A 45,976-nucleotide genomic window follows, 5' to 3' on the forward strand; every position below is an offset into this window, starting at 1 on the left:
AGCAGGCTCGCTCCCACAATGGGGGCTTCAACGGCTGTGGCCAATCCCCAATGACGCCGCCATCCGAACCAGATCGGCAAAGGACCTGGCGTGCATTTTCTTCATGGCATGGGCGCGGTGAATCTTGATGGTGATCTCGCTCAGGTTCATCTGTCCCGCAATCTGCTTGTTCATCAGGCCTTTGGCGGCAAGCGCCATCACCTCTTTTTCACGCGGAGTCAGAGATTCGTAGTGGGCGTGCAAATCCGAGGATTGCCGCTCGACTTCACGGCGCCTGATATCTGATTGAAGGGCGGCGGTCACCGCGTCCAGAAGATCCTGCTCACGAAACGGCTTGGCCAGAAAATCCACGGCGCCCGCTTTCATGGCCTTGACGGACATCTCAATGTCGCCATGGCCAGTGATGAAAATGATCGGAATGCTGGTGTTCGATTCCACCAACTGCCGCTGGAAGTCCAGGCCGCTGCTACCTTGAAGCCGTACATCCAGGACCAGGCAATTGGCGCCCTCTGTCTTCGGCCGGCGGAGAAATTCCGCCGTGGATGCGAACGTCTCGACCCGAATGCCGGCAGAGTGCAACAGGTTGCTCAATGCATCGCGAATGGAGGCATCGTCATCCACCACGAACACAATGGAACCATTGCTTTGCGACTCATTGAATGGAGCGTTTATGCACGACACTCTTCGGAATTGATCGGGGAAAAAGTGTAGCACAGCGCTTTTGCCTGCCTTGATACAGGCGCCATGCACAACAGTTACGGCAGGAAGATCTTGCAGGCCTTTATGCAATAAAGCTCGCTCTTGCAACTAACATCATCGAGAAAAAATCACGGGGAGAATGAAGCAGCGCATCGACCTGGGCACTATGACTTTTCCCACGAATGCACCAACTGCAAAAGTGCTCGCAGTTGTTGGAAAAAATCCTGTAACGGCTTTCACCGATTCTCGAACATGCCCGGCTGACGACTTCATCACTGGAAAACTCGCACGGTTCCTGGACCATCCAGACAGGCCGGCCGTTGGCAAAACCTTCAAGATCCGTCACCTCGATGGGGCTCGCCTTCAGAGAGTTGCTATAGCCGGCATAGTCGGCCGTGATAACAAACGCTGTTCAACCCTGCACGACCGGAAGCGTGAATTGCACCGTGGCACCGCAAGGCTGGTTGGCGCTTGCCCACAGACGCCCGCCATGGGCCTCGATAATCGAACGACAGATCGACAACCCCAGCCCCAGGCCGGTGGGCTTGGTGGTGTAGAACGAGGTGAACACCAGGTCGGTGTTTTGCGAAGCGAATCCGGGCCCCGAATCACTGACGCTGACACGCAGCCCCCCCTCCTCGCCCAACACCACGCTGATGTGCAATCGGCGCTCGCCTTCTTCAACGCTGCCCATGGCCTCGAGCGCGTTCATGATCAGGTTGAGCAGCACCTGTTGCAGCTCGACACGGTCGCCTTCGATGTGCGGCAAACCGTCCATGAGCTGCGTCTGCAGCGAGGTACCGCTCTTGACGATCTGGCCACGGGTGAATTCGATCATTTCGCCAATCGCCGCGTTGACGTCCACCGGTCCCTTCTGTGGTGGCGTCTTGCGGATGTGCCCACGGATCCGCCCCAGCACGTCCGCCGCGCGGTTGGCATCCAGGATTAGCCGGCCGAGCACATGACGGACCTCGTCGAGCTCCGGCGGCTGGGTGTTCAGCCAACGCTGCGCGGCATTGGCGTTGAGTATCGCCGCGGCAATCGGCTGATTGACCTCGTGGGCGATCGACGCCACAAGCTGGCCCATGGTCGCGACACGGTTGGCGTGGGACAACTCGGCCTGCACCTCGCGATAGCGCCGTTCGCTCTCGCGTGTTTTTTCTTCCGCCCGCTTGCGCTCGGTCAGGTCCAGCACGAACGCGACCCCTTCCTTGCTGTTGGCTTCGAACATGGCCAGGCCGAGGATGACCGGCAAGCGGCTGCCATCCTTTTTGAAATACTCCTTCTCGAATGGTTGGGCATGGCCGGTTTGCACGGCCTGCAGCATGGAGCGCTCGCTGAGTTCGCGAAACTCCGGCACAGTCAGATCCCGCCAGCGCAGGCGACCCTGCACAACATCCTCGCGTGCGTATCCCAGCATGCACAGGAACGCATCATTGGCCTCGACGATATCGCCTTCGGCATTCCAGACGACGATGCCAATGATGTTGGCGTCTACCAGGCGCCGGATCTTCGACTCGCGCTCCGCAACCTCGCGGTACAGGCGGGCGTTTTCCAGCGAGATGGCTGCCTGGGACGCCACCAGTTTGAGCACGGCAATGCGGTTCTGGCTGAACGCTCCGGCGGCCAGATTGTTTTCCAGATAGAGCGCGCCGACGAGCTTGGCCTGGTTCATCAACGGCAGACAGAGAATCGAGCGAGCGCGATGCTGGCGAATGTAGGGGTCGGCGGCAAACGTGGCCTCGACCATGGCATCGTCCAGGAAAAGGTTCTCGCGGGTACGCAGGACATGATAGAGAACGGACTCCGACAACAGCTGTGTGCTGACGGGCTCATCGCGCAATAGCGTCGCGCTGCCGCCGGTGGTCACTTGCGCCGCGATCCGATGCTCGCCGCCGTCCGACAGAATCAACAGGCCGCGTTCGGCGCCGGCCTGTTCGATCGCCGTGCACATGACCATGTCGATCAGCTTATACAGGACGATCTCACCCGACACGGCCTGGGAAACCTTCAGGACCGTGGCAAGGTCAAGGTGCTCGACCGCGGTGGCCATGGTAGTCGTCGGACCTGGCGCAGGCTCCCCGGTCCGCAGCCACGGATGCTTCGCTTCAAGCTGGCGCACCTTGCCATCGGCGCCCCAACGCAGCCAGGCGTAGTGAGCATCCTGCAAATAGACACGGGCTATTTTCCCAAGTCCACGGGCGCCATAGAAACGAGACGCCCGTTCATTGGCAAGCGCCTCGATGTGAACAAAACCACTCTCCTGCGCCAGGGTGATGGCTTGCTCATACAGCAGCTCGGCCTCCACCACGCGCCCTTCGATGCGGGAGATTTCGGCACCGACCAACGCGGCCCGGCTCGCAAAGTTTTCCGGGCACTGTTGTGCCCAGCTCTGGAGCTGACGGTGATCGACGGCCATGGCGATCAGGAGCGATGCATGCTCGTCGGCAGGGGCGTTGTCGCACCAGGCCGCCCGGGCCAGTGCATCATAGAAGTAAAATTCGGCTTCCTCGAAGAACGACTGGCAAACCCAGAGCAGCTGCTGCGCCTTGGCGGCGGCATCCAGGGCCTCTGCTGGATCGTCGGCCAGGTAGCGGGCCTGGAGTTTGCGAACCCAGTACAAACACTCGGCGAGTACCAGGTCGGGGCTGCTGGACAAATGGGCTTCGATGCCAGATTCGTTCGATGCGCCTTCCTCCAGGCGACCGAAGGTTGGGGTCAAGCCCCGGAGCATCCGTATCAGCGCCAGTTGCGTAACGATGAAATCGGTCACCAGCCCGAAACGCACCTTCCTGGCATAAGCCAGCCCTTGTTCGGCTTCGCCTTGCACCTCGGACAAGGGCTCACCGGCGAAGAGCAAATCGGCGGTGAGGTTGTTGCCCGCATAGGCACCATAAGGCAAATCGCCGATCCGGTTCGCCGCCGCGAACGAACGGCGCAGCAAGTCCCGGCATTGCGCCACAGGTCTCATCCAGCGCACGGCAAAACACGAGAAGCACAGGTAGGTGCTGGCCTCGAATCGCGTCAGGCCACGTCGCTCGACAAGGTCGCAACCCAGTTGGCCGAAGCGGAACCCGATCTGATAGTCACCGAAGCGTCGGCCGGCAACCATGAAGACATTCGCGTACAGCACGCAGGAGGCATCGCAATTGCCCCACTCGAGGCTCAGGCTGACCGCCTTGCAGATCAACAGGCACGACAGGTTGGCGTCGGTCTGCACGGCGGGCGCAAACAGCTTGCTCAGCGCGTTGACCGTCACCAGCGACGTGGCGTCCTCCATCAGCGGAAGATCAATGAGATCTTCGATGGCCCGGTCCCCCAGCAACGAACCGATCCGTTCGTACTCGCGACGCACTTCATCGTCGCTCGGATGCGCCGACCACTCGATACCGACATGCCGCAGGTAGTCCAGACAAACCGCCACCGCACGGTCACTGCGATCGAGCAGCAGGTAAACGTCCATTTGCAGGCACGTCACGCTGGCCCGTTCGATCACGGTGGTGGTGCGATCCGACAACACGCACAGGCGCTTGTCCGCGGCAGTTAGCTGCCCGGTCAGCAGTTCGCATTCGGCCCGGTTCAACTCCAGCTCGAACATCAACCCATGCCGGTGCCCCCAACAGTCGTCGCGGAGCAACTGCGCCCCCGTGGTCAGGTAAGTGAGCGCCGATGTGTAAGCGGTCGAGGCCTTGGCGCGCTGTCCGGCCATCAGGTTGAACTCGGCCAGTCGCTCACGCTCACCCTGCTCCGTGAGCAACGTGGCGCCGCGGTTGAGCTGCCCGACGATTTCAAAGATCGCCTCTTCCAACCTTTCTTCAGGCGTCTGCGCGGCCAGCAACCGCCCGATTCGCAGATGCGCCTGCGCGCGCGATGCCTTGGGGATCAGTGAATAGGCAGCCTCGTGGATACGGTCATGAACGAAACCATAACCACCCTCCAGGCGTTCGACCAATTCCTGGCGAATCGCTTCCCACAACACCGTGCGGACTTGCGCCCTGGGCATGCTCATGACGGCGGTTAACGCGCTGACACTGCAAACGTTGCCCAGGCAAGCAAGCTGCTGCAACGCCTGCTGTGTCTCGTGCGGCAGACGCGTCAGTTTGTCGACCATCAGGTCGACGACATTGTCGGTATAGCCCTTGGCATGGATGCGCTGCGGATCCCAGCACCACTGCCGCGCCTCCTGATCGAACGTCAGCAATTGCTCTTCGGCGAGCGCTTGCAGGAACTGGATCACAAAAAAGGGATTGCCGGCGGTCTTGTCCAGCACCAGCTGCGCCAGGGGTTCGACTCGCGCAATGTCGTCATGAAGCGACTCGGCGATCAACTGTTCGATGTGCCCCCTGGCGAGCGGCGCCAGCATGATCTCATCCACCCTGCCCCCCGCACTGCGAATGGCCTGCAGCTTGCCCGTCAACGGGTGCGCAACATCGACCTCATTGCTGCGATAGGCCCCCACCAGCATCAGGTACTGTATGTCCGGGCTGGTCAGCAGATCCTCCAGCAAGTCGAGGGTGGCCGCATCGAGCCACTGCAGATCATCGAGAAACAGGGCAAGCGGATGTTCGGCCCGCGCGAACACACCGATAAAGCGCCGGAACACCAGGAGGAAACGGTGTTGCGCCTGTTGCGGGTCGAGTGGCGGTACCGGTGGTGGCTCGCCGATGATGAGCTTCAGTTCGGGAATGAGGTCGGTCATCAGCCGTGCATTGGGTGTCAGCGCCTCCTGCAACGCCTCGCGCCAATGCGCCAGATCCTCGTCATTCTTGCCCAGCAGCATGCGCACCAGGCTTTGAAAGGCCTGCACCAGCGTTGAATAGGGAACATCGCGCCGGTATTGATCGAACTTGCCGGAGGCGAAGATGCCTCGTGGCGGCACCAGCACTTTGTGCAGTTCATTGACCACCGACGATTTGCCGATACCGGAGTAACCGGTGACCAGCACCAACTCGGTCACGCCGCTTGCCACGATTCGACCGAACGCGGTCACCAGCGTATCGACCTCCCGCTCGCGCCCATACAGTTTTTCGGGAATCAGCAAGCGATCGCTGGCGCCGTGCTCGCTCAGTGCAAAGGTATCGATACGGCACTGGTGCTGCCAGCCGGCCAGGCATCGACGCAGATCATGCTCGACACCCGCGGCCGTCTGGTAGCGCTCCTCGGCGGTTTTCGCCAGCAGTTTCATGACGATGTCGGACAGCGCTTCGGGAACGGTTTCAACCCGCTGGCTCGGGGATAGCGGCTTTTTGGCGATATGGCAATGCACCCATTCAATCGGGTCCCAAGCCGAGAACGGCAGCGCGCCAGTCAACATTTGGTACAGCGTGACGCCGAAGGAATAGAGGTCACTTCGCGAGTCGACCGAGCGATTCATCCTGCCGGTCTGTTCCGGCGCCATGTAAGCGAGCGTGCCCGCGATGGTCTCCGGCGCGTGTCGTTCCCGTGGCAGGCGCGAGGCCAGGCCGAATCCGGTAAAACGGGCCTGGCGGTCAGCGCAGTTGACCAGGATATGGCTGGGCTTGATGTCTTTATGGATCAGTCCGCTCTGGTGCAGCTTGCCCAGCGCCACCGCGATGCTGATGGCGTGATGCAGGAAAACGGTGGTCTCCATGGGCGCGCCAAGCTGTTGCAGGAGTGGCTCGCCACCGGGGTCCTCAAGCAGCAATTTTATCCGCCCATTTTCGCGCACCAACTCAAGCGGTCGTACCGCCCAACCGGCATGCAGTTCGTCCTTGAGGGAAAATTCGTGAGCAAAACGCGCCAGGCAGGCCGCCAGCGGATGTTCGGCGGCGGGCCGGGCCACCAGGACATTGCTGTCCCCCTCTGCCCCCGAGCGTGATTCCCGACAAAAGTTACGCTCACCATCATCCCAGAATGTCTGCATGCGGTTATCCATCGAAGTGGGGGCGGGATCCCCATGACCGGTGTTTTCGGTGGGCCCCGGAACAGCTCGTGCTGTGTTGCGGTTTCGCGCCTGATGGCCGGTGCCCCAGGAACATAATCACGAAATGTATTACCCGATAATCCGCAGGATGTCATGCAATAGCAGTGGCGACATCACGCTTTGGTTTTGGCCACTCATACGTAGATATAACTTTCCGCCCCTTCAGGACTGCGTATCTTGTAGGCAGGCCAAGTGCTGTCACGAGAAATCAAATGAAGCAAAACACCCCGATATGCACGGCGACCATTGCCATTGTCGATGATGACGACTGCGTTCGACACGCCCTGGAAAGCCTGTTGCGATCCGGCGGTTACAAGACCCGGATCTATGGCAGTGCCCTGGAATTTCTCGGCGCGAACGTCTCGGCGGAAACGGATTGCCTGGTTTCCGACATCCAGATGCCGGGCATGAGCGGTATGGAAATGGTCGAGCAACTGGTCGCGATGGGCTTCCACATCCCCACCATTTTCATCACTGCTTATATGGGAGCCGCACCCGCCCTTGGCGCTCACGCGCCAGAACTGGTGGCCTGCCTGCCCAAGCCCTGCGATGCCGACCGGTTGCTCAGTTGCATCGAATCCGCCCTGCTCCGGCGGCACTGAGAGAAAATCAGACCAGCGCACTCCTGCGCTTGAGCTCGCTGTTGAGAATGAAGTCATTCTCCGAATAGTCCACCGGACAATCGATCACGTGCACCCCCGGCTCGCTGATGCAGCGCTGCAGCAGCGGCAGGAAGCTTTCGGCGCTTTCTACCCGATGCCCTTTGGCACCATAGCTTTGCGCATACATGACGAAGTCCGGGTTGCCGTAGTCCAGGCCGAAATCGGTGAAGCCCATGTTCGACTGTTTCCAGCGGATCATGCCGTAGCCGTCATCGCGCAGGATGATGACCGTCAGGTTCATCTTCAGGCGCACGGCGGTTTCCAGCTCCTGGCTGTTCATCATGAAGCCACCGTCTCCGCACACCGCGACCACCGGCCGGTCCGGGTAGACCAGGTGCGAGGCCATCGCCGACGGCAGGCCTGCGCCCATGGTCGCCAGGGCGTTATCCAGCAGCACAGTGTTGGGCTTATGGGCCTTGTAGTTGCGGGCGAACCAGATTTTGTAGATGCCGTTGTCCAGCGCCACGATGCCCTCGGACGGCAAGGCACGACGCACGTCGGCAACGAAACGCTGTGGGTAGATCGGGAAGCGGTTGTCGTCCGCCCCCTCGATCACCTGGGCTTCGTTGGCTTCGCGGATCGTCATCAGGCGAGTGAAGTCCCAGTGTGACGTGTCATTCAAGGCTTCACCGATCTGCCAAACAGCATTGGCGATGTCCCCCACCACCTCGATCTGCGGGAAGTACACAGGGTCGACTTCGGCGGAACGGAAGTTGATGTGGATCACTTCGGTGCCGCCACGAACCATGAAAAACGGCGGTTTCTCGATGACGTCGTGGCCGATGTTGACGATCAGGTCGGCGGCTTCGACGGCGCGGTGGACGAAGTCGCCGGCGGAGAGCGCCGCGTTGCCGAGGAAGCGCGGATGACGCTCGTCGACCACGCCCTTGCCCATTTGCGTGGTGACAAAGGGGATGCCGGTCTTATCGATCAGTTGCTTGAGGACCTTGCAGGTCATCTTGCGATTGGCGCCGGCGCCGATGACCAGGATCGGACTGCGGGCGGCCTTGAGCTTTTCTACGGCGCCTTCGATGGACTTGTGCTCGGCCAGGGGACGACGGACCAGGCTTGGCGGGATGGGCATGCTGTCGGTTTGTTCGGCGGCGATGTCTTCCGGCAGTTCCAGGTGCACGGCGCCGGGCTTTTCTTCCAGCGACAGACGAAAGGCTTCACGCACGCGGGACGGGATGTTGTCGGCGGAGGCGAGCTGATGGGTGTACTTGGTCAACGGTTGCATCATGCCGACCACGTCGAGGATCTGGAAGCGACCCTGCTTGGACTTCTTGATCGGTTTCTGGCCAGTGATCATCAGCATCGGCATGCCGCCGAGGTAGGCGTAGGCACCGGCGGTCACCAGGTTGGTCGCGCCCGGGCCGAGGGTCGACAGGCTGACACCGGTTTTGCCGGTGAGCCTCCCGTAAGTCGCTGCCATGAAGCCAGCGGACTGTTCGTGACGGGTCAGCACCAATTGGATCGGGGATTTTCGCAACGACTCCAGCAGGTCCAGGTTTTCTTCACCCGGAATGCCGAATACATACTCGACGCCTTCGTTTTCCAGGCATTGCACGACGACATCTGCGGCCTTGGCCATTTCGCTACCTCAATATCTGTGGGCGCTCACGCGCGTTGGCGATGATCGATCATGGGGCATGCCCCACTGTTTCACACGGACGGCGCTACCGTGACGTCGGCCTGACCACTCTGGGCCAATGCGGCATGAACGAACCCTTCTGCCTTTTTGCGCTCGATGAAGTCCCGGACATAGGCTGCACCGGCGACGCAATGGCGTGGGACTGCCATGGCCTGTCGAATGGCGGTAAACGCACCCACTATAACCCGATACGCCGGGTTGCCAGCCGCCACCTGCTCCAGTGGTTGACGCACCCCCGCCGCCGCATCCAGCCCCTGCTCGACAAAAAGATCCACGGCACCCGCCGAGGTTTCAGCGCGCTCAAGCTGCGCATGCTGCAACGTGCGAGACAGGAATAGATCGTAGGCCGCACCTTTGCCGACCGCCAATTTCAGGCCAGGCTGATCCAGATCCTCGACCGCCTGGTAAGGCGAGTCAGCCGTCACCAGGTAAGTGCCTTCGATGATCACGTAGGGTTCGCTGAAGGTGATCTGTTGCTCGCGCACCGGCTCGATGGCCAGGAAGGCCAGGTTCCAGGCGCCCTCCTCCAGGGCCGCGAAGACCTTGCCGGCGGCCTCGAACGTGATCATCTCCAAATCCACGCCAAGCTCTTCAGCCAGGGCTTTTGCCAGGGCGACGGACACACCCTGCGGCGATCCGTCCTGACCTTTTTGTGCCAGGACAGGATTGCCAAAGTTGATGGCGGCACGCAGCACACCGTGTGGCGCCAGATCCTCGATTACCGCAGGGTTGATCGCATTCATTTTTTTACTCCCATTTTTTTTGTGAAATGCCTGCCTTAAGGGCTAATACGGCTCACTGAACGTAACTGTAGGAGCGAGCCTGCTCGCGATGGACTCAAGAGCGTCGCGATGAGCCAGTAAACACGCGTCATCGTTAACGACCATCGCGAGCAAGCTTGCTCCTACAAAAAACCATGCTGGCTCAAGGTCTCAGTGCGTCTCGCCGCCCAGGGCAACGGCTTCTGGCGCGCCCTCCTTATTGGCCACCCGCATGAACAACGTCATCAAAAAGCCCACCAGCAACAATGCGCTGAGGAACAACAGGCCATTGGCGGCGCTGTGGCTGTTGCCCTTGACCATGCCGATCAGCGAGGGACCGACGAAGCCGCCGAGGTTGCCGATCGAATTGATGACCGCAATCGATACCGCCGCCGTGGCGCGATTGAGGAACAGCGTCGGCAAGGCCCAGAACGGCGACTTGAAACTGTACAGCCCGGACAGCGCGAGGCAAATCATCGCCATGGCCACAAACGGGTTGGCCAGTACCGCTGCGCCCACCAGGCCCAGCGCTGCAATCAGCAAGGGCACGGCCGAGTGCAGTTTGCGTTCATTGCGCAGGTCGGAGCTGCGCGACCAGAGGATCATCGCCGCCGTGGCCACGATGTACGGCAGCATGGCGATCAGGCCGATCTGGGTATGAGTCAGGGACTCGGAAAAACTCTTGATGATCTGCGGCATCCAGTAGCCGACGCCGAGACTGCCGCACTGGTACACAAAGTAAATGAACGACAGGTACAGCACCTTCGGGTTGGTCATCGTCTTGTAGACGCTCAGGCTCTTGACGTTCTTGCGGCTCTGGCGGTCGCGCTCCAATTCGGCGATCAGCCATTCTTTTTCTTCAGGTTTGAGCCACTTGGCCTGCTCGGGTTTGTCGGTGAGGAAGAAGTAGCAGGCAACACCGAGGAATACCGCGGGAATGCCCTCGAGAAACAGCATCCAGCGCCAGCCGCTCCAATTGAGCCAGCCGATGTTGTCCATGATCCAGGTGCTCATCGGCGCGCCGATGATGTAGCTGACCGGAATGGCGGCGGTGAACAGCGCCACGGTGGTCGCCAGCTCTCGGGAACGGAACCAGAACGTCAGGTAAACGATGATCCCCGGGAAGAAACCGGCTTCGGCCACCCCAAGGAAAAACCGCAGGATGTAGAGCTGGTTGGCGGTTTGCGCGAAGGCCGTCAGCGCCGCAATGGCGCCCCAGGTCACGAGGATGCGGGCGATCCACACCCGGGCGCCAAACTTGTTGAGCATCACGTTGCTCGGCACTTCGAACAGGAAGTAGCCGATAAAGAAGATCCCCGAGATGAAGCCGAAGGCCTCGCTGGACAGCGCCAGCTCCTTGTTCATTTGCAGGGCGGCGTAGCCAATATTGGCGCGGTCCAGATAAGAAACGATGTACAGCAGGAATACGAAGGGAATGATGCGTAGCGTGACCTTGCGGACAATCGCGGTTTCGTCGAGCGTCTTATTGTTGTTCATGGTGACCTCACTGCAAGCAGGCGTGCGCCTGCTTGTTTCTATTCAACGTTTCGATTCAACGGAGCATGGGTTCAGGCCGAAAAGACCATGCACACGGGGCTGCCGGTGGAGACCGAGAACCCGGTCTTGCGCAGCCCACCCTTCTGCGGATCCACCGCCATCGAAATGATGGTGTCGCTGTCCTCGTTGAGTGCGAACAGGTAGCGCTCGTTGGGGGTCAGTGTGAAGAATCGCGGGGTCTTGCCGTCGGTGGGCATGAACTCCACCGGGCTCAGCATCCCCGTGCCCTGGTCGATGGCAAACACCGCCACGCTGTCGTAGCCACGGTTGGAGGCGTAGAGGAAGCGGCCGCTGCGGTCGACTTCGATCTCCGATGCCCGGCTGTTGCCGGTGAAGGTCGCCGGCAGCGAGGGCAGGATCTGCATCGGCGTCAGCCCGCCGTTGCGGGCATCGAAACGGTAGGCGGTGACGCTTGAGTCCAGCTCATTGATCACATAGGCAAACGCGGCACGGGGGTGGAACGCCAGATGACGCGGCCCCGCCCCTTCGCGGCTGACGACAAAAGGTTGATCTGCCGGGAGCAACTTGCCGTTGTCGAAGCGGAAACTGAACACCCGGTCCAGGCCCTTGTCCGGCACCAGTACATAGTTACCGCTGTGGTCGAACGGGTTGAAATGCGGCTTGGAAAACGGCTGCTCGACCCGGTGCGGCCCCATTGGCCCTTCCAGTTTGAGCAATTGGTTCAGCGTGCCGAGCGCACCGTCCTCGCCTACGTTCATCACCGCCAGGGAGCCGGTGATGTGGTTGGACACCACCAGGAAGCGTTCGCTGGGGTCGAGCGCCAGGTGCACCGGGTTCTTGCCTTCGCAGCTTTGCTGATTGAGGAAGGTCAGTTTGCCGGTGGCCTTATCGACGCTGAAGGCGCTGACATCGCTCTTGTCGCCATGGACGGTGTACAACCGGTCGCCCGCCTTGTTCAGGGCGAGGAACGACGGATTCACCAGATCCTTCACCACCTGAACCAGCGCCAGCGTGCCCGCTTCCTGATCCACTTTATAAACGCTGATGCCCTCACCGCGAGCGTTTCGCTCCTTGGTCGTGCGCGATCCGACATAGGCGTACATAGGGGTGGTTCTCCGTGCATCAGTTGGTTTTTCAGGGGTATCACTGGCGTGGGCAAAACCGCCGGGCAACAACGCTCCCAGCAGGGACGCCCCGGCAATCGTGCTCATCTGCTTGAGCACCGTGCGGCGGGTTGCGCCGGTGAACGGGGGCTCGTCGGGTTGAATGGCAGGCACGGGCAGGCCTGCGTCGTTATCGTCGCTTCGCATGGTAGCTGTTCCTTATTATTGTTGAAGGCAAATGCCAGGGTTCGGGATTGGAGCCCGAATCAGAGCCGCGTTCGCTGCACCACTTTGCGGATCACGAAGGGCAGGACGCCGCCATTGATCAGGTAGCGGATTTCCTGAAGGGAATCGATGCGCACGCCCAGGTCTACCTGTTGCTGCTCACCGTTGGCACGCTGAATGACCATCGTCACCCGGTTCTCACCAACGCCAAGGTCATCCAGTCCGAGAAAATCGAAACGCTCATCGCCCTGCAGCGCCAGGTCGTCCACCGACTGACCGGTTGGGAACTGCAATGGGATGACCCCCATGCCGATCAGGTTGCTGCGGTGGATCCGCTCAATGCTTTGCGCCACAACGGCTTTGACTCCGAGCAATGCCTGGGCCTTGGCAGCCCAGTCGCGACTGGAACCGGCGCCGTAGTTGATGCCGGCAAAGATCACCATGGGTGTCTGCAGCGCAGCATGACTCTTGGCTGCTTCGTACAGCGGCAAGCACTGCGTGCGGTCGGCATTCCAGGCCCAAGCGCCCTGCCCCGGCTGGTTATCGCCCAGCAGGCGGTTTTTCACTGATTTGTTGGTGAAGGCTCCGCGCAGCATCACTTCATGGTTGCTGCGGCGGGTGGAGTACTGGTTGAGATCCCTGGGATCCTCGCCACGCGCCAACAGCCATTGCCCCGCCAGGCTGTCGGCCGGGATGGAATACGCCGGCGAGATGTGGTCGGTGGTCACGTTGTCGCCCAACACCATCAGAGGGCGTGCACCGCTGATGGCCAGGGTGGTTTTCGCCAGGGCCGGGATATCGGCCAGGTACTGCGGGCGTCGCAGGTAAGTCGAGTCCGGGCTCCAGGGGAAGCGAACGCTGCCTTCAGCCGACAGCGCCTGCCAGTGGTGCGTGCCCTCCCACACCTTCGCCAGGCGCTGCTGGAAGAACTCGGGCTTGACCACCCGGGCCACCTGCGCAGCGATGTCCGCATCCGAAGGCATCAGGTCATGCAGGTACACCGGATCGCCGGCGCGGTCATGGGCCAGGGCCTGGGACTCCAGGTCTATGTCGATGGTCCCGGCGATGGCATAGGCAACGCACAGGGCCGGCGACGCCAGGTACCCGGCAGGCACCTTGGGATTGACCCGCCCTTCGAAGTTACGGTTGCCGGACAGCACCACCACACCCTTGAGGCCTTCATCGGCGAAGCGTTCGACATGCTTTTCCAACTGCCCGGAGTTGCCGATGCAGGTCATGCAACCGAAGCCGGCCAGATCAAAACCCAACGCCGAAAAGTCTTCCAGCAGGTTGGCCTCGGCCAGATAGTCAGCCACCACACGGGAACCCGGCGACAAGGATGTCTTGACCCACGGCTTGCGCTGGAGCCCCAACTGACGCGCCTTGCGCGCCAGCAACCCGGCCTGGATCATCTGCGCAGGGTTGGCGGTGTTGGTGCAACTGGTGATCGCCGACATGACCACCGCGCCATGGGTAATCGATTCGCCGAACGCCGGTTCGTAAAAGCGCTGGTCGGCGAGACCGGCGATCAGGCCAGCACCACCCATGACTTGTTCACGGAACGAAGTCGCGGCGCTGGACAGCTTCTGCCGTTGATGCGGCTGGTGGGGGCCGGCGACGCTGGCTTCGATGCAGCTCAAGTCCAGCTCGATCAGTTCGTCGAACTGCGGCTCGGCCAGCTCATCGCGACGCCACAGCGGCTGGGCACTCATGTAGCTGACGACCTTGTTGCACAGGGGTTCGGAACGACCACTGAGCTTGAGGTAGGACAGGGTTTCATCGTCGAACGGGAAAAACACCACGGTGGCGCCATATTCCGGGGCCATGTTGGACACGGTGCCACGGGCCGCCCAGCTCAAGGCCGACAGGCCGGGACCGGTGAACTCGACGAACTTGCCGACCACAGAGCGCTGGCGCAGGATCTCGGCGACGTGCAACGACAGGTCGGTGGCGGTGACGCCGGGGCGCAACGCGTTGGTCACGCGGATCCCGACCACCTTGGGAAAACTGATCGGCACCGGCTCGCCGACCATGGCGGCCTGCCCCTCCAGACCGCCCACGCCCCAGCCCAGCACGCCGATGGCGTTGATCATCGGGGTGTGGCTGTCGGTGGCGACCATGTCGTCCGGGTGCAGCAGACGTTGCCCGTCTTCAGTGCGACTCTCCCACACCACCTGCGCCAGCGCTTCCATGTTCATCTGATGGATGATGCCGGTGCCTGGCGGGATCACGCCGAAATTATCCAGGCTCTTCTGCGCCCACTTGATGAAGCGATAGCGTTCGCTGTTGCGGCGAAAATCGATGTCCAGGTTCTGCTCGACCGCATCGGCCTCGGCGTAACGCTCGACGATCACCGAGTGGTCGATGGTCAGCACCGCCGGAATCAGCGGGTTCATGGCGCTCGGATCGCCGCCCAGTTCGGCCACCACATCACGCATGCCGGCAAAGTCGGCCAGGGCCGGCAGGCAGGTAGTGTCATGGAACATCAGGCGGTTGGGCTGGAATGGCACTTCACAGTCGTCACCCTGTCCCACGGCGCGCGCCAGTACCGAGGGCAGCGATTGCGGCGAGCAGCGCGCCACGTTCTCCAGCAGGATGCGGATCGAATACGGCAGCTTCGATACCTGCGCCGGGGTCAGCAGCTTGTTCAAATCGATGTAGGCGAACGACGCGTTATCGATCACCAGATGATTGATGAGGTCGCGGGCAGTCTCGGTCATGCTCATATCGCTCAGGCTTTTTTATAAGAATCGCGGTGATCGTGACCGCTGTTGAGCCGATATTAGGAGCAAGCCGTACTGCTGAAAATTGATCAATTACCACAGCAGCGTTCTCCAATGGAGAACGCTCGAGGATGTTATGCAAGACTCAACTGGTCGATCAGGGTTTTCACCGTGGGCGACGCGCTTTCGTATTTCTTGAAGACCAGCAGCAGTGCCCGCCGTGCCCAGGGCTCGTCCAGGGTCACGGCCTTGAGTTTGTGACTGCGCAAATACTGGTTGATGACGCTGCGCGGCAGCACGGCCAACCCGAGGCCGGTCGAGACCATGCGGCACATGCAGTCGAAACTGCTGATGCGGATCCTGAGCTTGAGCGCCATCCCCAGTTTTTCCGCCTCGCTGGTCAACAGCGCATGCATCGAACTCTCCAGGTGCGGCCCGACAAACTCATGCTCGAGCACTTCCTTGAAACGCACCGACTCGCGCGTGGCCAGCGGATGCCCGCCGGGTACCACCAGGGTCAATTCGTCATGGCGATAAGGCCGCGTTTCCAGCCCCTGTGCCGGTGTCTGCGCGGCGATGATGCCCAGGTCGGCGCGCCCGTCGGCCACCGCGCGAATCACGGCCGACCCTACCCGTTCCTCGATATCGAACTTGATTTGCGGGTAGAGCGCCACGAAGCGCGACACGTCGTCGGGCAGGAATTGAGACAGCGCGGAGGTGATGGCATGGAGGCGGATATGGCCTTTGATCCCGGTGGCGTAATCGCCGAGTTCCTGGTCCAGTTGCTCGATCGTCTGCTTCACCTGACGGGCGTAAAACAGCAACGATTGCCCCGCCGGCGTCAGGTCCACGCCTCGCGCATTACGGATCAGCAGTGGCGAACCCACCTGCATTTCAAGCTCGGTGATCCGCTTGCTGACGGCGGACACCGCAAGATGCTTGAGGCGGGCGGCACGGGTCAGGTTGCGCTCATCGGCCACCGCGATAAACAGGTCCAGGCTGGTGATGTCGTAGCGCACTGACTGTGTCCTCGTTGACTGGCGCCCACCCTCCCTGTAGGAGCGAGCTTGCTCGCGATGGACGTCAACGATAACGCGAACTGTCTGGATGACTGCGTTGTCTTGAAGTCCATCGCGAGCAGAGCTCGCTCCTACAGGGAATGTGGTTAACGGGACAGGTTCGCCACCTTGGCCCGCGCCGCGTGCAGTTTTTTGTAGCTGTCGATCAAGCGCAGGTGCCGGTCGAGGCCCTCCAGCTTCATGCTGGTCGGCGTCAGGCCGTAGAAGCGCACGCTGCCGTTGACCGAGCCAATCGCGGCATCCATCCGTTCGTTGCCGAACATCCGGCGGAAGTTGGCTTCGTAGTCAGCCAGTTCCAGATCCTCGTCCAGTTCCATCTCCAACACCGCGTTCACCGCCTGGTAAAACAAGCCGCGCTCGACCGTGTTGTCGTTGTACTGCAGGAACATTTCAACCGCTTCCTTCGCCTCTTCGTATTGCTGCAAGGCGAGCCAGATCAGCAGCTTCAACTCCAGGATGGTCAGCTGCCCCCAGGCAGTGTTGTCGTCGAATTCGATGCCGATCAGGGTGGTGATGTCGGTGTAGTCGTCCAGCTCGCTTTCCACCAGGCGCTCGACCAGCGCATTCAGCTCGGCTTCGTCCAGGCGATGCAGGTTGAGGATATCTTCGCGGAAGAACAGGGCCTTGTTGGTGTTGTCCCAGATCAGGTCCTCCACCGGATAGATTTCCGAGTAGTCCGGTACCAGGATGCGGCAGGCGGTTGCGCCGATATGCTCATACACCGCCATGTAGACTTCCTTGCCCATGCCTTCGAGGATGCCGAACAGGGTCGCGGCTTCCTCGGCGTTGGAGTTTTCGCCCTGGCCCGAGAAGTCCCATTCCACGAATTCGTAATCGGATTTGGAGCTGAAGAAGCGCCACGACACCACACCGCTGGAGTCGATGAAGTGCTCGACGAAGTTGTTCGGTTCGGTGACCGCATGACCTTCAAAGGTCGGCGGCGGCAAATCGTTCAGGCCTTCGAAGCTGCGGCCCTGGAGCAGTTCGGTGAGGCTGCGTTCCAGCGCCACTTCAAAGCTTGGGTGAGCGCCAAACGAGGCAAACACACCACCGGTACGCGGGTTCATCAGGGTGACGCACATCACCGGGAACTCACCACCCAGCGACGCATCCTTCACCAGCACCGGGAAGCCCTGCGCTTCCAATGCTTCGATACCGGCCAGAATCCCCGGGTATTTCGCCAGCACCTCCTGCGGCACGTCTGGCAGGGCGAATTCGCCTTCGATGATTTCCCGTTTGACCGCACGTTCGAAGATCTCGGACAGACATTGCACCTGGGCTTCAGCCAGGGTGTTGCCGGCGCTCATGCCGTTACTCAGGTACAGGTTTTCGATCAGGTTGGACGGGAAATAGACCACTTCGCCGTCCGACTGGCGCACGTACGGCAGCGAACAGATGCCGCGCGCTTCATTGCCGGAGTTGGTGTCGAACAGATGCGAGCCACGCAGTTCGCCATCGCGGTTGTAGATTTTCAGGCAGTACGCGTCGAGGATTTCCGGTGGCAGCTCATCCTTGCGGCCCGGCTGGAACCAGCGCTCGTCCGGGTAATGCACGAACGGCGCGTTGGCGATGTCTTCGCCCCAGAACTGGTCGTTGTAGAAGAAGTTGCAGTTGAGCCGCTCGATAAACTCGCCCAATGCCGACGCGAGCGCGCTTTCCTTGGTCGCGCCCTTGCCATTGGTGAAACACATCGGCGAGTGCGCATCGCGGATATGCAGCGACCAGACATTGGGGACGATATTGCGCCACGAAGCGATTTCAATCTTCATGCCCAGGTCGGACAGAATCCCGGACATGTTGGCGATGGTTTGCTCCAGCGGCAGGTCCTTGCCGACGATGTAAGTGCTCGCGTCCGAAGCATGGCCCGGCATCAGCAACGCCTGGGCATCGGCATCAAGGTTTTCCACTTCCTCGATCACGAACTCAGGCCCGGCCTGCACCACCTTCTTCACCGTGCAGCGGTCGATGGAACGCAAAATGCCCTGGCGGTCCTTGTCGGAGATGTCCGCCGGCAATTCGACCTGGATCTTGAAAATCTGGTTGTAGCGGTTTTCCGGGTCAACGATGTTGTTCTGCGACAGGCGGATGTTATCCGTGGGGATGTTGCGCGTTTCGCAGTACAACTTCACGAAGTAAGCCGCACACAACGCCGACGAAGCCAGGAAATAGTCGAACGGTCCCGGTGCCGAGCCATCGCCCTTGTAGCGGATAGGCTGGTCGGCGATGACCGTGAAGTCGTCGAACTTGGCTTCAAGTCGAAGGTTGTCGAGAAAATTGACCTTGATTTCCATGCGGGATTACCAGAATAACGAGCTAAACGTGGCCGCCATTATCCGGGTTTTGCGCGGGATGTATTGTGCTTTCAGTGAGAATGCGACGGAGTCGGTACACATTCCCTTTGTAGGTGTGATCCTATTCACCCAATCACTCTGGCATACACCGCCCGGTCAACGTTCCCGCCGGACAGAATCACTCCCACTTTTTTGCGGGCCATGGCCTCACGCTCCTGCATGAGCGCAGCCAGGGCCGCGGCCCCCGCGCCTTCGGCGAGGTTGTGGGTGTCGGTGTAATACACACGCATGGCTTCGGCGATCTGCGCCTCACTGACCGAGACGATGCGCTGTGCACCTTGCGCGTAGACGGCGAAGGCTTCTGCAATGGGCCTGCGCACGGCAAGGCCGTCAGCAAAGGTGTTGGCCGAGGCGGTTTCGCGTATTTCTCCAGCGTCGAACGACAACTTGGCGGCCTCGGCTTCAGTAGACACCACGCCCACGACCCGGGTCTTCAGGCCCAGTGCATCGCGGGCGGCGATCACTGCGCAAATGCCGGACCCGCAACCAATCGGCACGTAGACGGTATCCAGATCCGGCGCGGCCTTGAACAGCTCCAGCGCATAGGTGGCCACGCCTTTGACCAACTCGGCATGGAATGGCGGAACCAGATACAGGCCATGTTCATGCGCCAGGCGTGCAGCTTCTTCGCGGGCCTCGTCGAAATCGCGACCGTATTCGACCACTTCGCCGCCAAAGGCGCGCATCGCCTTGTTCTTTTCTATCGAGTTGCCTTCAGGCACCACAATCAACGCCTTCAAACCGACTGCGCCGGCCGCCAGTGCCAGGCTCTGCCCATGGTTGCCACGGGTCGCGCTGACGATTCCCTTGATGTCCGGGTGCGCATGCTTGAGCCAGTGCATGAAGGTAATGCCACCGCGCACCTTGAAGGCACCGGTGGGCGTGTGATTTTCGTGTTTGACCCAAACCGTGCACCCCAACCGCTCGGCCAGCAGGGGCCAAGCGTATTGGGCGGTGGCCGGCATGACCTGGTACACGTGGCGAGCGGCTTGTTCGATATCGTCGAGGGTCAGTCTGTGCATGGGTCGTTCTCCCTGGGGTGTTGCCCAGTCTAGACATGAGCGCATCGCGCAGACTTTCAAAAAACTGACCTGACTTTTGCGTCCCGGTTTCACTACTATGGTGCCCATGAGCCATCGAAACCGCCGCCTGCTGCCGCTGCCCGCCGAACCGGTCCGTCGTATCGAGGCCGGCCCCTGGGCGATCGAATTGCTACCCGGCGCCGCCTACGCGACCCGCTATGTCGCGCCCCAGTCGGCAATCGGCTTTGCCGTCGACAGCCAGCGGGGCCTGCACGCCATCGGCAGCGACCGGGTGCAACCCTTCGAGGCGCTGCCCAACGGTTTGGCATTCGTCCCCGCCGGTTGTGACGTGTTGTCCGAGTCGTCCCAGGGCGGTGAATACCTGCGGATGATGCGCACCGACGGTATGGCGCTGAAGGGAGAGCGTGCCTTCAACAATCGCATCGATCCGCAGGCCATTACCCTCGCACTGCGCATGCGCGCCGCATTGCTGCGGCCCTCGGTGGAGGACGATTGGGAGGGCTGGGCCCTGGCGCTGGCGCAACGGACGCAGGTTGACCAGGCGTTGCCGCCTGCGCCCCTGGGTTCGATCACCGGCAGCCGGATGCGCCTGCTTGATGAGTTCATCGACGCTGGCCTCGATGGGGCGCTAGGTGTGAAGGTCATGGCGGATTTGCTGGGGTTGTCCGAAGGTTATTTCATGCGTGCCTTCAAGCAAGCGACCGGCCAGAGCCCGCACAGTTACGTCATCGATCGACGCCTCGCCAGGGCCCGGGCCCTGATGCGCGACTCTGCCGCCGGACTGGCCGACATCGCCCTTGCCTGCGGTTTCAACTCCCAGGCGCACATGGCGACTGCCTTCAAGCAACGGCTTGGCATCAGCCCAGTGCAGTTGCGCAGGTGCCTGACGTTCTGAAAAACGCTGGCGCGAATCCTGCTTCGTTCAGTGGCAAAACGTCGGTACTGACTATGTGGATGACACTTTTGAAGTGAGCCGCATCGGTGGCTACCCCGATAATCGAACGCTCATTGACGAATGGCCGAGGTCAAGCATGACGAACACCCCTGCGCAACAGGTCAGCCCACAAACCCTGAGGAAAGTGATTGTCGCCGCCGGCATCGGTAATTTCGTCGAGTGGTTCGACTTCGCCGTCTACGGTTTCCTGGCCACCACCATCGCCCAGCAGTTTTTCCCCAGCGGTGATGCCAATGCCGCGTTGCTCAAGACCTTTGCGGTGTTCGCCGTGGCCTTTGCGTTTCGGCCCCTGGGCGGGATTTTCTTCGGCATGCTGGGCGACAAGATCGGCCGCAAGCGCACCCTGGCGGCGACGATTCTGCTGATGGCTGCGGCTACGACCTTGATCGGGCTGTTGCCCACCTATGCCGCAATCGGGGTCGCTGCGCCGATCTTGCTGTCACTGATCCGTTGCGCCCAGGGCTTTTCCGCCGGGGGCGAATACGCCGGTGCCTGCGCCTACCTGATGGAGCACGCACCGAACGACAAACGCGCCTGGTATGGCAGCTTCATACCGGTGTCGACCTTTGCCGCCTTCGCCTCGGCCGCGGTGCTGGCCTATGCGCTGGAATCCTCCTTGTCCGCCGAGGCGATGGCCAGTTGGGGATGGCGTCTGCCGTTCCTGGTGGCGGCACCTTTGGGTCTTGTCGGTCTTTACCTGCGCTGGAAGCTGGACGAGACGCCAGCGTTCCAGGCGGTGACCCAGGAAAGCGACGTTGCCCATTCCCCGCTCAAGGAAACCCTGCGCAACCACGGTGCAGCGATGTGCTGCCTGGGCGCTTTCGTGTCACTCACGGCGTTGTCGTTTTACATGTTCACCACCTACTTCACGACCTACCTGCAAGTCGCCGGTGGCCTGAGCCGCGCCACCGCATTGCTGGTGTCGCTGATTGCCCTGATGTTCGCGGCGCTGGTCTGCCCGCTTGCCGGACTGTACTCGGACCGGGTCGGACGTCGTAAAACGGTGATGAGCGCCTGCGCCTTGCTGATCGTGGTGGTGTATCCGTCGTTCCTGATGGCCAGCTCCGGCTCGTTCGCCGCCTCCGTCGCAGGCGTGATGTTGCTGGCCACGGGCGCGGTGCTGTGCAACGTGGTCACCGCGGCCTTGCTCTCGGAAACCTTCCCGACCCGCACCCGCTACACCGCGTCGGCCGTGACCTACAACATGGCCTACACCCTGTTTGGCGGCACCGCGCCGCTGATGGCGACCTGGCTGATCAGCACCACCGGCAGCAACCTCTCGCCGGCGTTCTACCTGATGCTGGTGGCCCTGCTGGGACTGGCGGGTGGTTTGGCCTTGCACGAGACGTCGCGGATTTCGCTGCATGACGTGGCCACGCAGGAGAAAGGCGCCGGGAAGGCTATCGAGGCCTGAAGGCCCCGGGATTGCTTTTCTGTGGGAGCGAGCCTGCTCGCGAAGAGGGCGGCACATTCAACATCAGTGCTGAATGAACTAACGCTTTCGCGAGCAGGCTCGCTCCCACATTTGATCTCGATCGCACGCACATTTTTTGTTCAACACAGCCTCCCACAATAAACCGCGTAGGTGATTGAAAAAAAACAAAATCCCCATGTGCTCCATTCGTTCCTCCATACGTCGCAGTTCTTCACTGCCTGTTCCTGTACGTCTGGAGTTCTCCCAATGCCCTCGCCCACATCCCTGCCCGCCGCGTTGCTGGGTCTGGCCCTTGCTTGTCCGGCCATCGCCTGTGCCCAGGGCCTGGAACTGGGGCAAGTGCTGATCGGCGCTGAGGACCCCGGCGGCGAAGACCAGTCGGTCGAGGACGCCGAGGCCCGGTTGGCCGAAGTACCCGGTGGCACCAACGTCGTGGACATGCGTCGCCCGTTGCAGGGTCGCGTGGCAAGTAATCAGGATGTACTGGCCTATCAGCCGGGGGTTTATGCCCAGTCCGCGGGCAATGAAGGGGTGAAGATTTCGATTCGTGGATCGGGGATCAACCGGGCACCGGGCGCCCATGCCTCGGGGCTGTACACGATGCTCGACGGCCTGCCGCTGACCGGCCCCGGCGGCACGCCCTATGAATTGCTCGAACCGCTGTGGCTCGACCACGTGGAAGTGCTGCGCGGCGCCAACGGTATCGACCGGGGTGCCCTGGCCCTGGGCGGGGCCATCGATTACGTCAGCCACACCGGCTACAACGCCCCCAAGTTGCAAGTACGCTACGCGACGGGCAGCCACGGTTATCAGCAACGCCAGGTCAGTTCCGGGCAGGTGCTGGGCGACTTCGACTACTACATGGCGGTGACCGACGCGCAGTCCGACGGTTATCAGGATCACACGGCCAGCGAGAGCCAGGGCGTCATCGCCAACTTCGGTTATCGCTTCAACCCGAACCTGGAAACGCGCTTTTACCTGCGCTACCGCGAGACCGACAACGACCTCGCCGGGCGCGTCACCAAGCATTCCATCGAACACGACCCGCGAGCGGCCAACCCGGCCTACGTATCGCGCGACGACAGCCGCAAGCAGCCCGGCAGCACCTTTATCGGTAACAAGACGACGTTCTATCTGGATGACGACTCGAGCATTCAGACCGGCCTTGTCTACCACGACTATCCAATGGATCTGCGCGAGGGCCCCAACCGCTTGAAGGTGGCGTACACCGATGTCAGCGGCACCTTCGACTACCATCGGCGCGATACGCTGTGGGGCATGGAAAGCCAGAGCACCGTAGGCCTGCGCGTGACCAAGCACTTGCCCAACGACGGCGCCAGCGAGTTGGTGCGTATTCCCACCGGCAATACTGCCGGGTACGCGCCGGGCACCCACATGCGCAACTTCACCTATCAGGGTTCCGACACGGTCCTGCATGCGGGCAACGACCTGGAGATCGCCGAGGACCTGTGGCTGACCACCGGCCTGGCCGCCATCTATACCCGACGCGAAAGCGCGGTGACTTTCCCGGACGGGGGCGGCAAGACCAGCATGGGCGATTGGGATTACGCGCCGCGCCTGGGGCTGCGCTATCAAGTGACCCCCGATCTGCAGCTGTTCGGCAATCTCAGTCGCTCGGTCGAGGCACCGCATCCGTGGTCGCTGATCTACAGCGCCAATCAGCGCTTCCCGGCGGGCAGCGGCCCGGCCACCGGCACCCAGCGTGACCCGATTGAATTGCAAAACCAGACCGCTACCACGCTGGAACTGGGAGGACGCGGCGACAGCACGATGGGCCAATGGACGCTCGCCTGGTACTACGCCCAGGTGCGCCACGAACTGCTCTCGGTGTTGCCGGACGCCAACGCCACCACGCCCTACGAACTCAACGCCAGCCCCACTGTGCACCAGGGCGTGGAAGCCAGCCTGCAAAGCAACCTGTGGTCACGGGACGATGGCGGCCAGTTGAGCCTGCGCCAGAGCTATACCTTCAGTGACTTCCACTACCGCGACGACGATCGCTTCGGCGACAACCGCCTGCCAGGCCTGCCGATGCACTACTACCAGGGTGAATTGCGCTACGACTGGCCCCAGGGTTTCTTCGCTGCGCTCAACACCCAGCTGGTATCCAAGGTCGCGGTGGACTACGCCAACAGCTACTACGCCGATCCCTACGCGCTATTCGGCGCGACCCTGGGCTACAACGCGCCCAAGGGCGACTGGCAGACCTGGGTGGATATGCGCAACCTGACGGACAAGCACTACGCCGCCACCGTCACGCCGGGCTACGACGACAAAGGGCTGGACGCGGCACGATCGACGCCGGGTGAAGGTTTTGGGGTGTATGTAGGGGTGTCGTGGAGTTTGCTCTGAGTGCCTGATGGATTCAGGCACTGCATGGCTGTCGCGGATCAGTCGTCGTTGTCGTCGCGGTCGCGGTAACGGCGGTGATCTCGATCATAGTCGCTACGATCATAGCCACGACGATCGTATCGGCGGCCATAACCTTGATCATCGTCATCCCCCTGGTCGTAACCACGCCGATGATCATGGTCGTAATAGCGGCCGTACCGCTCTCCATCGTCCCAGTGAGGACCGCAGCCTCCTAACAACAAGGTAGTGAAAATGGCCAGGATCATGAGGACTGCGCGATTCATGGTAACGCCCTAAACGTGGGAGGTATTAAAGGGTTATGGCTGCTCGGGATAACGTTCAGCTATAACTATGACCGCTATGTAACTTAATGATTCCGCTGGCAAAGCACTCTATGGAGGTCACTGGGTCGCCTGGCTGACGCACGGTCGCGCTCGTAGCTTTCGTTTATGCACGGGCTCTACTACGTTGGTGACTGGATCGCTTTCCAACACAGGAGCCTGCACATGTCCAGAATCCTCTTTTTGATGTTGGCCGGCCTGGCCCTGTGCACCAGCCTGGCCATGGCAGACAGTCTCAAGATCGGCGTGATCGGCGCCGGCAAGGTCGGCGGCACGCTGGGCACGCTATGGGCCAAGACCGGGCATTCGGTGATGTTCTCTTCACGCCACCCCGAGGAACTGAAAGGTCTGGTCGAGACCGCCGGCCCCAACGCCCGGGCGGGCTCGGTCAGCGACGCCGCGGACTGGGGCGATGTGATCGTGTTGAGCGTGCCCTACGGCGCCATGCCGGTGCTGTCCGACCAGCTCAAGGGCAAGCTCGACGGCAAGGTGGTGTTCAGCACCAGCAACCCCTTCAGCGGCCGAGACGGCGACATCGGGCGCAAGGCGCTGGAGCTGGGCGTCGCCTCGGCGGACCAGCAGTATTTTCCCGGGATACACCTGGCGCGAGGGTTCAACGCCATCGGTTTCGCCTCAATGAAAGACCTGTCTGGCCAGGGCAAGGCGATTCCGGTGTTCGCCGACGACGCCCAAGCCCGGGAGCTGGGCGCCCGCCTGGTGCGCGACGCCGGATTCGTGCCTGTGCTCTTGCCGTTGGCGCGTGCCAATGAAGGCCTGCCGGGCGGCCCGCTCAGCGGTGCCTGGAGCGAGGATGAGCTCAAGCGCAAGCTGGGGCTTTAACGGATAGCGCCAAACACAGCCTTGGCAAAGTCCATGAAGCTTCGAAGCTTGGGCGTCAAACGGCGGTCAGGGGCGTACAACAGGTTCATCGGCGACACCGGCACGGTGTAATCCGGCAGAAGGCTCACCAGGGTTCCGCTTCGCAGCGCATCCCTGACCAGTTCCGACGGCAGCAGCACCACACCCAGTCCCGCCACCGCGGCGGCCAGCAATGGATCGCCCTGATTAATCGTCAAACGGCTTTTAATCGGCACATCGATAATGCCCTGCGGCCCTTCGAGCCGGATGTGCGAGCGCCCGTCCGAATAGGCAAACGCCAGGCATTCATGCTCCTGAAGGTCCCACGGCGTGGTGATGGGCGGCCGCCGCGCCAGATAGGCCGGCGCCGCGCAGAGCACCATCTGGTAAGGCGTCAGGGGCAAGGCTTTCAGACCGCTGTCCGATAGCTCGCCTATCCGAAACACCACGTCATAGCCCCCCTCCACCAGATCGACCAGTTCGTTGGATAAGGTCAAATCCACGGACACCTGCGGATACCTGACCATGTACTCCAGCAAGCGCGGCGATAGCGTGGTCACGCCAAAGGTGACCGGGGCATTGATCCGCAGGCGACCGCTGGGAACGCCCCGAGTCACGGCGGCCATTTCTTCGGCGGCGTCCATATCGGCCAGAATCAGCTTGGCCCGCTGGTAGAAGGTGCGGCCAAAATCGGTGAGGCTTTGCTTGCGGGTGGTTCGATTGAGCAGGGACACGCCCAAATGCTGCTCCAGCATTTTGACCTGTTTGCCCACCAGTTGCGGAGACAGATTGAGCTCATCCGCCACCGCGCTGAAGGAGCCCATCTCCACTGCTTTGACGAAGGTGGCCATCAAGGTAAGGCGATCCATTGGAAACCCTATGTTTCTAGTGTTGCGCCATCGTAGGCCTTTATCCGACACGGACCAACGCCTAAATTGACGGCCATGTCAGCGACGCACACGAGCCCATCGGGCGCAATCGGGACTAGGCTTTCACCGGGTTTCAGGTCGGCAAACACCGACCTCATTAATGTCAGAAGAGGTCAACATGGCACGCATTGTCAGGATTCACGAATACGGCGACGCAAGCGTTTTGAAACTGGAGGCGGTGGATGTGCCTGCGCCAGCGCCGGACGAAGTGCAAATTGAAGTCAGGGCCATTGGCTTGAATCGGGCGGAAGTCATGTTCCGCAACCACGCCTACCTGCAGGAAGCGCAATTCCCCAGTCGCCTGGGCTATGAAGCGGCCGGTGTCGTGGTCGCCGTCGGTGCCGACGTCAGCGACTTCAAGGCCGGCGATGCGGTCAGCGTAATTCCGCCACTGGACATCGCGCGCTGGGGCACTTACGGCGAACTGGCGAACGTCCCCGCTCACCTCACCGTCAAGCACCCGCACAACCTGTCCTTCGAACAGGCCGCGGCGTCCTGGATGCAATACGTCACTGCCTGGGGCGCCCTGGTCGAACAGGCCAAACTGCAGAAGGATGAATTTGTACTGGTCACCGCCGCTTCCAGCAGCGTCGGCCTGGCCGCCTTCCAGATCGCCAAAATGGTCGGCGCCACCGCGATTGCCGTCACCCGTACCCGCGCTAAAAAACAGGCACTGTTGGACGCCGGTGCGGCCCATGTCATCGTCAGCGATGAAGAGGACCTGGTCGAAGCGGTCATGGCATTGACCGACGGCAAGGGTGCTCGCGTGGTATTCGATCCGGTGGGCGGCCCGTCCTTCGAACCGCTCACCCAGAGCATGGCCCGGGGTGGCATTCTGCTGGAGTACGGAGCCTTAAGCCCCGAACCCACGCCGTTCCCGCTGTTCACCGTGCTGGGCAAAAGCCTGACCCTCAAGGGCTACCTCTACTCGGAAATCGTCTCGGACCCGGCCACCCTCGCCCGGGCCAAAACCTTCATCCTCGACGGCCTGGCCTCGGGTGCGCTTTCGCCGATCATCGCCAGAACGTTCACGCTTGACGAGATTCAGGAGGCACACCGGTTTCTGGAGGCTAACCAGCAGGTTGGGAAGGTTGTGGTGACGGTTTAAGCATTTGCACCGGGATTCACGCAATCCCCTGTAGGAGCTGCCGAAGGCTGCGATCTTTTGATCTTGCCTTTAAAAGATCGCAGCCTCGTTGCACTCGACAGCTCCTACAGAGCGCCTACAGGTTTTCTGCATCAGGCGGATCAATCTGATCCAACATCCGATTGGCCGTGAATTCAATTGCGGACAAACGCCCGCAGATCGCTACTCAATTTCTCAATAGCGTCTTTAAAGTCTTTGGTGGTGATTCGCTGGCTCTCGTTCTCCAGCTGGCTTCCGAACAGCTTGCGCACCACTTTGACCATTGTCTGGTTGGTTTTCGCATCAATGAACTCGGCTTCGATAAACAGATTGGTGTCTTGATCCCGGTAACCTGTAGCGGCCTGTGTCGCGCCTACAACGGCCGCGATCGGCATCACTTCATACCACTTCATGCCCTCGTTCGAAGCGCTGACGCCCGTGATGGCCGCACGCAGGATCAGAGGGCGTGACCCGGCCCGTGCTGCGCCCGCGTTAGACACCCGCTGGTACTTCTGGCCCAGCGCGAGCTTGGCCTTTCTGGACATGAAGTCCTGCAATTCGGCCAGTGTCTGCCGATTGACCCGCTCATCGGGTTTTGGCGCGGGATAAAACTCCAGTGTTCTGAACGCTATGGTGTCGTACGCGTTGGGATTCCACGACGGGCTTACCCAGCGCAGTGCCTTCTCACCCGAGGCAGTGGTCACTTCCTCCAGGTTGTTGTAGTCGGACAGGAAACCGGAGTACTGCTCGCGCTCAGTGACCTGGGAGGTGCAGCCGCCGAGAAGCAGGCTGGTCAGTGCGACGCCGACAAACAGTTTACGGGCCGAGGTCATAGTGGGTGTCCCCTTTTTGTTAGCGCGAGGTTTTGATTTTCATGACCTCGGTGTAAATGGCGTTGATCGTCTGTCCCACCTGGAGTTTCTTCATACGGGCCTGAAGCTTGGGGTCCTCTACCTTCAGGACGGTCAGCTCGCCCTCTGGAGGTAGCAAGGTCACTTCATGCTTTTTCAAGTCAATGCGAGTGATCTTTGACGTGACCTTGACCCTGCGAACCGCCTCGCCGCCCGGATCAGGATTGTCCTGTGTGGCACGGACAGTCATTGATTCACTGCTTACCCCTGGTGCAGCGTCGACATTCGTGTCAAGTACATAGGCCACTGAGCGAACAACGTGGATATCGACCTTGTCGCCCACCTTCAGGTTGTCCAGAGCCTTGGCTTTTTCCGTGAGCTGTATGGATACCGGGCTTTTATTGGCGTCCTCGATGGTGACTTGATGATTTCCCGGATCAACGGCCAGCACCCGCGTAATGATGTGACTTTCCATGGAATGGCTACCTAGTGGCACCTCGGCTGCATCCGCCGTGAAGCCGATAGCGGCCATGATTGAGGCAAGGGCAACAACGACAAGGGAGGGAGTCGGTTTCATGGGCCTGTCTTTCTGGTATTGGCGGGTAGATCAACGCTATGGATCACAGGTCGGAGCGGTTTGCGCATTAGGTCAAAGCATAGTCATTGATTGCCCAGACGCCCGGTCACCGTGTCGACGAAGTTGTTCTCCGTCTTCATCAGGTCTTCGATCAGCAGGTTGGAGTTGAACTGGATGTCCTCGCCTTGAATGCATTTGGCAGTTTTTGGGTCGATTGCAGCTGGACGCATAAAGGGGACCGTAAAGGGACATCATCGACAGGCTCACCGGATGCACCCTCGGACGCGAGCAATGGACATCGCTTGGATGAATGGCAGTTCCATAATCTGCGGGACGCCTGGAAATCAGCTGTACTTAAAATCCGACATCGAGTTCCTGGAGATCAGATTATGAAAACGCACAGGACGTTTGGCTGGATGGCCATGATTTTTCTTCTGGTGGCGAACGGGGCATCCTGGGCGGCCACCGAACGAGCCGAGAAACGCCGTGCCGCGCGCGATGTCAGGCAGGAAACGCGCCAGGATGCACGTGAGACGAAACAGGATTGTCGAGCGGCCGATGTCCAGAGCAATCCCCGTTGTCGGCAGGATAAGCGGCAAACGAAGCAGGAAGGACGTCAAAAAGCCAGGGATATCAAGTATTGAATGCGGGCATTCGAAAATTCACCCCCGCACCAAATAAGCCCCCGCCGGCACCCGATCCCTCAGCTTCTTGCACTTCCCTGGCTTAGGTTGATGCCCCGGCGGGCGATCGGGGAACCAGATTCGGCATTTACCCGGTGGCGGCCAATGACCGCGGGGAATCTCCACCTCATCGTAGACCGGGGCTGGCTGAACAGCAGCCATTGGCACGTTCCGTTCTGCCGGCGAGCTATCCATTGTGGGCTGGGCCGCTACCTGTGTCGCTGGTTCGAGAGTAAGGGCTCCCGTCTCACGCAGATTGCCTGCAGCGGCCCCTTCTGCTTCGCGGCGCTGTTTAACCTCTTCTTCCAGTCCCTGCTGTACCGCGGCCAGACGCTCGCCGGCGTTAGGCGGGTTGTTCGATGCCTGGGCGTTTTGCGCGGCCTGGATCAATTGCAGGTTGCGATTGCGCAGCGCGACGTTTTGACCGACCCGCATGTTCGAGCGCACCGCCAGGGTTTCAGCCTGCTGGTATTGCCCCTGCTGAAGACGCAACACGCCGAGGTAATGCAGGGTTGCGGGGTTGTTCGGCTGGATATGCAGGGCGCGCTCCAGGGTGGAGGCGGCCTGGTCCAGTTGGCCATTGGCATATAGCTGCGAGGCCGATTCAATCAGGGCGGTTGAGGCGTTGTTGCTGTGCGGGGTGGTTTTTCGTTCTGCCGCGAAAGAGCAATGCGACGCGGCGGCGTAGAACGCCACGAGGAAACCTAGAAGATAGCGCTTGGTTGGCATCGGGGACGGACTCGGCAGGTCTCTGGGCAGCACGGCCCTCCTACGCCGCTCGGCTGGAGTGAGTTGAAGGGGCCACTATCGACCGGACCGCCCCGTTGAAGTTCCGGGATGAGTGGCCTCGGCGCCACGGTAAGCGACGAAACGCCTGATCAGGTCGATTAATCCGGAGCCCCTTTAGCGCCCCACCAGCGAACTCGCCAGCAACGCCTCCAACCCCATCGGCCTGGCAAAGTAGTAACCCTGGGCCTGCCCTGCCCCCATTTCCCGCAGCAAGTCCAGCGTCGCGACGTCCTCGACACCTTCGGCGACCACATTCAAGTCCAGCGATTCGGCCATCCGCACGATCGCCCGGACGATGGCACGGCTGCGGGGGCTGCTGGTCAGTTCGAGGATGAACGACTTGTCGATCTTCAAGCCGCTGAAACGGTATTGGTGTACATAGCTCAGGGATGAAAAGCCTGCGCCAAAGTCGTCGAGCACCACGGACATGCCGTGATCCGCCAATTGCTGCATGGTTTGCCGGGCAATCGCCGGTTCGGCGACGAGCGCGCCTTCGGTCAATTCCAGGCAGATCCGCGACGGCGAGACCCGGTGCCGCGCCAACAAGGCCAGCACTTCACCCGCGAATTCCGGGCGCGCCATGCTGTAGCTGGAGCAATTGACGTGCACCGGCGGCCAGTTGGCGTGCTCGGGTTGCGCGAGGATCAATGCAATGCTGTTGAGCATGTAGAGATCCAGTCGGCCGATCAGCCGCAGGCCCTCGACATCCGGCAAAAACTCGCCCGGCGCGATTACCCGCCCACCCGGTTGATGCCAGCGGATCAGCGCTTCGAGGGCCACCAGTTCGCCGCTGTCGACGCTGACAATCGGCTGGAAATACGGCAACAGTTCGTCAGTGCGCTTGAGCGCGTTACGCAAGGCGCCTTCACGTTCAACCTGGTCCGAGACTTCCCGCCGCACTTCCTGGTTGAACACCGCGTAGCTGTCGCGCCCGGCACTCTTGACCCGGTACATCGCCGCATCGGCATCGCGCAGCAAGTCGGCGGGCTCGTGATGGAACTGGGTATCGGCGCTGACGATGCCGATGCTGCACGAGGAAAACACTTCATGGCCGTTGATGAAAAACGGCAAGTCGAAGGCCACCAGGATCCGCTCGGCGATTTCGATCAGCACTTCCAGCGTCGCTTCGGGCGCGAGCACCGAAAACTCATCGCCTCCCAGGCGCGCAAGCATGTCGGTTTCTCGCAGACAGCCACGTAAACGGTGGGCGGCCTGCATCAACAGCAGATCGCCAAAATGGTGGCCGAGGCTGTCATTGACCATCTTGAAACGGTCGAGATCGATGAACATCACCGCCAGGTGCCCGCCTTCGCTGCCGAACCGTGACCAGGCCTGGTGGAGGCGCTGTTGCAGGTAGGTACGATTCGGCAGTCCGGTCAGGGCATCGTGGGCGTTTTCGTGTTGCAGTTTGGCGTTGGCGTGATCGAGCTCACGGGTGCGGTCCTGCACCCGGGCTTCCAGCTTGAGGTTGGCGGCATGAATCGCCTCGGCGGCGGTGCGTCGCGACAAGGCGGTGTCGATGTGCCGCGACACGAATGTCAGCAGTTCCTGATCGCGCTGGGTGTAGCGCACCCGCGATGTATAGCTTTGCACCGCCAGTACACCACGCACCGCATCGCCCTCGAACAAGGGAATACCCAGCCAGGAATAAGACCGGAAATACTCCTCGGCGATTTCGATTTCACCCTGCGCAGACAATCGTTCTGCTTCGGCAACATCAATCAGGCAAGGTCGACGCTGACGGATAACGTACTCGGTCAGTCCCCGGCGCCCACGCCGTGCCGCCGGGCAGATCGTCTGCCGCTCATCAACGTAATACGGAAAGGTCACTTCAGTGGTCGCGTCATCGAACAGCGCGATGTAGAAGTTCTGCGCGAACAGCAAATCACCGACGATGCCGTGCAAGGATTGAAACAACTCAGCCATGTCGCCGGGCTGGCTCGACAGTTCGGCAATCTGGAACAGCACACTCTGCAGGTGTTCGGCGCGCTCACGGTCTGCCACTTCCTGCCTCAAGGCATCGTTGAGCGCCGACAGCTCCAGGGTGCGACGCATCACCGTTTCTTCCAGGTCCGCCCGGTGCAGAAGTCGATCCAGCGCCATCGCCACATGGCGGGCCACCACCAGAAACAGCGCACGGTCCTCGGCGCTGTAGGTACGAGAAACGTCGTAGACCTGCATCGCCAGCATGCCAAACACTTCGTCCGAGGCATTTTTCAACGGTGCGCCCATCCAGAACTCGGGGCGATCACCGATGCAGTGGAAACGGCCCTGGGCCTGGGCCGTGAGAATGCCGGCCGCGTCGATCAGCAATGGCTGGCCACTGGTCAACACCTGGCCGGTCAACGACAGGTGCGACGGGTCGAGGTATTCGTAGTGCGAGGACTCCACGGCATCAACATCGATGATGTCGACGTAGTACGGGTAGTCAATCTTGCCGGTGTGCGGGTCATACAGCGCGAGATAGAAGTTCTCGGCGTCGATCAGGCTGGCCAGCAGCCGGTGAACCCCCACCAGAAAAACTGAGCGGTCACGGGTCGAACTGGCCAGGTAGGTAATTTCATAGAGTACGCGCTGGGTAATCTGCGCACGGGCAAGGGTATTGGTCTGCACTTCGATGCCCAGGCGTAGGGCAAACTCGGCGAGCGCTGGCTGCGCGGCATCCTCGATTGGCGCGAGCAACCATCCCAGCACGCTCTCACCTTTGCCGGTCGGCCAGCGATGCAGATTCCGCGTCCGGCAAAAGGCTTCGAACTCTTCATTGGCGACGCTTGACGGCCACTGCGCCTGCGGGTCGCCCTGACCGACCCAATGCATCTGTTCACCGGCGCGATAAACCGCCCACGAAGTGGTATGGGCCCAACTGCGCGCCGAGTCCATCAACTGCTCGATTGTGTCCTGATTGCCAGCGTAGGCCATGCCAACGGTATCCAGGTTCCCTTTGGGTTGAGATGCGACAACGTCGCAATCGTTCGATTGCCGCGGAAAGTCGGTCAATGGACGAACACTCATTAGCACTCCCTGAGCCAAGAATGGCGATAGTCACTGACCTTTTTTATTTGCTAGCAATGTGCCAATGACGCTTCCGTTTAAAGCTTATCGCGGCTTTTTTCAATGGTTTTATGCTGGATGTGCGATTTGGATCGCATCCCGTGGGATGCCCCCCCCTACCTTCGGGGGTGCATTGCGTTCATGTGCAAGCCATCAAGTACGGCCCACGGAACCTGTCACCGGTAGATTGCCCAGCAACTTGAGCCCTGTGGTTTTCACGAACGTGTCGTAGTCCATCGGTCGCTCAACACGGGTTTCTGCGTTGGGTAATACATAAGCCCAGGCCCGCTTGGACGAAGCGTCGTAGACCAGCTTGAACAGGCGAGTCGGCACCCAGACCTTGTTGTCGCCGACGGTGGTGTGATCCGGGTCAAAGAGCGGGCCCGTGAAGACAAACACATTGCCGTTGGCCCGCTGGGCAAACTTTCTGACATCGGACTCGACCTTGCTCCAGACCTTGCGGTTATTGGTGGGGTCCTGCGGCACCATGTTCGACAGCGCGAAAGATTGGGCCATGGCATTGGGGTTCGGCGCATCGGCCGCCGGGGATTGATGACCCCGGTCCACTGCCGGATGCTGGCTACGGTAATCGCTCAACTCTGCCCGTCCACCTTTGGGGATGCGTGGGTCCGGATAGAACTGATTGGTGCGCTCTTCTCCTTTGGCGTCCTGCAACTGCGCTGCATTAAGGCGCTCTACCACCACCAGCGGCGTCTTGCTGGTTTGCGAGTACAACACCGCGAAGTTGTCGGAACACAGGGCCATGGGGTTCATGGTTGCCGGCACAGTGGCCAGGTTGATCGGCCTGGCGGCCGGGAACAGATCGGCACAGCCGTCGAACGAGGCCTGCTTCTGTTTGCTGGAATAGAGGTCCAACGCCGCGCTCTGGCTGATCGAGCCCGAGCGGGAAACGTGTTCCTGATGCTGGGTGGGCGGCTTGATGAGGTCCAGCAGGCTGCGGGCTTCTGCCCCGGCGGAAAGCAAAACAAGGGCCGACAGCCCGACTGCAATGTTGCGTAGGTGCATGCGTTAAATCTTCGAATGGGATTGAGAGGTAAACGTGGGGTGGGCCCCGATCAATGGAGCCATTTGGAGGCTGTTGCAGATTATGGGGCGGCGAGCATGCTTTCACTGTCCTTGGTCAAAAATACGGTCTCATTGACCGCCACAAGTCCCTTTAGTGCTATACCGCTGCTGCATTGCGTTCACCGCTGCGCGTCGAAAAAGAAAATCGACAGGTACAGGTAATGACCAGCCCTCGCTGCTGAAGACGAACCCGATCTCCGCGCAATGGTCACAACCAATGATGGCATCGCGACTGATGAACAGCCCCGTTTAGGCTTAACTCAAGTGCGAAGCTTGCAATCCGCACACTTCAGGGTGCGCCTTCAGGGTGCGCCGGATAACGTTCAGTGGGTTCGACGCCTGTCCAAGGCAGGTGCTCGCCACTGCTTTGATCCAATGCTCTCTTAACGGAGTACGGAAATGAATCAATCCATGCGGTTCTTCCTTTCGCTCTTCCTCGCAGCAGCGTCATTGGTCTCGGCGAGTCTCCTGAACACTGCGGGAGCGGCCACCGCCGAAGACCTCAATGCCGACTCTCGGCAAGCGTTGCATACGCTCTACAAGACCCATCCCTTCTCTGAAACCATCTCGCAAAAAGCCAAAGCGGTGCTTGTCTTCCCGAAAATCATCAAGGCCGGTCTTGTGTTCGGCGGCAGCTATGGTGAAGGCGTACTCATGAAAGGCACGAAAGTGGAAGACTATTACAACTCCGTCAGCGGCTCATGGGGGCTGCAGGCCGGCGCCCAATCCTATGGCTATGTAGTCTTTCTCATGACCGACAAAGCGGTGAAATACATTGCAGAGACCAAAGGCTGGGAAATCGGCGTAGGCCCAACGGTTGTCATGGTTGATGAGGGGGTTGCGAAGAACTTGTCCAGTTCGACGCTGAAGGAAGACGCGTATGCGTTCATCTTCGACCAGCAAGGGTTGATGGCGGGCATCAGCATCGAGGGTACGAAGATTTCTCTGATCAAGCGCTGAAGCCGGGGGGTGACCCCATAACGGCAAAAAGATCGCAGCCTGCGGCAGCTCCTACATTTAAAACGCGTTCCTCTGTAAGAGCTGCCGCCATTTCATTGCTGAACTGACAGACCTGGTTCCGTGCCTCGGCCACGTCCCTATTCTGCGCGTCAGCAGCGGCTCTGGCCGCATCCCGGTTGCATCGGCGTCTCTCCAGTCTAGGGGTGTGCCTCCGCAGAGAACACCATGCAATGTATCCATGAGAAACGCTCAACTGCATGATTATTAAGGGACTACGTCAACAGCCCTCGCCCTCAGCTAAACCGGCTCAGCTTCTTTCGCCTCTTTGACTAGTTCCGCAAGATCCTTTACCAAACCAGGTAGCTTCCCAAGGTTTGTCCAATTGCCGGCGGATGCTCCGATCACCAGCGCAATCTCAACCAACTTAGAAATAACTTTAATTGTTTGATCTGCAATTTTCAGCTTTTTAATGACATCCGCTGCGTCTTCGATCCCTTCGTTGATCGTCGTAACTGAACCTTCAATCTCGCTTACGGCTTTAGCTATATAAAGATTATAGGCATCCGCTGCACCTTTCAAAATTTGAGCTGCTTCATCCTGGCGCTTGTCTAATATGCTTTGTTTGATGCGATCTTTCTTGGTTTTTTTGTATTCGATAGCTATTTTTTTAGCTAGATCAGTATGAGCTTTCATGTAGCCTTGGTATATCTTGTATAGGCTGGCTGCATCGATTTTGTCTTGGCTCATTTTTCAGACTCTCCCTTGAATGCTTCGTCATACTGTTTTCGAGCGGCTACGACCTTTTCTCTTGCAGCTTTAACGTAGGCGATGATTCTCTTGCCTGAGTCCGAATCCAACGAGCCAGACTCAACGGCTAGCTTGTGATGGGTATCTCCTATCTCCTTAAGTGCTGCCGAATATTTCAGTGCAGCATTTTTCTTGGCGAGAATATCTGCCAGCTTGGCATTCCTGGATTGCGCAACGGTGAGTAGGCCATCCATAGATTTTGGCGGAAACTTTGCCAAGGCTTCATCATACCAACTGTCAACAACCACTTTTTCTTTCTCTATTTGATCGGACTGATCTTTCAATACCTGAGAAAGCAGGACAGTTAACGTCATAACGCTTTCGTCATTCTCCTCTATCACCTTCTTCAGCTCATATTGCCGCCAGATGTCCTGGGGGATACTGATAAGCTTTAAAATTGCGCCATATGCAGCATTCTGCTTTTCTTTTTTCTCCTTAGAGTCAGCATTTACGGTGTAGGGCAGATTATTTAAATTGCTGACTAAATCATTGACACTCCCTTCAACAGAAACAAGGTTGTCACCGGCAAGAACGGCCAAATTCGCCATGTACTTCGATATAACCTTATGTAGACTTGCAATCGCCCTTTGATTATCACTGGTGAGGCCAAACGGGAAAAGCGGGGCTTTTAACACAGGCGGACAGGGCTCATCATCGTTTGCCACTGCACTACAATCAACACTTTCAACTAATCTTTGGCTAATATACTCATATTCCTTTTGTCGTTCCGGCCCCTCTTTTAAGTAGCTATTTATTTCGTTGGAAGCTGTTAGAGCTGCAGACTGGCTAGAAAACTTCTGAACCTCCTCCAAGTTCACGCATGCAGATAAAATGGTCAGTAGGGCCACTGCACTATAGGTTTTGGCAAATCGATTAACCGCAGACACTCGCATAGCAAGAACCCTCAGGTAAGCCTGCGCTCGACGTGAGCGATTGCTCCGTTATGGAATCTAGATGAGAACCAGTGATGGCGCAAAGCCACCCGACTAGGTCGAATTTGTGAATGGTTCGGCGGTGTTTGTTGCGGAAGGAAGAATGGGGGCAGATTTATTATTGCGTAAATATGCCTGCCCGAGAGCGAGCCTCACCCGGTAAATACATCCGTCCCCATTTTTAATTTGGGGGGGGTGACGCCATAACGGCAAAAAGATCGCAGCCTGCGGCAGCTCCTACAGAGGAACGCGTTTTAAATGTAGGAGCTGCCGCAGGCTGCGATCTTTTGACGTTGACTCCAGATCGGCTTAGGGGTGTCTCCATTTTTGCCCTAGTTCCGTGCCTCGGCCACGTCCGTATCCGGTGCATCCGGTGCATCCGGAGCGTCCGGAGCGTCCGGAGCATCCACCGCATCCCTGGCGGCGTTCGCCTGAGCCTTGGCGGCATCTCGGGTCGCATCAGCTGCGGCTCTGGCCGCATCCCGGGTTGCATCGGCCGCGGCCCTGGCGGCATCTCGGGTGGCGTCCGCATTCGGATCGCCAGCCGCTCTCGCAGCGGCCCTGGCGGCGTCCGCATCGGCTCGGGCGGCATCGCGAGTGGCGTCCGCCTCAGCGCGGGCTGCGTCTCGGGCTGCATCTGCGTCGTTTCTGGCCGCGTTCCTGGCGCCATCGTTATCACGGGCATTGCCCGGACCGCTATTGCCAGACACGCCTCCATGGCCACTATTGCCAGCGCCGGCACCGCCATCACCTCCGTGGCCACTACCGCCGCCACCGTTTCCGGAGCCGCCATCACCGCCATGACCACTACCGCCGCCACCGCTACCAGAGCCGCCGCCACCGCCGTGACCACTACCGCCGCCACCGCTACCGGAGCCGCCGCCACCGCCGTGACCACTACCGCCGCCACCGCTACCGGAGCCGCCACCACCGTGACCACTACCGCCACCACCGCTACCGGAACCGCCTCCCCCGCCGCTACCGCCATCTCTGGCGTACGCGCTGGAGAAGCCACTGATGTAATCCGGTACCAGGACAGTCGATGCCGACAATACGCCGCCAATGGCCAGCGCCAATAAACATTTATTGATATGCATGATGCACCTCCACTTGGAGCTGCGTAGTCATCTCCGTATCGAACGCAAAATCCAGTGAGTTTCCAGCCGCCCATAGTGCGACCAGCCAACCGGCACGGCCTTAAATCCGCAGTACTGAAGCGCCACCGCGAATTGCGCACGATCCTTCGAAGCCAGCTGGCACCTTTACGTGGGATATTTTCCCACATTTTATTTAGAGAGGTACTATCAGCCCAAGTTCAATGGACGAATGGCGTTACTACAAACAACTAATCTGCTTCACTGAACCGCAAAAAATGGAGTTTGCATCATGACCGAAGAGGCAAAAGTCAAAGGCCCTGCATCGTATTTCCCCTCGATTGAAAAGAAGTACGGACACCCAGTCACTCATTGGCTGGACCTTCTCAAAACCCTGGAGGGCAAGAAGCACATGGAAATGGTGGCCATTCTCAAAACCGAACATGGCATGGGCCATGGCCATGCCAATGCCCTGGTCGCGCACCATTTGGCGACCACTGCAAACAAGTGATGATGGCCTCGCGCCCCCAAAAAAGATCGCAGCCTTCGGCAGCGCCTACAGGGAAATGCATTTCAAATGTAGGAGCTGCCGAAGGCTGCGAAATTTTTAGGCCTCAGTTCACCATCACAACCTTGTTACCACCGGCGTCCCACCCGCCTCCCAGCGCTTTATAGATCGCCACAATCGCCCGGTACTGATCGGTCTCACCCAACGCTTGCGCATCCTCGGCATTGAGGCGTTCACGCTGGGCATCGAGCAGCACGAGGTAGTCCACGGCGCCTTCCCTGTATTGGGTCGCCGCCAGGTCCGCCGCCGCCCTGCTCGATTCGCTCTGCTTGATCAACGACAACAACCGTTGCTGACGCTTGCCGTAATCACTGAACGCGTTCTCCGACTCCTCCAGCGCCAGCAGCACTTGCTGTTCATAGGTGGCCAGCGCGCCTTCAGCGTCGGCATCGGCACCGCGAATCCGCGCGCGTACGCTGCCCAGATCGAAGGCGGCCCAGGTGATGCTCGGACCGAGGCTCCAGGCACGGGCCGCGGCGGAACCGATTTGTGAACCGCGCCCGGCGGTGAAGCCGAGGAAGCCGCTCAAGCTGACCCGGGGAAACAAATCGGCGGTGGCAACGCCGACGTCCGCCGTGGCGGCGGCAAGTCGGCGCTCGGCCGCGAGCACATCGGGGCGACGGCGCAGCAGTTCCGCCGGATCACCGATAGGCAGTGCCTTGGCGATGGCCGGCAGGTCTTTCGGATTCAGGGATACGCTCAATTGGTCCGGTCGCTCGCCGAGCAAGGTGGCAATGCGGTTTTGCTGCCGAACCTGTTCCGCTTGCAGTTGCGGCACGCTCGCCTCGACGGCGGCCAGCCGCGCATCGGCGCGTACCACGTCAAGTTCATTGCCGACGCCGGCATCGCGCAGGCTGACGGTCACGGCCCGTGAATCGCTTTGGTTCTTGAGGTTGGCCACGGCGATTTTTTCCCGCAGTTGCGCGCCGCGCAGTTGCCCGTAGGCGTCGACCAATTCAGCGATCATGGTCACCCGCAGTTGATGCAGGTCCGCCGCGGCCGCGTCTTCCCGGGCATCGCTCGACTCAAGTGCTCGCTGTATGCGCCCGAACAGGTCGATTTCCCAGGCCATGTCCAGTCCCAGGTCGTAACGCTCGGTATTGACCCGACTTTCGGTCAGGCCCGGCACCTGTGATTTACCTTGCACGCTGCTGACACGACTGGTGACCACCGGCAGGTTGTCGTTGCTGATGTCGTCGCGAATCGCCCGAGCCGCTTTCCAGCGGGCAAAGGCCACGCGCAGGTCGCGGTTGCCTTCGAGGGCTTTACCAACCAATTGATTCAGTGTCGGGTCGTCGAACTGCTGCCACCACACCGATTCAAAGCGCGTCTGATCGTAGTTGGCAGCCTTGGCATACAGGCTGTTGGCCGGTGGTGTGTCTGGGGTTTCGTAGTCCGGTCCCACCGTGCAGGCAGCCAGCGCGGTCACCAGAAGGCTGGGTAAAAACAACTTCAGAGCATTCATGGTTGCACCTCCAGTTTCAGCCCGTGGGCTTGTTTGTGCGCTTGCTTGCGTTCGATGTAACGGCGGATCAGGACGAAGAACACCGGGGTCAGCAACAGGCCGAAGAAGGTCACACCGAGCATGCCGGAGAACACCGCCACCCCCATGGCCCGGCGCATTTCGGAACCTGCGCCGGTGGAGGTCACCAGCGGCACAACCCCCATGATGAAAGCGAACGAGGTCATCAGGATCGGCCGCAGACGCATGCGGCACGCCTCCAGTACGGCATCCAGCGGTGAAAGGCCCTGGTCCTGTTTGTCTTTGGCAAACTCGACGATCAGGATCGCGTTCTTGCACGCCAGGCCCACCAGTACGATCAAGCCGATCTGGGTGAAGATGTTGTTGTCTCCCTTGGAAATGATCACCCCGGCAATCGCCGACAACAGGGTCATGGGCACGATCAGGATCACCGCCAGCGGCAGGCTCCAGCTCTCGTACAACGCCGCCAGCACGAGGAACGCCAGCAATACGCAGAGCGGGAATACCAGCAGCGCGGTGTTACCGGACAGGATCTGTTGGTAGGTCAGGTCGGTCCATTCGTAGGTCATGCCGTTGGGCAGTTCTTCCTTCAGCAGATTTTCAATCGCAGCTTGTGCCTGGCCGGAGCTGTAGCCAGGGGCGGCACTGCCGTTGATTTCAGCGGTGAGGAAGCCGTTGTAGTGCGAGACCCGGTCCGGGCCCGAGGTCGGACTGACCTTCACGAACGTCGACAGCGGGATCATCTCGCCCCGATCGTTGCGCACCTTCAATTGGCCGATCTGTTCCGGCTCCTGGCGGAACTGCTGCTCAGCCTGCACGTTGACCTGATAGGTCCGGCCAAAACGGTTGAAGTCGTTGGCGTACAACGATCCCAGGTAGACCTGCAGGGTGTCGAAGATGTCGTTGATCTTCACGCCGTGGGTCTTGGCTTTTTCCCGGTCGATGGCGGCTTCGACCTGTGGCACGTTGACGGTGTAGCTGGTGAACAAATTGGCCAATTCCGGCACGCTGCGGCTCTTGCCAATGATGTTCATGGTCTCTTTGTACAGCTCGTCGTACCCCAGGTTGCCGCGGTCTTCGATCTGCAGGCGGAAACCGCCGATGGTGCCCAGGCCTTGCACCGGTGGTGGCGGGAACACGGCGATGTAGGCGTCCTGGATGCCACCGAACTTGCCGTTGAGCGAAGCGGAAATCGCCTTGGCCGACAGGCTCGGATCCTTGCGCTCATCGAACGGGCTCAGGCCGATAAACGCGATGCCGGCGTTCGGGCTGTTGGTGAAGCCGTTGATCGACAATCCGGGGAATGCCACCGCACTGTCGAAACCCGGCTCGTTCATGGCGATGGTGCTCATGCGGCGAATCACCGACTCGGTGCGATCAAGGCTCGCGGCATCCGGCAGTTGCGCGAAGGTCACCAGGTACTTCTTGTCCTGGGTCGGCACGAAGCCGGTTGGCGTGGTACTGAAACCCATGTAAGTCATGGCGATCAGGCCGGCGTAGACCAGCAGGGCCACGCTGCTACCGCGAATGACTTTAGCCACGGCCACCATGTAACCGTGGCTGGCCTTTTCAAAGAAGCGGTTGAACGGTTTGAACAGCCAACCACCGAGCAAACGATCCAACACTTTTGAGAAGCGATCCTTTGGCGCACCGTGAGCCTTGAGCAGCACCGCCGCCAAGGCAGGCGACAAGGTCAGCGAGTTGAACGCCGAGATCACCGTGGAGATGGCAATGGTCAACGCGAACTGTTTATAGAACTGCCCGGTGAGGCCGGAGATGAACGCCGCCGGCACGAACACTGCGCACAGCACCAGCGCTGTGGCGATGATCGGCCCGGTGACTTCGCCCATGGCTTTCTTGGTTGCCTCAACCGGCTCCAGCCCGGACTCGATGTTCCGCTCAACGTTTTCCACCACCACGATCGCATCGTCGACCACGATGCCGATGGCCAGAACCAGACCGAACAGCGACAGCGCGTTGAGCGAAAACCCCAGCAGATGCATCACCGCAAAGGTGCCGATCAGCGACACCGGCACCGCCACCAGCGGGATGATCGAAGCGCGCCAGGTTTGCAGGAACAGGATCACCACCAGCACCACGAGGATCAGCGCTTCGAACAACGTGTGCACCACCGCCTCGATGGAGCTACGGACGAAGATGGTCGGGTCGTAGACGATCTCGTAGTCCATGCCTTCGGGGAAGCTCTTCTTCAGCTCGGCCATCTTCGCCCGCACCTGGTCGGAGACGTCGATGGCATTGGAGCCCGGGCGCTGGAAGATCGGCATGGCCACCGCTTCCTGGTTGTTGAGCAAGGCGCGCAAGGCGTATTGGTTGGAGCCCAGTTCGATGCGGGCAATGTCCTTGAGGCGGGTGATTTCGCCGTTCGGGCCACTGCGGATGATCACGTTTTCGAACTCTTCTTCAGTGACCAGGCGGCCCTGGGAGTTGATCGACATCTGAAAGCTGGTGGCATTCGGTGCCGGCGGCGAGCCCAGTTGCCCGGCGGCGACCTGACAGTTCTGTTCGCGCACGGCGTTGACCACGTCCGTCGCCGTGAGATTGCGCGAGGCGGTTTTGTCCGGGTCGAGCCAGATACGCAACGAGTAGTCGCCGATGCCGAACATCTTCACATCGCCAATGCCGTTCAGGCGCGCCAGCTCATCCTTGACGTTGAGGATCGCGTAGTTGGACAGGTAGAGCATGTCGTAGCGCTTGTCCGGCGAGACCAGATGCACCAGCAATGTCAGCTCCGGCGAGGCCTTGTCGACGGTAATGCCGATGCGCGTCACCTCTTCCGGCAGCTTGGGCTCGGTGCGGGTCACACGGTTTTGCACCTGGACCTGGGCGTTATCCAGGTCGGTGCCCAGGGCGAAGGTCACGGTGAGGGTCAAGCGACCGTCCGCCGTGGACTGCGAGGACATGTACAACATGTTTTCGACGCCAGTGATCGCCTGCTCCAACGGCGCGGCCACAGTCTCGCCGATGACCTTGGGGTTGGCCCCCGGATAGTTGGCGTGCACCACCACGGTCGGCGGCACCACCTCGGGGTATTCGCTGATCGGCAACTGGAACAGCGAGATGGCGCCGGCGATCAGGATCAACAGCGACAGCACCGCCGCGAAAATCGGGCGCGTAATAAAGAACTGGGAGAATTTCATGTCGGTGTGCCCTTATCCGCGAGGTGAAGTCGCGGCATCCGTCTTCACCAGCGCGGGTGATTTGACGGAGGCCGGAGCCTGGATGGACGGTTGATTGCCGGCTTCGATGGCCTGCCGTTGGCGGGTCAGGGTCGCGACGGTTTCCGGATCGGCCATAGGTGCATCCTGCGGGGTGACCACGGCACCGGGGCGGACCCGTTGCAGGCCGTTGATGACGATCCGATCCTCTTTCTGCAGGCCACTGCGCACGATGCGCAGGCCTTCGAGCTTCGGCCCCAGCTCGACGCTGCGGTACACGGTCTTGTTGTCCTGATCGACCACCAGCACGAATTTTTTGCCGAGGTCGGTGCCCACGGCTTCGTCCTTGATCAGCAGACCGGCATAGGCGGCGCTGCCCACCAGCTTCAAGCGGGCATACAAACCCGGGGTGTATTGGCCGTCGGCGTTATCGAATACGGCGCGGCCACGGATGGTGCCGGTCTTGGGGTTGACCTGGTTGTCGACGAAGTTCATCTGCCCCAAATGCGTGTTGCCCTCCTCGTTCGACAGGCCCATGTACACCGGTGTGGTCTGGCTGCGCTGGCCCTGGCGGGTGAGCTGGGTGTATTTGAGGAACAGGCGCTCGTCGGCATCGAAATAGGCGTAGACCTTGTCGGTGGAGACCACGCTGGTCAGCGGTGTGGCGTCGGCGGTGACGATGTTGCCGGCGGTGATTTCGGCGCGGCTGACCCGGCCGGTGATCGGCGCGGTGACGCGGGTGAAACTCAGGTTCAGGCGTGCCAGGTCGAGCTGCGCCTGGATGGCCTCGACGCCGGCCTTGGCTTCTTGCGCGGTGGTGGTACGGGTGTCGGCCAGTTCCGCAGAAATCGCGTTGCTGCCCAGCAAGCGTTGTCCCCGCTGCGCTTCGTTGGCGGTACGAACCAGCGTGGCCCGGGCTTGTTGCAACTGGGCTTCGAGACGATGCACTTCGTGCTCGAAAGGCCGCGGATCAATCTGGAACAGCAAATCGCCTCGCTTTACCGACTCACCATCAGTGAAGGCAACCCGATCTATCTGCCCCGACACCCGTGGACGCACCACAACCGTTTCCGGCGCTTCCAGTCGCGCAGTCACTTCATCCCACTCGGTGATGGGCTGCTCGATCACCTTGGCGACGGTGACATGCGGTGCACCCGGCGCATTGGCGGCAACGGGCGCGCGATCGCACGCGCTGAGCATCGTCAGGGCCAATGCGGCAACGGGGAAACGAAAAGCGTTGAGTGATAGTTCCATGAGCTGTATCCGCCAGAGGTTAGGAATGTGCGCAGTCTCGGCCCGGTGCGAAGCGTCGACGAATGGATTGCAATGAACGTGGAAATCGCTATTGATGATTGCTGTCATGTATTTGCGCCGACGATATATTACGACCATAATCATTACAAGACATTTGGCGACGACTTGCACACGGCAGGCCTTCCTGGCCTCAGGAGCAGCTCATGAAAGTGACGAAAGACCAAGCCGCGGCGAACAAGGAGGCGATCCTCACCGCCGCTTCCAGGCTGTATCGGGAAAAAGGCATCGATGGCATCGGGATCGGCGAACTTTCACGTTCGGTCGGATTAACCCATGGCGGGTTCTACGGACAGTTTCCGGGCGGCAAGGAACAGCTGGCCTCGGAGGCCGTCACCCGGACGTTCGAGACCAACATCCGCAATTGGCAAAACGCCAAATCGGTCCCCGAACTGGTCAAGCGCTACTTGACCCAGAAGCACCTGGACAACTGGACCGAAGGCTGCGCGATTCCCGCGCTGGCCGCCGATGTCGCCCGCAATGGCGGCAGCATCAGCCAGTCCTTCACCCAGGGCATTGAGGATTTTATCGACATCCTGATGCCCTTGGTGGAAGGCGAAAGCGAGGAAGAAAAACGTCAGCAGGCGCAGCAGGTGATTGCATCGATTGCCGGCGCCATGCTCATCGCCCGGGCGGTGGACAAGCCTGAGTTGGCGCAGCAGTTTTTGGCGTCGGTGATCGAGGCCTGGACGTCATGAATTCGAGGGTGCCGGACATTCCCTTGTGGGGGAGGGGGGGGGGGCGGAGGGGGGGGGTTGAGAAGAAAAAAGAACCGACGTGTGCACATCTTCCCCGGAGAAATGTAGCCCACCGAAAGGAGAGGAAAAGAAAT

35 protein-coding genes are annotated in these 45,976 nt (G+C 60.3%); 10 read left to right on the forward strand and 25 right to left on the reverse strand.

The genetic code is table 11. The annotated features are described in order from the left end of the window. Positions 1–27: 27 nt before the first annotated feature. The 3 genes from ACSFE6_RS18395 to ACSFE6_RS18405 form a co-directional block, all read right to left on the reverse strand. Positions 28–672 (reverse strand): response regulator transcription factor, encoded by a 645-nt coding sequence (locus tag ACSFE6_RS18395; RefSeq protein ID WP_435428987.1) that lies wholly within the window; start codon positions 670–672, stop codon positions 28–30. Positions 673–781: 109 nt separating this feature from the next. Further along, a complete protein-coding gene (locus ACSFE6_RS18400; RefSeq protein WP_435428988.1) occupies positions 782–1,099 on the reverse strand; it encodes a lecithin retinol acyltransferase family protein in 318 nt (105 codons plus the stop codon). 12 nt (positions 1,100–1,111) lie between these two features. After that, the gene (locus tag ACSFE6_RS18405) at positions 1,112–6,583 is read right to left on the reverse strand and encodes a trifunctional serine/threonine-protein kinase/ATP-binding protein/sensor histidine kinase (RefSeq protein WP_435428956.1); all 5,472 of its coding nucleotides are present in this window, start codon (positions 6,581–6,583) and stop codon (positions 1,112–1,114) included. Between the two features lie 272 nt (positions 6,584–6,855). Between ACSFE6_RS18405 and ACSFE6_RS18410 the strand changes: the two genes are divergently transcribed. Then, complete coding sequence (locus ACSFE6_RS18410) at positions 6,856–7,245, forward strand: response regulator transcription factor (RefSeq protein ID WP_435428957.1); 390 nt, start codon at positions 6,856–6,858, stop codon at positions 7,243–7,245. Positions 7,246–7,252: 7 nt separating this feature from the next. On the opposite strand, the gene ACSFE6_RS18415 is transcribed toward ACSFE6_RS18410, so the two are convergent. The 8 genes from ACSFE6_RS18415 to ACSFE6_RS18450 all read right to left on the reverse strand — a co-directional run bounded on the left by ACSFE6_RS18415 (position 7,253) and on the right by ACSFE6_RS18450 (position 19,738). After that, the gene (locus tag ACSFE6_RS18415; protein WP_435428958.1) at positions 7,253–8,896 is read right to left on the reverse strand and encodes an acetolactate synthase large subunit; all 1,644 of its coding nucleotides are present in this window, start codon (positions 8,894–8,896) and stop codon (positions 7,253–7,255) included. A gap of 71 nt (positions 8,897–8,967) precedes the next feature. Then, on the reverse strand, positions 8,968–9,699 hold the full coding sequence (locus tag ACSFE6_RS18420; protein ID WP_435428959.1) for a transporter substrate-binding domain-containing protein: 732 nt from the start codon (positions 9,697–9,699) through the stop codon (positions 8,968–8,970). A gap of 189 nt (positions 9,700–9,888) precedes the next feature. Further along, on the reverse strand, positions 9,889–11,214 hold the full coding sequence (locus tag ACSFE6_RS18425) for an MFS transporter (protein WP_435428960.1): 1,326 nt from the start codon (positions 11,212–11,214) through the stop codon (positions 9,889–9,891). 71 nt (positions 11,215–11,285) lie between these two features. Further along, complete coding sequence (locus ACSFE6_RS18430; RefSeq protein ID WP_435428989.1) at positions 11,286–12,338, reverse strand: lactonase family protein; 1,053 nt, start codon at positions 12,336–12,338, stop codon at positions 11,286–11,288. 266 nt (positions 12,339–12,604) lie between these two features. After that, positions 12,605–15,283, reverse strand: a complete 2,679-nt coding sequence (gene acnA, locus ACSFE6_RS18435; protein WP_435428961.1) for an aconitate hydratase AcnA — start codon at positions 15,281–15,283, stop codon at positions 12,605–12,607. Between the two features lie 137 nt (positions 15,284–15,420). Beyond that, positions 15,421–16,305 carry a LysR substrate-binding domain-containing protein gene (locus ACSFE6_RS18440; protein WP_435428962.1) on the reverse strand — a complete coding sequence of 295 codons (885 nt, stop codon included), beginning with the start codon at positions 16,303–16,305 and terminating at the stop codon, positions 15,421–15,423. 146 nt (positions 16,306–16,451) lie between these two features. Then, entirely contained in the window at positions 16,452–18,656 is a 2,205-nt protein-coding gene (locus ACSFE6_RS18445; RefSeq protein ID WP_435428963.1) for an OsmC domain/YcaO domain-containing protein, read from the reverse strand. Positions 18,657–18,781: 125 nt separating this feature from the next. Then, on the reverse strand, positions 18,782–19,738 hold the full coding sequence (locus ACSFE6_RS18450; protein WP_435428964.1) for a threonine dehydratase: 957 nt from the start codon (positions 19,736–19,738) through the stop codon (positions 18,782–18,784). A gap of 97 nt (positions 19,739–19,835) precedes the next feature. Here ACSFE6_RS18450 and ACSFE6_RS18455 point away from each other — a divergent pair, with 97 nt between their 5' ends. The 3 genes from ACSFE6_RS18455 (at position 19,836) to ACSFE6_RS18465 (ending at position 24,522) form a co-directional block, all read left to right on the forward strand. Then, on the forward strand, positions 19,836–20,654 hold the full coding sequence (locus ACSFE6_RS18455) for a helix-turn-helix transcriptional regulator (RefSeq protein WP_435428965.1): 819 nt from the start codon (positions 19,836–19,838) through the stop codon (positions 20,652–20,654). A gap of 136 nt (positions 20,655–20,790) precedes the next feature. Beyond that, positions 20,791–22,128, forward strand: a complete 1,338-nt coding sequence (locus ACSFE6_RS18460) for an MFS transporter (protein WP_435428966.1) — start codon at positions 20,791–20,793, stop codon at positions 22,126–22,128. Positions 22,129–22,395: 267 nt separating this feature from the next. Then, complete coding sequence (locus tag ACSFE6_RS18465; RefSeq protein ID WP_435428967.1) at positions 22,396–24,522, forward strand: TonB-dependent receptor family protein; 2,127 nt, start codon at positions 22,396–22,398, stop codon at positions 24,520–24,522. Positions 24,523–24,560: 38 nt separating this feature from the next. Here the strand turns inward: ACSFE6_RS18465 and ACSFE6_RS18470 are convergent, their stop codons facing one another. Next, positions 24,561–24,806: a hypothetical protein gene (locus tag ACSFE6_RS18470; RefSeq protein WP_435428968.1), complete on the reverse strand. Its 246-nt coding sequence runs from the start codon at positions 24,804–24,806 to the stop codon at positions 24,561–24,563. Positions 24,807–25,028: 222 nt separating this feature from the next. Between ACSFE6_RS18470 and ACSFE6_RS18475 the strand changes: the two genes are divergently transcribed. Further along, positions 25,029–25,703 carry an NADPH-dependent F420 reductase gene (locus ACSFE6_RS18475; protein ID WP_435428969.1) on the forward strand — a complete coding sequence of 225 codons (675 nt, stop codon included), beginning with the start codon at positions 25,029–25,031 and terminating at the stop codon, positions 25,701–25,703. On the opposite strand, the gene ACSFE6_RS18480 is transcribed toward ACSFE6_RS18475, so the two are convergent. Continuing rightward, a complete protein-coding gene (locus tag ACSFE6_RS18480) occupies positions 25,700–26,590 on the reverse strand; it encodes a LysR family transcriptional regulator (protein WP_435428970.1) in 891 nt (296 codons plus the stop codon). The genes ACSFE6_RS18475 and ACSFE6_RS18480 overlap by 4 nt on opposite strands. 178 nt (positions 26,591–26,768) lie before the next feature. Between ACSFE6_RS18480 and ACSFE6_RS18485 the strand changes: the two genes are divergently transcribed. After that, positions 26,769–27,758, forward strand: coding sequence for a zinc-dependent alcohol dehydrogenase family protein (locus ACSFE6_RS18485; protein ID WP_435428971.1), 990 nt, complete (start codon positions 26,769–26,771; stop codon positions 27,756–27,758). 173 nt (positions 27,759–27,931) lie between these two features. Here the strand turns inward: ACSFE6_RS18485 and ACSFE6_RS18490 are convergent, their stop codons facing one another. The 3 genes from ACSFE6_RS18490 to ACSFE6_RS18500 all read right to left on the reverse strand — a co-directional run bounded on the left by ACSFE6_RS18490 (position 27,932) and on the right by ACSFE6_RS18500 (position 29,434). Then, positions 27,932–28,609 (reverse strand): DUF3313 domain-containing protein, encoded by a 678-nt coding sequence (locus tag ACSFE6_RS18490; protein ID WP_435428972.1) that lies wholly within the window; start codon positions 28,607–28,609, stop codon positions 27,932–27,934. 19 nt (positions 28,610–28,628) lie between these two features. Further along, positions 28,629–29,204 carry a hypothetical protein gene (locus ACSFE6_RS18495; protein WP_435428973.1) on the reverse strand — a complete coding sequence of 192 codons (576 nt, stop codon included), beginning with the start codon at positions 29,202–29,204 and terminating at the stop codon, positions 28,629–28,631. An 83-nt stretch (positions 29,205–29,287) separates the two neighbouring features. Beyond that, on the reverse strand, positions 29,288–29,434 hold the full coding sequence (locus tag ACSFE6_RS18500; RefSeq protein WP_435428974.1) for a hypothetical protein: 147 nt from the start codon (positions 29,432–29,434) through the stop codon (positions 29,288–29,290). 72 nt (positions 29,435–29,506) lie between these two features. Between ACSFE6_RS18500 and ACSFE6_RS18505 the strand changes: the two genes are divergently transcribed. Further along, positions 29,507–29,848: a hypothetical protein gene (locus tag ACSFE6_RS18505; protein WP_435428975.1), complete on the forward strand. Its 342-nt coding sequence runs from the start codon at positions 29,507–29,509 to the stop codon at positions 29,846–29,848. Between the two features lie 18 nt (positions 29,849–29,866). Here the strand turns inward: ACSFE6_RS18505 and ACSFE6_RS18510 are convergent, their stop codons facing one another. From ACSFE6_RS18510 to ACSFE6_RS18520, 3 genes are all read right to left on the reverse strand, one after another. Further along, the gene (locus ACSFE6_RS18510; protein WP_435428990.1) at positions 29,867–30,616 is read right to left on the reverse strand and encodes a tetratricopeptide repeat protein; all 750 of its coding nucleotides are present in this window, start codon (positions 30,614–30,616) and stop codon (positions 29,867–29,869) included. Between the two features lie 174 nt (positions 30,617–30,790). Then, positions 30,791–33,688: a sensor domain-containing phosphodiesterase gene (locus ACSFE6_RS18515; protein ID WP_435428976.1), complete on the reverse strand. Its 2,898-nt coding sequence runs from the start codon at positions 33,686–33,688 to the stop codon at positions 30,791–30,793. A gap of 192 nt (positions 33,689–33,880) precedes the next feature. After that, entirely contained in the window at positions 33,881–34,753 is an 873-nt protein-coding gene (locus ACSFE6_RS18520) for a DNA/RNA non-specific endonuclease (RefSeq protein ID WP_435428977.1), read from the reverse strand. Between the two features lie 459 nt (positions 34,754–35,212). Here ACSFE6_RS18520 and ACSFE6_RS18525 point away from each other — a divergent pair, with 459 nt between their 5' ends. Next, the gene (locus ACSFE6_RS18525; RefSeq protein ID WP_435428978.1) at positions 35,213–35,773 is read left to right on the forward strand and encodes a YSC84-related protein; all 561 of its coding nucleotides are present in this window, start codon (positions 35,213–35,215) and stop codon (positions 35,771–35,773) included. Positions 35,774–36,070: 297 nt separating this feature from the next. Here ACSFE6_RS18525 and ACSFE6_RS18530 read toward each other — a convergent pair whose 3' ends face one another. The 3 genes from ACSFE6_RS18530 to ACSFE6_RS18540 form a co-directional block, all read right to left on the reverse strand. Then, entirely contained in the window at positions 36,071–36,520 is a 450-nt protein-coding gene (locus tag ACSFE6_RS18530) for a hypothetical protein (RefSeq protein ID WP_435428979.1), read from the reverse strand. Further along, complete coding sequence (locus tag ACSFE6_RS18535) at positions 36,517–37,473, reverse strand: hypothetical protein (RefSeq protein WP_435428980.1); 957 nt, start codon at positions 37,471–37,473, stop codon at positions 36,517–36,519. The genes ACSFE6_RS18530 and ACSFE6_RS18535 overlap by 4 nt, the downstream gene beginning before the upstream one ends. Before the next feature lie 371 nt (positions 37,474–37,844). Further along, on the reverse strand, positions 37,845–38,609 hold the full coding sequence (locus ACSFE6_RS18540; RefSeq protein ID WP_435428981.1) for a hypothetical protein: 765 nt from the start codon (positions 38,607–38,609) through the stop codon (positions 37,845–37,847). 289 nt (positions 38,610–38,898) lie between these two features. Between ACSFE6_RS18540 and ACSFE6_RS18545 the strand changes: the two genes are divergently transcribed. Next, positions 38,899–39,117, forward strand: coding sequence for a DUF4287 domain-containing protein (locus tag ACSFE6_RS18545; RefSeq protein WP_435428982.1), 219 nt, complete (start codon positions 38,899–38,901; stop codon positions 39,115–39,117). A 103-nt stretch (positions 39,118–39,220) separates the two neighbouring features. Here ACSFE6_RS18545 and ACSFE6_RS18550 read toward each other — a convergent pair whose 3' ends face one another. Genes ACSFE6_RS18550 through mexE form a run of 3 tightly spaced genes read right to left on the reverse strand, consistent with a single transcriptional unit; the run spans position 39,221 to position 45,087 of the window. After that, positions 39,221–40,639, reverse strand: coding sequence for an efflux transporter outer membrane subunit (locus ACSFE6_RS18550; RefSeq protein WP_435428983.1), 1,419 nt, complete (start codon positions 40,637–40,639; stop codon positions 39,221–39,223). Next, positions 40,636–43,815, reverse strand: coding sequence for an efflux RND transporter permease subunit (locus ACSFE6_RS18555; RefSeq protein ID WP_435428984.1), 3,180 nt, complete (start codon positions 43,813–43,815; stop codon positions 40,636–40,638). The genes ACSFE6_RS18550 and ACSFE6_RS18555 overlap by 4 nt, the downstream gene beginning before the upstream one ends. Before the next feature lie 12 nt (positions 43,816–43,827). Continuing rightward, positions 43,828–45,087, reverse strand: a complete 1,260-nt coding sequence (gene mexE / locus ACSFE6_RS18560) for a multidrug efflux RND transporter periplasmic adaptor subunit MexE (RefSeq protein WP_435428985.1) — start codon at positions 45,085–45,087, stop codon at positions 43,828–43,830. Between the two features lie 203 nt (positions 45,088–45,290). Here mexE and ACSFE6_RS18565 point away from each other — a divergent pair, with 203 nt between their 5' ends. Next, the gene (locus ACSFE6_RS18565) at positions 45,291–45,842 is read left to right on the forward strand and encodes a TetR/AcrR family transcriptional regulator (RefSeq protein WP_435428986.1); all 552 of its coding nucleotides are present in this window, start codon (positions 45,291–45,293) and stop codon (positions 45,840–45,842) included. Positions 45,843–45,976: the final 134 nt, after the last annotated feature.

Source organism: Pseudomonas baetica, from assembly GCF_051216495.1.
GTDB lineage: Bacteria > Pseudomonadota > Gammaproteobacteria > Pseudomonadales > Pseudomonadaceae > Aquipseudomonas > Aquipseudomonas baetica_B.

What these genes read in the sequence shown, in the direction of transcription:
- ACSFE6_RS18405 (WP_435428956.1), bottom strand. Translation starts at nt 6,583, where the DNA reads ATGCAGACATTCTGGGATGATGGTGAGCGTAACTTTTGTCGGGAATCA.
- ACSFE6_RS18410 (WP_435428957.1), top strand. Translation starts at nt 6,856, where the DNA reads ATGAAGCAAAACACCCCGATATGCACGGCGACCATTGCCATTGTCGAT.
- ACSFE6_RS18415 (WP_435428958.1), bottom strand. Translation starts at nt 8,896, where the DNA reads ATGGCCAAGGCCGCAGATGTCGTCGTGCAATGCCTGGAAAACGAAGGC.
- ACSFE6_RS18420 (WP_435428959.1), bottom strand. Translation starts at nt 9,699, where the DNA reads ATGAATGCGATCAACCCTGCGGTAATCGAGGATCTGGCGCCACACGGT.
- ACSFE6_RS18425 (WP_435428960.1), bottom strand. Translation starts at nt 11,214, where the DNA reads ATGAACAACAATAAGACGCTCGACGAAACCGCGATTGTCCGCAAGGTC.
- ACSFE6_RS18430 (WP_435428989.1), bottom strand. Translation starts at nt 12,338, where the DNA reads ATGTACGCCTATGTCGGATCGCGCACGACCAAGGAGCGAAACGCTCGC.
- acnA (WP_435428961.1), bottom strand. Translation starts at nt 15,283, where the DNA reads ATGACCGAGACTGCCCGCGACCTCATCAATCATCTGGTGATCGATAAC.
- ACSFE6_RS18445 (WP_435428963.1), bottom strand. Translation starts at nt 18,656, where the DNA reads ATGGAAATCAAGGTCAATTTTCTCGACAACCTTCGACTTGAAGCCAAG.
- ACSFE6_RS18450 (WP_435428964.1), bottom strand. Translation starts at nt 19,738, where the DNA reads ATGCACAGACTGACCCTCGACGATATCGAACAAGCCGCTCGCCACGTG.
- ACSFE6_RS18455 (WP_435428965.1), top strand. Translation starts at nt 19,836, where the DNA reads ATGGTGCCCATGAGCCATCGAAACCGCCGCCTGCTGCCGCTGCCCGCC.
- ACSFE6_RS18460 (WP_435428966.1), top strand. Translation starts at nt 20,791, where the DNA reads ATGACGAACACCCCTGCGCAACAGGTCAGCCCACAAACCCTGAGGAAA.
- ACSFE6_RS18465 (WP_435428967.1), top strand. Translation starts at nt 22,396, where the DNA reads ATGCCCTCGCCCACATCCCTGCCCGCCGCGTTGCTGGGTCTGGCCCTT.
- ACSFE6_RS18470 (WP_435428968.1), bottom strand. Translation starts at nt 24,806, where the DNA reads ATGAATCGCGCAGTCCTCATGATCCTGGCCATTTTCACTACCTTGTTG.
- ACSFE6_RS18475 (WP_435428969.1), top strand. Translation starts at nt 25,029, where the DNA reads ATGTCCAGAATCCTCTTTTTGATGTTGGCCGGCCTGGCCCTGTGCACC.
- ACSFE6_RS18480 (WP_435428970.1), bottom strand. Translation starts at nt 26,590, where the DNA reads ATGGATCGCCTTACCTTGATGGCCACCTTCGTCAAAGCAGTGGAGATG.
- ACSFE6_RS18485 (WP_435428971.1), top strand. Translation starts at nt 26,769, where the DNA reads ATGGCACGCATTGTCAGGATTCACGAATACGGCGACGCAAGCGTTTTG.
- ACSFE6_RS18490 (WP_435428972.1), bottom strand. Translation starts at nt 28,609, where the DNA reads ATGACCTCGGCCCGTAAACTGTTTGTCGGCGTCGCACTGACCAGCCTG.
- ACSFE6_RS18495 (WP_435428973.1), bottom strand. Translation starts at nt 29,204, where the DNA reads ATGAAACCGACTCCCTCCCTTGTCGTTGTTGCCCTTGCCTCAATCATG.
- ACSFE6_RS18500 (WP_435428974.1), bottom strand. Translation starts at nt 29,434, where the DNA reads ATGCGTCCAGCTGCAATCGACCCAAAAACTGCCAAATGCATTCAAGGC.
- ACSFE6_RS18510 (WP_435428990.1), bottom strand. Translation starts at nt 30,616, where the DNA reads ATGCCAACCAAGCGCTATCTTCTAGGTTTCCTCGTGGCGTTCTACGCC.
- ACSFE6_RS18515 (WP_435428976.1), bottom strand. Translation starts at nt 33,688, where the DNA reads ATGAGTGTTCGTCCATTGACCGACTTTCCGCGGCAATCGAACGATTGC.
- ACSFE6_RS18520 (WP_435428977.1), bottom strand. Translation starts at nt 34,753, where the DNA reads ATGCACCTACGCAACATTGCAGTCGGGCTGTCGGCCCTTGTTTTGCTT.
- ACSFE6_RS18525 (WP_435428978.1), top strand. Translation starts at nt 35,213, where the DNA reads ATGAATCAATCCATGCGGTTCTTCCTTTCGCTCTTCCTCGCAGCAGCG.
- ACSFE6_RS18530 (WP_435428979.1), bottom strand. Translation starts at nt 36,520, where the DNA reads ATGAGCCAAGACAAAATCGATGCAGCCAGCCTATACAAGATATACCAA.
- ACSFE6_RS18535 (WP_435428980.1), bottom strand. Translation starts at nt 37,473, where the DNA reads ATGCGAGTGTCTGCGGTTAATCGATTTGCCAAAACCTATAGTGCAGTG.
- ACSFE6_RS18540 (WP_435428981.1), bottom strand. Translation starts at nt 38,609, where the DNA reads ATGCATATCAATAAATGTTTATTGGCGCTGGCCATTGGCGGCGTATTG.
- ACSFE6_RS18545 (WP_435428982.1), top strand. Translation starts at nt 38,899, where the DNA reads ATGACCGAAGAGGCAAAAGTCAAAGGCCCTGCATCGTATTTCCCCTCG.
- ACSFE6_RS18550 (WP_435428983.1), bottom strand. Translation starts at nt 40,639, where the DNA reads ATGAATGCTCTGAAGTTGTTTTTACCCAGCCTTCTGGTGACCGCGCTG.
- ACSFE6_RS18555 (WP_435428984.1), bottom strand. Translation starts at nt 43,815, where the DNA reads ATGAAATTCTCCCAGTTCTTTATTACGCGCCCGATTTTCGCGGCGGTG.
- mexE (WP_435428985.1), bottom strand. Translation starts at nt 45,087, where the DNA reads ATGGAACTATCACTCAACGCTTTTCGTTTCCCCGTTGCCGCATTGGCC.
- ACSFE6_RS18565 (WP_435428986.1), top strand. Translation starts at nt 45,291, where the DNA reads ATGAAAGTGACGAAAGACCAAGCCGCGGCGAACAAGGAGGCGATCCTC.